This is a genomic window from Pseudomonas sp. JC1203 (assembly GCF_056175065.1).
In genome coordinates this window covers 126,019-183,475 of the sequence record NZ_JBWCAM010000014.1, presented here as the reverse complement: position 1 = coordinate 183,475, position 57,457 = coordinate 126,019, and the positions used below count along the sequence as shown (strand labels likewise).

Annotated in this window: 54 protein-coding genes (1 of these 54 cut by a window edge); 49 read left to right on the top strand and 5 right to left on the bottom strand. The window is 64.0% G+C overall.

Annotated features, from left to right (window positions below; all coding sequences use genetic code 11):
* A protein-coding gene (locus AC0SZ7_RS21040; protein WP_475506190.1) for a glycosyltransferase crosses the window boundary here: on the top strand, positions 1-2,284 show its 3' portion. It extends 1,289 nt beyond the left edge of the window; only the last 2,284 of its 3,573 coding nucleotides appear in the window; its start codon lies off the left edge, out of view; the stop codon is at positions 2,282-2,284.
* Positions 2,285-2,769: 485 nt separating this feature from the next.
* Here the strand turns inward: AC0SZ7_RS21040 and AC0SZ7_RS21035 are convergent, their stop codons facing one another.
* Genes AC0SZ7_RS21035 through vioA form a run of 5 tightly spaced genes read right to left on the bottom strand, consistent with a single transcriptional unit; the run spans position 2,770 to position 9,986 of the window.
* Complete coding sequence (locus AC0SZ7_RS21035) at positions 2,770-5,787, bottom strand: glycosyltransferase family 2 protein (RefSeq protein WP_475506189.1); 3,018 nt, start codon at positions 5,785-5,787, stop codon at positions 2,770-2,772.
* Between the two features lie 32 nt (positions 5,788-5,819).
* Positions 5,820-7,067 carry a CDP-glycerol glycerophosphotransferase family protein gene (locus tag AC0SZ7_RS21030; protein WP_475506188.1) on the bottom strand — a complete coding sequence of 416 codons (1,248 nt, stop codon included), beginning with the start codon at positions 7,065-7,067 and terminating at the stop codon, positions 5,820-5,822.
* A 33-nt stretch (positions 7,068-7,100) separates the two neighbouring features.
* Positions 7,101-7,565 (bottom strand): adenylyltransferase/cytidyltransferase family protein, encoded by a 465-nt coding sequence (locus tag AC0SZ7_RS21025; RefSeq protein WP_457356887.1) that lies wholly within the window; start codon positions 7,563-7,565, stop codon positions 7,101-7,103.
* A 10-nt stretch (positions 7,566-7,575) separates the two neighbouring features.
* Positions 7,576-8,859: an ATP-grasp domain-containing protein gene (locus tag AC0SZ7_RS21020; RefSeq protein ID WP_475506187.1), complete on the bottom strand. Its 1,284-nt coding sequence runs from the start codon at positions 8,857-8,859 to the stop codon at positions 7,576-7,578.
* Positions 8,856-9,986 carry a dTDP-4-amino-4,6-dideoxy-D-glucose aminotransferase VioA gene (gene vioA, locus AC0SZ7_RS21015; protein WP_475506186.1) on the bottom strand — a complete coding sequence of 377 codons (1,131 nt, stop codon included), beginning with the start codon at positions 9,984-9,986 and terminating at the stop codon, positions 8,856-8,858. The genes AC0SZ7_RS21020 and vioA overlap by 4 nt, the downstream gene beginning before the upstream one ends.
* A 329-nt stretch (positions 9,987-10,315) precedes the next feature.
* Here vioA and pseB point away from each other — a divergent pair, with 329 nt between their 5' ends.
* From pseB to AC0SZ7_RS20775, 48 genes are all read left to right on the top strand, one after another.
* Positions 10,316-11,317 (top strand): UDP-N-acetylglucosamine 4,6-dehydratase (inverting), encoded by a 1,002-nt coding sequence (gene pseB / locus AC0SZ7_RS21010; RefSeq protein WP_475506185.1) that lies wholly within the window; start codon positions 10,316-10,318, stop codon positions 11,315-11,317.
* Complete coding sequence (gene pseC / locus AC0SZ7_RS21005; RefSeq protein ID WP_475506184.1) at positions 11,314-12,474, top strand: UDP-4-amino-4,6-dideoxy-N-acetyl-beta-L-altrosamine transaminase; 1,161 nt, start codon at positions 11,314-11,316, stop codon at positions 12,472-12,474. Before pseB ends, pseC begins: the two co-directional genes overlap by 4 nt.
* Complete coding sequence (pseF, locus tag AC0SZ7_RS21000; protein WP_475506183.1) at positions 12,471-13,172, top strand: pseudaminic acid cytidylyltransferase; 702 nt, start codon at positions 12,471-12,473, stop codon at positions 13,170-13,172. The genes pseC and pseF overlap by 4 nt, the downstream gene beginning before the upstream one ends.
* A complete protein-coding gene (gene pseG / locus AC0SZ7_RS20995) occupies positions 13,169-14,215 on the top strand; it encodes a UDP-2,4-diacetamido-2,4,6-trideoxy-beta-L-altropyranose hydrolase (RefSeq protein ID WP_475506182.1) in 1,047 nt (348 codons plus the stop codon). Before pseF ends, pseG begins: the two co-directional genes overlap by 4 nt.
* Positions 14,216-14,219: 4 nt before the next feature.
* The gene (gene pseI / locus AC0SZ7_RS20990) at positions 14,220-15,272 is read left to right on the top strand and encodes a pseudaminic acid synthase (RefSeq protein ID WP_475506181.1); all 1,053 of its coding nucleotides are present in this window, start codon (positions 14,220-14,222) and stop codon (positions 15,270-15,272) included.
* A gap of 248 nt (positions 15,273-15,520) precedes the next feature.
* A complete protein-coding gene (locus AC0SZ7_RS20985; protein WP_475506180.1) occupies positions 15,521-16,444 on the top strand; it encodes a ketoacyl-ACP synthase III in 924 nt (307 codons plus the stop codon).
* 91 nt (positions 16,445-16,535) lie between these two features.
* Positions 16,536-17,828, top strand: coding sequence for a motility associated factor glycosyltransferase family protein (locus AC0SZ7_RS20980; RefSeq protein ID WP_475506179.1), 1,293 nt, complete (start codon positions 16,536-16,538; stop codon positions 17,826-17,828).
* The gene (locus tag AC0SZ7_RS20975) at positions 17,825-18,091 is read left to right on the top strand and encodes a hypothetical protein (RefSeq protein WP_475506178.1); all 267 of its coding nucleotides are present in this window, start codon (positions 17,825-17,827) and stop codon (positions 18,089-18,091) included. Before AC0SZ7_RS20980 ends, AC0SZ7_RS20975 begins: the two co-directional genes overlap by 4 nt.
* 953 nt (positions 18,092-19,044) lie before the next feature.
* Positions 19,045-19,893: a flagellin domain-containing protein gene (locus AC0SZ7_RS20970; RefSeq protein ID WP_475506177.1), complete on the top strand. Its 849-nt coding sequence runs from the start codon at positions 19,045-19,047 to the stop codon at positions 19,891-19,893.
* 73 nt (positions 19,894-19,966) lie between these two features.
* The gene (locus AC0SZ7_RS20965; RefSeq protein ID WP_475506176.1) at positions 19,967-20,338 is read left to right on the top strand and encodes a flagellar protein FlaG; all 372 of its coding nucleotides are present in this window, start codon (positions 19,967-19,969) and stop codon (positions 20,336-20,338) included.
* A 94-nt stretch (positions 20,339-20,432) separates the two neighbouring features.
* Positions 20,433-21,893, top strand: coding sequence for a flagellar filament capping protein FliD (gene fliD, locus AC0SZ7_RS20960; RefSeq protein ID WP_475506175.1), 1,461 nt, complete (start codon positions 20,433-20,435; stop codon positions 21,891-21,893).
* A gap of 159 nt (positions 21,894-22,052) precedes the next feature.
* Complete coding sequence (gene fliS / locus AC0SZ7_RS20955) at positions 22,053-22,448, top strand: flagellar export chaperone FliS (RefSeq protein ID WP_475506174.1); 396 nt, start codon at positions 22,053-22,055, stop codon at positions 22,446-22,448.
* 23 nt (positions 22,449-22,471) lie between these two features.
* On the top strand, positions 22,472-22,765 hold the full coding sequence (gene fliT / locus AC0SZ7_RS20950; protein ID WP_475506173.1) for a flagellar protein FliT: 294 nt from the start codon (positions 22,472-22,474) through the stop codon (positions 22,763-22,765).
* A gap of 167 nt (positions 22,766-22,932) precedes the next feature.
* Positions 22,933-24,408, top strand: coding sequence for a sigma-54 dependent transcriptional regulator (locus AC0SZ7_RS20945; protein ID WP_475506172.1), 1,476 nt, complete (start codon positions 22,933-22,935; stop codon positions 24,406-24,408).
* Positions 24,409-24,659: 251 nt separating this feature from the next.
* Positions 24,660-25,850, top strand: coding sequence for a sensor histidine kinase (locus AC0SZ7_RS20940; protein WP_475506171.1), 1,191 nt, complete (start codon positions 24,660-24,662; stop codon positions 25,848-25,850).
* Between the two features lie 5 nt (positions 25,851-25,855).
* On the top strand, positions 25,856-27,259 hold the full coding sequence (locus AC0SZ7_RS20935; RefSeq protein WP_475506170.1) for a sigma-54-dependent transcriptional regulator: 1,404 nt from the start codon (positions 25,856-25,858) through the stop codon (positions 27,257-27,259).
* A gap of 111 nt (positions 27,260-27,370) precedes the next feature.
* A complete protein-coding gene (gene fliE / locus AC0SZ7_RS20930) occupies positions 27,371-27,700 on the top strand; it encodes a flagellar hook-basal body complex protein FliE (RefSeq protein ID WP_475506169.1) in 330 nt (109 codons plus the stop codon).
* Between the two features lie 15 nt (positions 27,701-27,715).
* Positions 27,716-29,506, top strand: a complete 1,791-nt coding sequence (gene fliF / locus AC0SZ7_RS20925; RefSeq protein ID WP_475506168.1) for a flagellar basal-body MS-ring/collar protein FliF — start codon at positions 27,716-27,718, stop codon at positions 29,504-29,506.
* Positions 29,499-30,518, top strand: coding sequence for a flagellar motor switch protein FliG (gene fliG / locus AC0SZ7_RS20920; RefSeq protein ID WP_416426090.1), 1,020 nt, complete (start codon positions 29,499-29,501; stop codon positions 30,516-30,518). Before fliF ends, fliG begins: the two co-directional genes overlap by 8 nt.
* Before the next feature lie 113 nt (positions 30,519-30,631).
* Positions 30,632-31,396, top strand: coding sequence for a flagellar assembly protein FliH (gene fliH, locus AC0SZ7_RS20915; protein WP_475506167.1), 765 nt, complete (start codon positions 30,632-30,634; stop codon positions 31,394-31,396).
* Positions 31,386-32,744, top strand: coding sequence for a flagellar protein export ATPase FliI (gene fliI, locus AC0SZ7_RS20910; protein WP_475506166.1), 1,359 nt, complete (start codon positions 31,386-31,388; stop codon positions 32,742-32,744). Before fliH ends, fliI begins: the two co-directional genes overlap by 11 nt.
* Before the next feature lie 6 nt (positions 32,745-32,750).
* Positions 32,751-33,200, top strand: a complete 450-nt coding sequence (gene fliJ, locus AC0SZ7_RS20905; protein ID WP_475506165.1) for a flagellar export protein FliJ — start codon at positions 32,751-32,753, stop codon at positions 33,198-33,200.
* 88 nt (positions 33,201-33,288) lie between these two features.
* A complete protein-coding gene (locus tag AC0SZ7_RS20900; RefSeq protein ID WP_416426086.1) occupies positions 33,289-33,594 on the top strand; it encodes an STAS domain-containing protein in 306 nt (101 codons plus the stop codon).
* 2 nt (positions 33,595-33,596) lie between these two features.
* Positions 33,597-35,303 carry a SpoIIE family protein phosphatase gene (locus AC0SZ7_RS20895; protein WP_475506209.1) on the top strand — a complete coding sequence of 569 codons (1,707 nt, stop codon included), beginning with the start codon at positions 33,597-33,599 and terminating at the stop codon, positions 35,301-35,303.
* 26 nt (positions 35,304-35,329) lie between these two features.
* On the top strand, positions 35,330-35,674 hold the full coding sequence (locus AC0SZ7_RS20890) for an Hpt domain-containing protein (protein ID WP_475506164.1): 345 nt from the start codon (positions 35,330-35,332) through the stop codon (positions 35,672-35,674).
* 94 nt (positions 35,675-35,768) lie between these two features.
* Positions 35,769-37,217, top strand: coding sequence for a flagellar hook-length control protein FliK (locus AC0SZ7_RS20885; protein WP_475506163.1), 1,449 nt, complete (start codon positions 35,769-35,771; stop codon positions 37,215-37,217).
* A gap of 179 nt (positions 37,218-37,396) precedes the next feature.
* Positions 37,397-37,900, top strand: a complete 504-nt coding sequence (gene fliL, locus AC0SZ7_RS20880; protein WP_475506162.1) for a flagellar basal body-associated protein FliL — start codon at positions 37,397-37,399, stop codon at positions 37,898-37,900.
* A gap of 9 nt (positions 37,901-37,909) precedes the next feature.
* On the top strand, positions 37,910-38,878 hold the full coding sequence (gene fliM / locus AC0SZ7_RS20875) for a flagellar motor switch protein FliM (RefSeq protein ID WP_475506161.1): 969 nt from the start codon (positions 37,910-37,912) through the stop codon (positions 38,876-38,878).
* A 55-nt stretch (positions 38,879-38,933) separates the two neighbouring features.
* Positions 38,934-39,401 (top strand): flagellar motor switch protein FliN, encoded by a 468-nt coding sequence (fliN, locus tag AC0SZ7_RS20870; protein ID WP_475506160.1) that lies wholly within the window; start codon positions 38,934-38,936, stop codon positions 39,399-39,401.
* Entirely contained in the window at positions 39,402-39,875 is a 474-nt protein-coding gene (gene fliO, locus AC0SZ7_RS20865) for a flagellar biosynthetic protein FliO (protein WP_475506159.1), read from the top strand. It begins immediately after the preceding gene.
* The gene (gene fliP / locus AC0SZ7_RS20860) at positions 39,875-40,627 is read left to right on the top strand and encodes a flagellar type III secretion system pore protein FliP (protein ID WP_475506158.1); all 753 of its coding nucleotides are present in this window, start codon (positions 39,875-39,877) and stop codon (positions 40,625-40,627) included. Before fliO ends, fliP begins: the two co-directional genes overlap by 1 nt.
* Before the next feature lie 21 nt (positions 40,628-40,648).
* Entirely contained in the window at positions 40,649-40,918 is a 270-nt protein-coding gene (fliQ, locus tag AC0SZ7_RS20855) for a flagellar biosynthesis protein FliQ (RefSeq protein WP_475506157.1), read from the top strand.
* On the top strand, positions 40,915-41,700 hold the full coding sequence (fliR, locus tag AC0SZ7_RS20850; RefSeq protein ID WP_475506156.1) for a flagellar biosynthetic protein FliR: 786 nt from the start codon (positions 40,915-40,917) through the stop codon (positions 41,698-41,700). Before fliQ ends, fliR begins: the two co-directional genes overlap by 4 nt.
* 1 nt (position 41,701) lies before the next feature.
* Entirely contained in the window at positions 41,702-42,838 is a 1,137-nt protein-coding gene (flhB, locus tag AC0SZ7_RS20845) for a flagellar biosynthesis protein FlhB (RefSeq protein ID WP_475506155.1), read from the top strand.
* A gap of 186 nt (positions 42,839-43,024) precedes the next feature.
* Positions 43,025-45,154: a flagellar biosynthesis protein FlhA gene (flhA, locus tag AC0SZ7_RS20840; RefSeq protein ID WP_475506154.1), complete on the top strand. Its 2,130-nt coding sequence runs from the start codon at positions 43,025-43,027 to the stop codon at positions 45,152-45,154.
* An 11-nt stretch (positions 45,155-45,165) separates the two neighbouring features.
* Positions 45,166-46,482: a flagellar biosynthesis protein FlhF gene (gene flhF, locus AC0SZ7_RS20835; protein WP_475506153.1), complete on the top strand. Its 1,317-nt coding sequence runs from the start codon at positions 45,166-45,168 to the stop codon at positions 46,480-46,482.
* A gap of 123 nt (positions 46,483-46,605) precedes the next feature.
* Positions 46,606-47,439, top strand: a complete 834-nt coding sequence (gene fleN / locus AC0SZ7_RS20830) for a flagellar synthesis regulator FleN (RefSeq protein ID WP_008374846.1) — start codon at positions 46,606-46,608, stop codon at positions 47,437-47,439.
* Positions 47,433-48,182 carry an RNA polymerase sigma factor FliA gene (fliA, locus tag AC0SZ7_RS20825; protein WP_475506208.1) on the top strand — a complete coding sequence of 250 codons (750 nt, stop codon included), beginning with the start codon at positions 47,433-47,435 and terminating at the stop codon, positions 48,180-48,182. The genes fleN and fliA overlap by 7 nt, the downstream gene beginning before the upstream one ends.
* 260 nt (positions 48,183-48,442) lie before the next feature.
* Entirely contained in the window at positions 48,443-48,817 is a 375-nt protein-coding gene (locus tag AC0SZ7_RS20820) for a chemotaxis response regulator CheY (RefSeq protein WP_455926386.1), read from the top strand.
* Positions 48,818-48,836: 19 nt separating this feature from the next.
* A complete protein-coding gene (locus AC0SZ7_RS20815) occupies positions 48,837-49,625 on the top strand; it encodes a protein phosphatase CheZ (protein ID WP_475506152.1) in 789 nt (262 codons plus the stop codon).
* Between the two features lie 12 nt (positions 49,626-49,637).
* On the top strand, positions 49,638-51,842 hold the full coding sequence (locus AC0SZ7_RS20810; RefSeq protein ID WP_475506151.1) for a chemotaxis protein CheA: 2,205 nt from the start codon (positions 49,638-49,640) through the stop codon (positions 51,840-51,842).
* Positions 51,843-51,890: 48 nt separating this feature from the next.
* Positions 51,891-53,042: a protein-glutamate methylesterase/protein-glutamine glutaminase gene (locus AC0SZ7_RS20805; protein ID WP_475506150.1), complete on the top strand. Its 1,152-nt coding sequence runs from the start codon at positions 51,891-51,893 to the stop codon at positions 53,040-53,042.
* Positions 53,042-53,782 carry a flagellar motor protein gene (locus AC0SZ7_RS20800; RefSeq protein WP_475506149.1) on the top strand — a complete coding sequence of 247 codons (741 nt, stop codon included), beginning with the start codon at positions 53,042-53,044 and terminating at the stop codon, positions 53,780-53,782. Before AC0SZ7_RS20805 ends, AC0SZ7_RS20800 begins: the two co-directional genes overlap by 1 nt.
* A gap of 10 nt (positions 53,783-53,792) precedes the next feature.
* Positions 53,793-54,680 (top strand): flagellar motor protein MotD, encoded by an 888-nt coding sequence (gene motD / locus AC0SZ7_RS20795; protein ID WP_475506148.1) that lies wholly within the window; start codon positions 53,793-53,795, stop codon positions 54,678-54,680.
* Positions 54,681-54,736: 56 nt separating this feature from the next.
* Entirely contained in the window at positions 54,737-55,525 is a 789-nt protein-coding gene (locus AC0SZ7_RS20790) for a ParA family protein (RefSeq protein WP_475506147.1), read from the top strand.
* Positions 55,525-56,400: a CheW domain-containing protein gene (locus AC0SZ7_RS20785; protein WP_475506146.1), complete on the top strand. Its 876-nt coding sequence runs from the start codon at positions 55,525-55,527 to the stop codon at positions 56,398-56,400. Before AC0SZ7_RS20790 ends, AC0SZ7_RS20785 begins: the two co-directional genes overlap by 1 nt.
* Before the next feature lie 70 nt (positions 56,401-56,470).
* A complete protein-coding gene (locus AC0SZ7_RS20780; protein WP_027981645.1) occupies positions 56,471-56,950 on the top strand; it encodes a chemotaxis protein CheW in 480 nt (159 codons plus the stop codon).
* Positions 56,951-57,343, top strand: a complete 393-nt coding sequence (locus tag AC0SZ7_RS20775) for a DUF2802 domain-containing protein (protein ID WP_475506145.1) — start codon at positions 56,951-56,953, stop codon at positions 57,341-57,343.
* The last annotated feature ends 114 nt before the right edge of the window (positions 57,344-57,457 follow it).

Here is a 57,457-nt window from a genome sequence, read left to right as displayed (position 1 = left end):
CATCGCCGAGCGCGATGCCATGCAGGCCTGCTACTGGGATGAAGACGCGCTGGAGGCCGACGGCCACCGCGCCCCGGTGTTCCGCCCCGACTTCAACCTGGACCTGCTGCGCAGTTACCCCTACGTGGGGCGTGGCCTGGCCTTCAGCCGCCAGGCGTTCATCGAGCACGGCGGCTTTGCCGCAGGCCTGATCGAACTCAGCCCCCACGACCTGATTTTCCGCCTGGTGGAAAACCGTGGCCCCCACGCCATCGAGCACATCGGCGAGGTGCTGCTGCACGCCCGCCAGCATTTCCCCTCCTGGCTGGGCGAGCCCAGCGTGCGTGACGGGAACGCGCCGTTGGTGGCCCGTCACCTCAAGCGCCTGGCGCTGGATTTCACCATTGGCCAGGCCGATATCCGCCTGATCAACCGTATTCAATACCGTCACCCCGGCCAGCCGCTGGTCAGCGTGGTGGTGGCCAGCCAAGGCCGCCTGCGCGGCCTGCAGGACTGCCTGGAAAGCCTGCTGGAACGCACCACCTACACCCAGTTCGAAGTGGTGGTGGTAACCCCCGCCGACGAACCTGCCGACGTGCGCGACTGGCTGCAGGCCATGGCCGAAATCGGCGGCGCCAAACTGCGCGTGTTGCAAGCCCCGGCCGCCAGCAGCCTGTCGGCGCTGGTCAACCTGGGCGCTGTGGAGGCGCGCGGTGAATACCTGCTGACCCTGAGCCAGGACTGCGTGGTGTTGGATGGCGGCTGGCTGGGCGAGATGCTTGCCCATGGCCGCCGCCACGAAGTGGGCGTGGTCGGCGCCCGCCTGCAGGGCCCCGATGGCAGCGTCGAGCACGCCGGCCTGGTGTTGGGCCTGCGCGGTGCGGTGGGCTCGGTATTCGTCGGCGAGCCGGCGAGTGCCGCCGGTTACCTGCATCGCTTGCAGGTGGTGCAGAACTACAGTGCCGTCAGCCAGCAATGCCTGCTGATCGAAAAACGCCTGTTCGTCGAACTCGACGGCCTGGCCGAAGGCGACCTGGCCCACGGCTTTGCCGACGTCGACCTGTGCCTGCGTGCGGGTGAGCAAGGCTACCTGGTGGTGTGGACGCCGTTCGCCGCGTTGATGGTGCGCCGCCAGGAGCAGGTGCCCGACAGCGAAGCGCTGCTGGACTGGCGCCAGACCCAGCGCGCCGCCTTCAACCGCTGGCTGCCGAAACTGGCCCGCGACCCGGCCTACAACAAGAACCTCAGCCTGATGGGCGCCAGCTTCACCATGAACGTCGGCCTGCGCCACGGCTGGCAGCCCTTCGCCCGGCACACCGTGCCGTTCGTGCTGGGCCTGCCGATCAACAAGGGTGCGGTCGGCCACTACCGCGTGATCCAGCCGCTGGCCGAACTGGCCAAGGCCGGCCTGGCCGCGCACCAGATCAACTTCGGGACGCCCTCCATCCTCGACATCGAGCGCATTGCCCCCGACACCATCGTCTTCCAGGGCCGCTACAGCGCCGGGCCGGTGGAGGGTATTGCCCAGGTCAAGGAATTCTCCAAGGCCTTCCGCATCTTCGAGCTGGACGACTACCTGCTGGACGTACCGGAGCAGAACGAACACCGCCGCTACCTGCACCGCGACATCCGCGAGACCCTGCAGCGCGGGGTAGGGCTGTGCGACCGCCTGGTGGTGTCCACCGACTCCCTGGCCGACGCCATGGCCAGCATGCACCATGACATCGTCGTGGTGCCGAACATGCTGCCGCCCGAGCGCTGGCGCGACCTGACCAGCCAGCGCCGCGTGGGCCGCAAGCCGCGCGTGGGTTGGGGCGGCGGCACCAGCCACACGGGCGACCTGCTGTTGATCAAGGATGTCGTCAAGGCCCTGGCCAACGAAGTGGAATGGGTGTTCCTGGGCATGTGCCCTGAAGAACTGCGCCCTTACGTGCACGAATACCACACGGCGGTGCCGCTGGAACTGTACCCGCAAAAAATGGCCAGCCTCAACCTGGACCTGGCCCTGGCGCCGCTGGAACAGCACATCTTCAACGACTGCAAGAGCAACCTGCGCCTGCTGGAATATGGCGCGTGCGGGTTCCCGGTGGTGTGTACCGACACGCGCAGCTACCGCGGCAACTTCCCGGTGACCCGTGTGCTGAGCAACACCTCCCATGAGTGGCTGGAGGCGATTCGCATGCACTTGGCGGACTTGGATGCCACGGCGCGGATGGGGGATGAATTGCGGGAGGCGGTGCGCAGGGATTTCATGTTCCAGGGTGGGGCGTTGGAGCAGTGGTTGAAGGCTTGGATGCCAGCGTAAGGGCGGAAAGGTGATTACCCTGAATGCTGGATATACATAAGGCTTTCGAATCCTGCTTCGGCGATTTCGAACATATCCATTTTCGCGGTGCGACCACGGACCGTTTCGGCCTTACGCCGAGTAACTTTTTGGCAGTCGCCCCAAAAAGTCACCAAAAAGGGCTTGCCCCTGCTTGGGCCCTACGCTGCGCTGCGGGTCCCCTCCTTCCGGCGTCGCCCAGGCGGCAAACGGCCCCCGCTATAGAAGCTGGCGGGTTGCCGTTTCCTTCGGCTGCGCCGAAGGGCCCTGCGGGCTGCCGCCTGGTCGCCGCCTCCAGTCGGCCCGGGCGCTTTACGGGGCATACAATCAAGATCAAGAGCCAGATCAACAGCAGATCAACAGCCAAAGCCAGAGCCAGAGCCAAAGCCAGAGCCAAAGCCAGAGCAAAGCCAGAGCAAAGCCAAAGCCAGATCAAGCGCTGGCGCGCTTGATCTGGCAGCCCGCCGTTAGGCCGTCAACCAGTGCCGTGCCAGGTTCTCCAGATCCGGCGTATGCCACTGCCGCACATCCCCATGCACCTTGCGCAACGCCTCCGCCGCCTCGGCGTCCGGCACCACGATGCGGTCGACCAGGCCAGCGATGGCCTGTAGCTGCGGAGTGATTGCGGCCAGGTAGCCGTTCAGGTCCAGGCCCTGGTCCAGCGCCTGGGCGATGCTCTGGCTCAGGTCCACCACGCGAAGGGCCGGCACCACCGCCTGCTCGGCGATTTGCGCGGTGCGCGGGGCGTCAGTCAGGGACAGGGAGTAGATGATGCTGTCCGGGGCGAAGCGCTGCAGCTCAAGCGCGCTGAGCATCTGCTGGCAGACCGTGCCCTCAAGGCGTTGGTGGTCCTGCAGGGTCTTGAACACCTGGTGGGTGACCTGCTCGTCACCGGTCACGGCCGTCTGGCACAGCACCCGCGGCAGCAGCGCCTGGCCAATGCGCCGCCACTCGCGGCTGAAGCGGTAGTCGGGGCGGAAGCCGCCTCGGTCCAGGCGCAGGTTCTGGTTGTACGCCGGGTCGTCGGCCAGCAGCGGCAGCCAGCGCTGTTGCAGGGTGCGCCGCTCCAGGCGGGCGGCTTCCTGCGCAGCGGCGCACGGCAGCGCCTGCACGCTGTCGAGCAGGGTCACCTGGGCGAACGGCGTCCACACCACCAGGCAGCCGGCCTGGGTGGCGCGCAGGCACAGGTCCAGGGTGGCTGCGGCCAGGCCCAGGCCTTCGCCATCCAGGCCGCCCAATTGGTTGAACAGCTCGCGGCGCATCATCAGGCAATCGCCGCTGACGGCGCTGTAGTTCTGGTCCACGCGCAGGCGGTCCAGGTAGCCGGCGGCGTCGCTGGCAGCGTTGGCGAACGCGGGGCCGGCGATGTCGTCCAGGCCCAGCACCAGGCCGGCGCTGAGGCAGTTGCCCTGGCCGTCCACAAGTTTGGGCCCGACCACCGCCACTTCGCCGCGCACGGCATGGTTGATCAGGTTGTCCAGCCACTGCGGCTGCTCGATCAGGGCGTTGCCGGCCAGCAACACCAGGTAGTCGTGGGCAAGGCCTGCGGCGGTGGCGTTGACGGCAGCTACCTGGGTAGGCAGATGCGCCTGGTTCACCACCCGTACCCGCGCGTCGCTGGCCAGGCCGTGCAACCAGGTGCGGGTGCTGGCGGTGGTGCTGGCGACGTCCACCAGCACCAGCTCGAAATCGGGGTTGGCGGTGACGTCCAGCACGCTGGCCACGCAGCGTTGCAGCAACGCCAGCGGCTGGTCGGCGAGGACCATTACCGTGCTGCGCGGGTGGTGAGGCAGGTTGTAGAGGATGCGGTAATGCCCCTCGGCCAGGGCGGCTACACGCGCCAGGTCGTAGCCGCGGGCCTGCAGGTGGCGATGCAGCTGGGCTTCCACCTGTGGGTCGGCCGCACAGTCGGGGGCGTCGGCCACCAGGATCGGTTCGTTGACGTGGCCGAGGCCGGCCAGGCCCTCGGCCTCCACCAGGCGCAGGATCATCGCCAATTCGCTGGCGCTGCCGCAGTCGCTGGCAAAGCCGCCCATGGCCTGGATGCAGGCCTTGTTCCACAACCAGTGACGGGCCATGTGGGCAGGGGCGCTGAGCAGGTAGTCGAGGTTGAAACCGGGGCGGTAGGCGCTGTTCATTTCGTCGGCGCCACTGCGGTAGAACTCGTCGCCGTAAATGGCGCGGCAGCCGGGGGCGGCCAGCAGTTCCAGGGCCATGATCTGCAGGCCCGCCGGCAGGAAGCGCACGCCCGCCTCGACGCGCATGAACCAGGCGCAGGCGAAGTCGTTCAGGTGCGCGTTGAGGGTCTGTTCCAGCTGGCCCGGGGCATAGGTGACGAACTGCAGGTCGGCATTGGAGTGCTGCGGGTCCAGGCTCAGCGGGGTCAGCACCAGCACGCCCAGGTTGGCATAGTGGGCGGTGTCGCTGTCCAGGCTCTGCAAGGTCTGGATCACCGGTTCCAGGTTGCCTTCGCGGTCGATGATGACCACGCCCAGGCGGCCATCCACGGGGTGGCGCTGCAGGTGCTGGTCGATCAGTTCGCTGTGGCTCTGGATCGGCGCACGGCTGGCGAGCCATTCGTTCACCGAACCGCTGTCACGCAGCTGCTCGCGGGCGGCGCAAGCCTGGGTCAGGCTGACGAAGGTGTCCAGCTGCTGCCAGAACTGGTCCTCGATGCTCAGCTGGAAAGCACGCATGGCCGGCAGTTCGGCGCGGGCGCGGTCCAGGCTGGCCTCGCTGTCGTCCCAGGCGAAACCACCGCCCAGGTCGTCGCTGGTTTTCTGCGTGGCGGCCAACTGCTCGTGGCCGGGTGCGCGCAGGGCCACCACCGGGCAACCGCTGAGCAGCGCCTTGGTGCAGGTGGAACCGGCCTCGTAGGTGTACAGCGCCTTGGCGCCCTTGAAGGCGTGGGCCAGCTGTTGCAGGGTCAGCGGGTTGTCCATGGACAGCAGCTGGATGTCGTCGGGCAGCTCGGCGTAATTCACCGCTTCGGCCGGCAGGCGGTGCAGGTACAGGTAGTTCGCGGTGCGCACGCGGCTGTCGTCGGGAGCGAACAGGCTCATGTCGGTGGAAGGCAACGTCAGCACGTTGACCGGCTCATCGCTGGGGCGGAACTCGGGGCGGAAGTAGAAGAACAGGTCGTCAGGGCCGGCGTTCACCGCACCCTGGCCCAGGGCGTCCTCGCGGTTGAGCATGTAGCGCACGCACACCGGGGCATTGAGGATGTTGCCCGGGTACACCTCGGGGTACACGGCAATGGCGGTGCGGCCCTGGCGCGTGTGCTCGTGGCGCAGCTCTTCGGTGAGTATTGGCGTCTTCAGGTTCGGGTTGACCACGCTGCAGCCCGTCACCCAGGCGTCGTGGCCTTGCAGGTTGAGGGCGTGGCACAGGTAGTGCAGCACCTGGATACCGGCGGAAGTTTCGCGGTAGTCGGGCGCGGTGATGTAGTACGGGAACCCGGGTTTGCGATGAAGCCGACCGGCCATGAGTTGTCCACCTGTTGAGAAGTTGTCTGGGATCAAGCCAGTTGTTTGATGCGTTCGATCACGCGCTGGCAGTTGCCGGCGTCGGTGTGGGCGAAAAACACTTTGCGGGCCATGCGGTAGCGGTCGCTGTCCACTTGCGTGGGCGTGTCCAGCTCCTGCTCCAGGGCCTGCACCAGGGCGTCGATGCTGCCCACCACCGGGCCTGGGAATACCAGGTCGAGGTCGTAGAGCACGCCGTCCTGCTGTTGCTGGTAGTGCTCAAGGTCATAGGCGAAGCTGAACACCGGTTTGTCCAGGTACAGCGCGTCGATGTACACGCTGGAGTAGTCGGTCACCACCAGGTCGGCACCGCGCAGCACGCAGGCGATGTCGGGGAACTGCTGGTGGTCGAGTTCGACAATGCTCTGGCCGTCGATCAGCTGTTCGATGTTGAACACCTCGTCCGCGTTCTTGAAGTAGTGCAGGCGGATGCCCAGGATGGCGTTGTGGCGTGCCAGCAAGGCGCGCAGCGCTTGCGCTTCCTGTTCGCTGAACTGGTAATAGCCGGCGCCCGCCACGGTGACCTGGCGGTAAGTGGGGGCATAGACGATCAGGGTCTTGTCGCCCTTGATGCGTTCGATGCGCGCCAGGCCGTCGCGCAGGTAGTCGGGCAGCGCCTGGCGGGGCATTACCAGGAAGTCGCTGCGCGGCAGGCCGGTGACCCACACGCGGTCGTAGGTGATGGGGTGGAACATGGTCGCCATGGCGTGGCTGTCGATGGCCGACGAGGTGATCAGGCCGGCGTAGTGCGAGCGCTCGATACGGCGGAAGGCCACGCGGTCGGTGTGCTTGCGCACCTCGTCATTGGCCAGCGCCAGCAGTTTCTTCAGCGGGATGCCATGCCACAGGTTGATGATGGTGCGCGGCTTCAATGCTGGGCGTACCACGCTGAAACGCCGTGGCGGCCAGCGCATGGAGAGGTCCATGGACACCGAGTGGGTCACCAGCAGCACTTTGCAGCGCCACAGGGCGAACAGTCCGGCCAGGCTTTGCAGGTCGAGCACGCGGGTATTCACCGCGCCTTCCAGGGTGAAGTTGACCGGCACCCCGCGGGTGAACACGACCTTCTCGATGGCCGGGTCGGTCTTCACCGCCTCGAACACCGCCCGGGCGTTCTCTACGAACTGATCGGACTTCAAATGGTGGACGCAGAACGCCCAGCGCTGCGGGTTCTTGCTCACACAGCGGTCAATCAGGCGCCACAGCGGAAGTACCACCAGGTCCGCAACCAGTTTACGCATTCAACGCTCCATCGGCGGGTATTGCTTGTGTGTTCATCGCGACTGCAGTTGGTCCACGACCCGTTGCAACTGGTCCACGGCGCGCTGCAGTTCCAGCATCTGGTCGGCGTGCAGGGCCTGGGCCAGGCGGCGTATTTCGGTGGAGGAAATGTCGCGGGTGCGCGGCAGGTACACCACCTGGCAGATGTCGCTGAGGTCGTCGAACTTGCCCGCCCAGTCATCGCCGATGGCGAAAATGTGGGCGCCCTCGCGCAGGATGTCGCTGCGCTTCTGGTCCCAGTGGGTCTCGGGGATCACGTGGTCGACGTAGCGCACCGACTTGAGGATCTCCACGCGCTGGGCGTAGGGGGCGATGGATTTCTTGCCCTTCTGGTGGTTGAACTCGTCGGTGGAGCACCCCACCACCAGGCGGTCGCCCAGGCCCTTGAGGCGGCGCAGCAGGTGCACGTGGCCGACGTGGAACAGGTCGAAGGTGCCGTAGGTGATTACCGTGGTCATTGCGCCTACCTTACTGGTCTGGGCTGGTCAGCAGCATTTCGATCATGCTGCAGTCGAACGTGTGGATGCCGCGGCTGCGCGACACTTCCAGGCGCTCGGCGTAGCTGTCGTCCACCAGGATGGCGTCGCTCTCGCGGATGAACGCCGATTTGGGCTGGCCGTCGGTGATGTGGATGACCTCGTCGAACAGCCCGGCCAGGCGATGGCGTGCCAGGGTTTCGTCAAGGTTGAAGCGGTGGCGGGTGATCAGCTTTACCGCGCGGCCCAGGTTCAGGGCGCGGTACACCAGGCTGACCACCTGGGTGTTGACCTGCTCGCGGAAAATCAGCGTGTCGTCCAGGTCCACGTACAAGGTGGAGTACTGCACGTCGTGGCGGTAGCGGTTGCCCAGCGCGCGGTCGACTTCCACGCACCCTTCGTAGGCCAGGATGCCCACCGGTGCGCGCTCCTGCTCGTAGATGCTCAGCAACGGGAAGTTCACCCCGCGCACGCGGTTGGTGGACATGCTGCCGGCGATGCGGGGCGCCACTTCCAGCAGGGTCAGGGCGCCATCGGCGGCGCGCTTGACCTGGAAGAACCAGGCGCCGCGCATGTTCAGTTCATCGCTGATGCGCGCGGCCATGGCCTGGGCCTGGGGCAGCTCTTGGGTGACGCTGTTGACCGCGATGCCGTTGCGAATGCGCAGGCGGCGGCGCGCCGAGGCGTACAGCAGGCCGCGCTCGCGGTCCGAGAAGCAGTCCACGGTGAACTCTTCGCCAGGCAGGTATTGGCAAATCAGCGGGTCGGGCAGGGCCGCGCAGGCGCGTTGCAGGGCCTGGGCGTCGTCGCAGCGGGCAATACCTTGGCTGCCCTGGCCGCGGTCAGGCTTGACGAACACCGGGTAGGCGCACACATCTTCCTGGCGGGCGAACACCTGGGGCACGCGCACGGCATCGCCCAGGCGCGCGTAGGTGCTGGACTTGCGCCGGGTCAGGCGGCACACCTCGGGGCTGGCGCCGACGATCACCGCCGGCAATTTGTCGGCCACCTCATGCAGCGCCAGGATGGCATCGTCATAGGCGGGGAAGATGTAGTCGATCTTCAGCTGCTTGCACAGCTTGACCAGGCTCGCCAGCCAGTCGGGTTCGTGAATGCTGGGCAGCGGATGGTAGTCGGGGTACACCAGCTGCGCCGGGTTGCTGATGGGCTGCCCGGCACCGTGCAGCTCGATTTCCTTGCAGTATTGCAAGGCGTGGAAAATCTCCAGGCCGATTTCGGTACCGGCTGGAAATACCAGAACCCGACGAACGTTCATCGCGGCACTCCCGTTGGCTGTGCGTGATGGCGCAACAAGTGGCAGATGGTGTTCACCACTTCTTGTGCCAGATCAGGATATATCGGCAGGCACAGCACCTGGCGTGAGGTTTTTTCTGCGACGGGCAGCAAATCCCCTGCGGCGGACGGCAGGCCGCGGTACATGGGGAACTCGCTGATCAGCGGGTAGAAGTAGCGGCGCGCCAGAATGTCGTGCTCGCGCATCAGGTCGTAGACCTGGTCGCGGGTCAGCGGGTAGCTGGCGTCGATGAAAATCGGGAAGTACGAATAGTTGGCGGTCAGGTCGCTGCTGCGCTGCATCAGCCGGATGCCCTGCACGCCTTCCAGGCCGTGACGATAGGCCTGGTCGATCAGCTTGCGACGCCCCAGGGCGTCATCGATATGGCGCAGCTGCAGCATGCCGAAAGCGGCGTTGATCTCGCTCATCTTGCCGTTGATGCCCGGGGCCACCACGGTGACTTCATCGGCAAAGCCGAAGTTCTTCAGGTAGTCGATGCGCTTCTTGGTCTTGGCGTCGGGGCAGACGATGGCGCCGCCCTCGAAGGTGTTGAACACCTTGGTGGCGTGGAAGCTGAGAATCGACAGGTCGCCGTGGCGCAGCACGCTGGTGCCGTTCTGCCGCACGCCGAAGCTGTGGGCTGCGTCGTAGATGACTTTCAGGCCGTAGTTGTCGGCGATGGTCTGGATGGCGTCGACGTCGCACGGCGTGCCGTAGCAATGCACCGGCAGAATGGCGCTGGTGGCCGGGGTAATGGCTTTCTCGATGCTGGCCGGGTCGAGGTTGCAGGTCACCGGGTCGATGTCGACGAACACCGGCTTCAGGTCATTCCACAGCAGCGAGTGGGTGGTGGCCACGAACGAGTAGGGGGTGGTGATCACCTCGCCGGTGATGCGCAGCGCCTGCAGCGCCGTGACCAGCGCCAGCGTGCCGTTGGCAAACAGGCACAGGTGCTCCACGCCCAGGTATTCGGCCAGCGCCTGCTCCAGTTGCTGGTGGAAAGGGCCGGCATTGGTCAGCCGGCGGGTCTTCCAGATTTCTTCCAGGTACGGAATGAACTCCTCCAGGGGAGGCAGGAGTGGGCTGGTGACCGGAATGACTTTGGACATGATTGTGCTGGCGCTCCACGGAAGGTCCTGCGCGCGTGGGGCAGCCGTCAATAAACGGGCGCCAGGCGTCGACAGCGGGGTAACAGCAATTTCTCTGCCAAACTCTCATCAAGCCCCAAAGATCCCTGTAGCAGCTGCCGCAGGCTGCGTCCGCCCGCGCTGCGGAATACCTGATACCCGCGGCGCCTGTGACGCGGCCTGGCGGCCGCTGCTACAAGGTGCATGGCGTTGCCTGGCGACATGGCCTGCATTTTGCTGAACATCACGGAAACCGCGGCCCGGGTCAGAAAATTGTCCCTGGCGGCCGCCCTGATCTAAGGAACCTGTGCATGTTCAACGGCAAATCCATCTTCATCACCGGCGGTACCGGTTCCTTCGGTCGCAATTTCATTCGTCGCCTGCTGGAGCAATACCAGCCCAAGCGCGTGGTGGTGTTTTCCCGCGATGAACTGAAGCAGTATGAAATGCAGCAGAGCTTCAATGCCCCGTGCATGCGCTACTTCATTGGCGACGTGCGCGACGCCGAGCGCTTGCGCGTGGCCATGCGCGGCATCGACTACGTGGTGCACGCCGCAGCCCTCAAGCAGGTGCCGGCGGCGGAGTACAACCCTACCGAATGCATCCGCACCAACGTCAACGGCGCCGAGAACGTGATCGCCGCCGCCATCGACAATGGCGTGAAGAAGGTCGTTGCCTTGTCCACCGACAAGGCCGCCAGCCCGATCAACCTGTATGGCGCCACCAAGCTGCTGTCGGACAAGCTGTTCGTGGCGGCCAACAACATTGCGGGCGACCAGCAGACCCGTTTCGCCGTGGTGCGCTATGGCAACGTCGCCGGCTCCCGCGGCTCGGTGGTTCCGTTCTTCAACAAGCTGATCAGCGAAAAAGCCCGCGAGCTGCCCATCACCGACCCGCGCATGACGCGTTTCTGGATCACCCTGGACCATGGCGTGCAGTTCGTCCTGGACAGTTTCGCGCGCATGCACGGCGGCGAAATCTTCGTGCCCAAGATCCCGTCCATCCGCATTGTCGACCTGGCCAGTGCCATGGCCCCCGAACTGCCGCAAACGCTGGTGGGCATCCGCCCGGGCGAGAAGCTGCACGAGCTGATGGTGCCGCTGGACGACGCCCGCGCCACCCTGGAATTCAACGACCACTACACCATCCAGCCGTCGATTCGCTTTACCCACACCGACATCGATTTCGCCGTGGATGGCCTGGGCGAGCAGGGCAGGGCGGTGAGCGAGGACTTCGAGTATCGCTCCGACATCAACCCGCAGTTCCTTGACGTGGCGCAGATCGCCGGCCTGCACGCGGAACTGCAGCCGTGATTCCGTACGGCCGCCAGAGCATCGACGAGGCCGACGTTGCCGCGGTGGTGGCGGTGCTGCAATCGGACTGGCTGACCCAGGGCCCGACCCTTGAACGCTTCGAAGCGGCCATGGCCGCGTACTGCCAGGCCGGCCACGGCGTGGCAGTGTGCAACGCCACCGCCGCCTTGCACCTGGCCTGCCTGGCAGCCGGCCTGGGTGAAGGCGACTGGTTGTGGACCTCGCCGAATACCTTCCTGGCGTCGGCCAACTGCGGCCGCTACTGCGGCGCCCAGGTGGACTTCGTCGACATCGACCCGCACACCCTCAACCTCGACGCCGGCAAACTGGCGGAAAAGCTGGCGCTGGCCGAGCAGCAGGGGCGCCTGCCCAAAGTGGTGGTGGCCGTGGCCTTCGCCGGCCAGAGCTGCGACCTGCGCGCCATCGCCCAGCTGTCCCGCCGCTATGGCTTCTGCCTGATCGAGGATGCCGCCCATGCCGTGGGCGCGCGCTACGCCGGGCGGCCAACCGGCTGCGGCGAGTTCGCGCAGATGACCGTGTTCAGCTTCCACCCGGTGAAAATCATCACCACCGGCGAGGGCGGCATGGTGATGACCAACAGCCCCGAGCTGGCCGCACGCCTGAAGCGCCTGCGCAGCCACGGCATGACCCGCGATGCCGTGGACATGGACGAGCCCAGCCACGGCCCGTGGTATTACCAGCAGGTGGAGTTGGGCTTCAATTACCGCATGACCGATATCCAGGCGGCGCTGGGGTTGTCGCAACTGCACAAGCTGGATGCCTTCGTGGGCCGCCGGCGGCAACTGGCCGCGCGCTACCAGCAGTTGCTGCGCGACCTGCCGCTGGTGTTGCCTAGCGCCCAGGCTGATGCCGATTCCGCCTGGCATCTCTACGTGGTGCGCCTGAACCTGCCGCACATCGCCCTGGGCCACCGCGAGGTGTTCGAGGCGCTGCGCGCGGCCGACATCGGCGTGCAACTGCACTACATTCCCGTGCACTTGCAGCCGTATTATCGCGAGCAGGGTTTTGCCCTCGGCGATTTTCCCGAGGCCGAGCGTTATTACGGCGAGGCAATCAGCCTGCCACTGTTCGCCAGCATGACCGACGCCCAGCAGGACCAGGTAGTGGCCACCCTGCAAAGGATCATCAGCCCGTGAGCGCGGTGGCGATCATTCCCGCGCGCGGCGGTAGCCAGCGTATCCCGCGCAAGAACCTCAAGTTGTTCGACGGCCAGCCCATCATTGCCTGGTCGATCCGCACGGCCCTGGCCTGCGGGCTGTTCGACGAGGTGGTGGTGAGCACCGATGACGACGAGATCGCCGAGGTGGCCCGCGCCCATGGCGCCCTGGTGCCGTTCCGGCGGCCGGCGCAGCTTGCCGATCACCACACCGGTACCACGGCCGTGGTGCAGCACGCCTTGCAGGCGCTGGGCACGGCCCACCGGCTGGCCTGCTGTATCTACGCCACCGCGCCCATGCTGCAGCCCGCTGACCTGCAGCAGGGCCTGGCAGCCTTGCAGGCCCAGCCTGACAAACACTTCGCTTTTTCGGTGTGCAGCTACGCTTTCCCGGTGCAGCGCGCCCTGCAGCTGGACGGGCAGGGTGGCGTCGCCGCGCTGTACCCGCAGTTCAACCAGACCCGCTCGCAAGACCTGGTGCCTGCCTGGCACGACGCCGGTCAGTTCTACTGGGGCCACCGCGACGCCTGGTTGCAGGGCCTGCCGATGTTCGCCGGGCATAGCCTGCCGATCATGCTGCCGCGCCACCGGGTGCAGGACATCGACACGCCGGAAGACTGGCGCCGTGCTGAATTCATGTTCGCCGCCCTCAAGGCGGCTGGGGAGTTGAACCCGTGAAGGTGTTGATCCGTGCCGATGCGTCCAAGACCATCGGCAGTGGCCACGTGGCCCGTTGCCTGACCCTGGCGCACTACCTGCACAAGCAGGGCGCCCAGGTGACCTTCGCCAGCCTGACGTTGCCCGGCCATCGCCTGGTGAACCTGGCGGCGCAAGGCTGGGGCACCTATGCGATGAAACCGGGGGCTAGCAGTGACGACATCGAGGCCCTGCTGCCCTGGCAGGCGGACATCGACGCGCTGAAAAACGTCGGCCGTTTCGACTGGGTCATCGTCGACCACTATGGCCTGGACGCGCGCTGGGAAACCGCCGCCCGGGCGTTTGCCCCGCGGGTTATGGCCATTGATGACCTGGCCAACCGCGAGCACAGCGCCGACCTGTTGCTGGACCAGAACCTTACTGCCAGCGCCGAGGCCTACCAGGGCCTGCTGGCGCCCGGCTGCGCCACCTATTTCGGCCCGCGCCACGCGCTGCTGGGTCCGGCCTTCGAGGCCCTGCGGGTGTCGATTCGGCCACGTGTGCAGCGCGTGCTGGTCAACTTCGGCGGCTTCGACCCCAACGGCAACACGCTCAAGGCCATGGCCGCGCTGGACGGCCTGACCGACCTGGAAGTGGATTTTGTCACCGGCTACGGCACCCCCGACTGGGACCATTTGCAGGCCTACGTGGCCACGCGGCCGAACTGGGCGCTGCACGGTTTCGTCGAGGATTTCGCCGCGCTGATGGCCACCGCCGACCTGTTCATCGGCGCCGGCGGCGGTACCAGCTGGGAGCGCGCGGCCATGGGCCTGCCGACCTTGTGCATGGCCGTGGCCCACAACCAGCAGGCCAACGCCGAACTGATGGCCCACGCCAAGGCCCATGTGTACCTGGGCGATGCCGCCGAAGTCAGCAGCCACGCCTTGCGCCAGGCCGTACTGGGCCTGCTCGATGACGCCGAGCGCCGCCGCGCCCTGGCTGAACAATCCCGCGCGCTGGTGGATGGCATGGGCGCGTTGCGCCTGGCCTGGGCCCTGTTCGCCGCCGCTCCGTCCCAAGGATAACCGCATGCCTCGTTTCAACATCGGCCACCGCGCCATCGGCCTCGACGCGCCGCCCTTCGTCATCGCCGAGATGAGCGGTAACCATAACCAGTCCCTGGAGCGCGCGCTGGCCATCGTCGATGCGGCCGCTCAGGCTGGCGCCCATGCGTTGAAGCTGCAGACCTACACCGCCGACACCATGACCCTGGACATCGACCAGGGCGAGTTCCGCATCAGCGACCCCGACAGCCTGTGGGCCGACACCTCGCTGTACGCCCTGTACCAGCAGGCGCACACGCCGTGGGAGTGGCACGCACCGATTTTCGAACGGGCGAAAAGTCACGGCATGCTGGCGTTTTCCTCGCCGTTCGATGAAACCGCCGTCGACTTTCTCGAAAGCCTGGACGTGCCGGCCTACAAGATCGCCAGTTTCGAGAACACCGACCTGCCGTTGATTCGCAAGGCCGCCGCCACCGGCAAGCCGCTGATCATTTCCACCGGCATGGCCACCGTGGCCGAGCTCGACGAAAGCGTACGTGCCGCCCGCGCCGCCGGCTGCCGCGACCTGATTCTGCTCAAGTGCACCAGCACCTACCCGGCGTCGCCGCTCAACACCCACTTGCGCACCATCGCCCACATGCGCGAGCTGTTTGGCTGCGAGGTCGGTTTGTCCGACCACACCATGGGCGTGGGCGCGGCGGTGGCGGCGGTGGCCCTGGGTGCCAGCGTGGTGGAAAAACACTTCACCCTGGACCGCAGCGCCGGTGGCGTCGATGCCAGCTTCTCGCTGGAACCGGCCGAACTTGCCAGCCTGGTTACCGAAACCGAGCGTGCCTGGCAGGCGCTGGGGCAGGTGCAATACGGCGCCACCAGCGCCGAGCAGAAGTCGCTGGTGTACCGCCGCTCGCTGTACGTGGTGCGTGACGTGGCGGTGGGCGAAGCACTGACCCGTGACAACGTGCGTGCCATTCGTCCGGGCCTGGGCCTGGCGCCCCGGCACCTCGACACCGTGCTGGGCCGCGTGGCACGGCGCCCTCTGGCCCGCGGCATGGCGCTGGATTGGTCGATGATCGACTGAACCGCAGCTTAAGCATGGCCAAAAAACTCGAAATCATGTTGAATCAACGTGACCTATGAGTCATAACGCGCATCTCCACTGTAACCTGTTGTTGGGTAACAAGGGCGCAGTGACCCTGGTCGGCCGTGTTTTTCGGCCCCGGCGTCGCCTGTTTTCGCCCCCGCGCGGGTGATGCACATCCCGGTTTTGTTGGCGCCCCTCGATCATGCGAGCGGTGATATTTAGCTCTTTATTATTGGGAAGCCATGATGATTGGCATAAAAAGCATAGCGAGTTACGTGCCTTCCGAAGGCCTTGATAACTACGCCCAGGGTGCCAAATTTGCCAAGGACGAAGAGTTCATCCTGGGCAAGATCGGCTCCGCTTTCCTGCCGCGCAAAGACGCCGGCCAGGAGACCTCCGACCTGTGTGTCGAAGCGGTCAATGCTCTGTTTGCGAATAACCCTGAGCTTTCGCGCGAGTCCATCGATGCGCTGATCGTCGTCACCCAGAACGGTGACGAGGAAGGCCTGCCGCACACTGCGGCCATCGTCCAGGACAAGCTGGGCCTGCCGACCCACGTGGCAGCGTTCGACATTTCCCTGGGCTGCTCGGGCTATGTCTACGGCATCTACGCGATGAAGGGCTTCATGGAAGCTGCGGGCCTGAAGAACGGCCTGCTGATCACCGCCGACCCGTATTCGAAGATCGTCGACCCTGAAGACCGCAACACCACCATGCTCTTCGGCGACGCCGCCACCGCCACCTGGATGGGCGAAGACGCCGTGTGGCAACTGGGCAAGGCCAAGTTCGGCACCGACGGCTCGGGTGCGCCGCACCTGAAGGTCAGCGACGGCGTGTTCTTCATGAACGGCCGCCAGGTGTTCAACTTCGCGCTGCTGAAAGTGCCAGCGCACCTGCACGAACTGCTGGATGAGTCGGGCCTGAAGTCTGCCGACATCGACGCGTTCTGCATTCACCAGGGCAGCGCGGCCATCGTCGATGCCGTGGCACGGCGCTTCGAGGAAGAGCCGGAGAAGTTCATCAAGGACATGGTCGAGACCGGCAACACGGTGTCCTCCAGCGTGCCGTTGCTGCTGGAAAAGCACGTGATGGACGCCAAGTGGAAACGCGTGGCCATCAGCGGCTTCGGCGTAGGCCTGTCCTGGGGTTCGGCGATTCTTTACCGCTGATTTCCCGTGGGGGCTGGCACGCCAGCTCCCACAGTTTGTTTCCGGCTTCTGATACGCTTTACGGCTGAACGTATCACCAAGGCCGCCCACCATGACCGATATCCCCCAGCGCAACGCGCAACTGCTGCAAGCGCGCTGGCCCTCGCTGTTCACCCGCCTGCAACTGGAAAACCCCGAGACCGTCCCCGCGCAGCTGGTGGAAGGGCTGGGCTCTACCCTCAGCGTCAATGGCGTGCAGCTCACCAGCCGCCATGACCGTGGGGCCGAAGCGCAGCTGCAGGCAGCCACCTTGCCGGCCGATGCTGCGCATGTGCACGTCTACGGCACGGGCCTGGGTGACCTGCCACTGGCCTTGCTTCAGCGCCCGGCGCTGCAACGGCTGACCGTGCACATTCTCAACAGCGCGATTTTCGCCCTGGTGGTGCAGATCCTCGACCAGGCTGACTGGCTGCAGGACCCGCGCGTCGAGCTGGTCATGGCCGGCGACCACAGTGAAATCTGCCTGCCGTTCTTCGCCTTGCCCTCCGAACTGGTGCTGGCCGACGACTACAACGCGAAAATCCGCGACCGGCTGATCAGCGAAGTGCACCTGGCGTTCAATAATCGCGACTTCACCGTGCAAGACCCGGAAATCGCCGAGCGTCTGCAGCAAGCCGTGCCCCTGCTGCAGCGCGACCCGGACGTGGCCGCGCTGTTTGCCACCCAGCCCGGCCGCGAGTTTTTCGTGATCGCCACCGGCCCCAGCCTGGAGCAGCATTTCACAGCGCTAAAGCGCGTGCGTGAACAAGCCCATCGGCCGTTCTTCATCTGCGTCGACACCGCCTACCGGCCACTGCTGGCCCAGGGCATCGTCCCGGACCTGGTGGTCAGCATCGACCAGCGCATCAGCAGCCGCCACCTGCCGGCCGAAGGCTCGGCGGCGGTAGGCCTGGTGTACCTGCCATTGCTTGAGCGTTCACTGCTCGACAGCTGGCAGGGCCCGCGCCATGTCGGCTATTCCAGCAGCCCGATCTATGCGCAACTGCGTGAGCAACTGCCGAAGGCCAGCCTCTACGTGGGCGGCAGCGTCATCCACCCGGCGGTGGACCTGGCGGTGAAAATGGGGGCAGGGCGGGTAACCCTGTTCGGCGCCGACTTCGCCTTCCCGGGCGACAAGACCCATGCCGGCTGGGGCGACGGCGACCTGGGGCCGCAGTTGCAGGCGGCGAAGCACTGGGTGCTCGATGGTCACGGCCAGCGTGTGCGCACCCAGCTCAACTTCCGCAGTTACCTGGTGGAGCTTGAGCGCTTCATTGCCGGCCACCCGCAAGTGCCGTTCTTCAATACCAGCCGTGCCGGGGCGATGATCGCCGGCACGCGTTTCGACCCGGAGTGGTGCCAATGAGCGGCTTTGATCAATACCGGGCGGCGGCGGTCGACTGTGCGCACCTGTTCCGCCTGGGGCGCGATGTTGAGGCGGCGTTGGTGATGGTGGAGGTGTTTGGCGCGGTTATGCCGTTGTTCGAGCGTGCTTCGGTGCAGTTGCAACAGCAGTGGCAGGCGGTGTTGGGGCAGATTCTGGTGTGCCAGGAAGGGCAGGATTGGTTGGGGTTGGCGGATTATCTGGAGTATGAGTTGGTGGAGTTGATGCGACAGGTTGCGCTGTAGCGGCTGCGCCGCGGCGGTCCTGGCGCAGGGCCCAAGCGAGTGGGTGTGTTCACGAGTAACGAATTCCGCTCGGCGATTTCGGATATATCCATTTTCGGGATATGGTCACGATTGTCGGATCCTGCTTCTGGCATTTCTGGATATATCCATTTTCGCGGTGAGACCACCGACCGTTTCGGCCTTACGCCGACTCACTTTTTTTCAGACGCCAAAAAAAGTAAGCAAAAAACGCTTGCCCCTGCTTGGGCCCTCCGCTGCGCTACGGGTCCCCTCCTTCCGGCGCCGCTCAACGGGCAGACGGCACCCGCTATAGAAGCCTGCGGGTTACCGTCTCTTCGGCCTGCGGCCTCGGCCCTTCGGGCAGCCCGTTGATCGACGCCTCCAGTCGGCCCGGGCGCTTTACGGGGCATACAATCAAGATCAAGAGCCAGATCAACAGCAGATCACAAGCCAGATCAACAACAGATCAACGGCAGATCACAAGCCAGATCAACAACAGATCAACGGCAGATCACAAGCCAGATCAACAACAGATCAACGGCAGATCACAAGCCAGATCAACAACAGATCAACGGCAGATCACAAGCCAGATCAACAGCAGGTCACAAACTGGATCAAACGCCAGGCCAACCTCAGAATCGTGATCGCCGTCACGAAGGTGATGCAACAGCCTCGGCGAGCTGGTCTATCCTCAGACCCTTACCGCCAGCATCACCCAGCGCAAAAATGTGATCTGTGTCACAGTCGATACGTGGAAGTGTGCAGCCAAAAAGATCGTCGACCGGGCTGAAAGCCCCGGTTTACAAGGGGTAGCGTATTGATGGCGTTTTTTTTCAGAAAAAGCCCTCAAGCAACTTCCCATCACGACGATAACTATTACGAAGGTTCTCTAGGCCACACCCGGCGGTTGCCAGGGCCGGAAGCCGCTGCACCCACCCATCGAGGAATTCGTCATGGCTTTGACTGTAAACACTAACATCGCTTCGCTGACCGTTCAGAACAACCTGAACAACGCTTCCAGCAGCCTGTCCACCGCAATGACTCGTCTGTCTTCCGGCCTGAAAATCAACAGCGCCAAAGACGACGCCGCCGGCCTGCAAATTGCCAGCCGTCTGACCACTCAGATCAATGGCCTGACCATGGCGACCAAAAACGCCAACGACGGTATCTCGATCGCCCAGACCGCTGAAGGCGCTCTGCAAGAGTCGACCAACATTCTGCAGCGTATGCGTGAACTGGCCGTCCAGTCGCGAAACGACTCCAACAGCACCGCTGACCGTACCTCGCTGAACGCTGAATACTCTCAGATGAGCGAAGAACTGACCCGTATCTCGACTTCGACCACTTTCGGCACCGGCATGAAACTGCTGGACGGTTCGGCTTCGACCCTGGAATTCCAGGTTGGCGCGATGACTGGTTCCGACCAGCACATCACCCTGTCCCTGACCGGCAACTTCTCGGCCAGCGGCCTGGGCCTGTCGAGCACCACCATTTCGGGTACCAGCAACGACGCAGCGCACAGCGCAGTCGACGCCTCGATCTCCGCGATCGACGCCGCACTGGCCACCATCAACAGCGCTCGTGCTGACCTGGGTGCCAAGCAAAACCGTTTCTCCAGCACCATCTCCAACCTGAACAACATCGTTTCGAACGCCACCGCTTCGCGTTCGACCATTCAGGATGCTGACTTCGCTGCTGAAACCGCTGAACTGACCAAGCAACAAACTCTGCAGTCGGCTTCCACCGCGATCCTGTCGCAAGCCAACCAACTGCCATCCGCTGTACTGAAGCTGCTTCAGTAATAGCAACGGCTAGTTGAACGAAAGGGTACTTAACGGTGCCCTTTCGTTTTTTCACATTAACGAGGTGACGGACATGGACATGAGCGTCAAATTGAACGCGTCTTACCCCCAGGTTGCGACGCATGCGACGACGGCCGCCAGCGCAGCCGCGCCAGCCTCGTCCGCGGCGAGCACCGCCACCGCGACGGCTAGCAGCGACACCAGCAGCACCAAACAGCCCAAACGGGAAGAATTGAATCAAGCAGTGAAGGACTTGCAGGACTTCGTCGACTCGACGCAGCGCAACCTGGAGTTCTCCATTGATGACACGACCCACCAGGTCGTGGTCAAGGTCATTGCCACCGACAGTGGCGAAGTGGTACGGCAGATACCGACCGAAACTGCCTTGAAATTGGCGCAAAATCTCAAGGACGGCAATAGTACGCTGTTCGACACGCAAGTCTGAGCCGTTGGCACGAGACTTGTTTGTATTTGTAGAAACCAGCTTACGATAGGCGTTTTGTCAAAAAGCCGACAGCCGCCGGAACGGGAGTTCACACATGACCACCACTTCCAGTACTTCGAGTACGACCAGCACGACCTCCGTCAGTAGTTCGGGCGGCATCACTGTCAGCGGCGTCGGTTCGGGTATCGATACGGCCGCCATCGTCGAGGCCCTGGTCAACGCCCAGAAGGCGCCGAAACAGGACCAGATCACGGCGCAGCTGTCGACCACGGCGGCGTTGAGCTCTGCGGTCAGCACTGTCAATGACGCATTGAAAACGTTCACCACCGCCATGGCGGCGTTGAATGATGTCAACTCGTTCACTGGCCTGGCGGCGACTTCGTCCGATGAGACGACGGCGACTGCCACCTCGAGCAACACGGCGGCGGCGGGTACCTACAACCTGGACGTAACGCAAATTGCCACCAGCTCGAAGGTCACCACGGCGGCGGTTTCGGGCGGCGCGAAGACCGTCATGAACACTGACGCGACGACACTGAGTATCACCCAGGCCAATGGCACTGCGTACTCGGTGTCCCTGGCGGCGAATACCACGCTGTCGGGTGTGCGCGACGCGATCAACAGTCAGCTGCAGTCAGCCGGTATCTCGGCCAACCTGGTAACTGACTCCACCGGCGCGTCGCGGCTGGTGCTGTCGTCCACCACCACGGGCGCCGATACCGGTCTGTCGGTGAGTGGCATTGATGCCTTGGCTGTCGACGGTACCCAGAAAGGTTCGAGCAGTGGCGCCGGCTATCTGGGGACTCTGCCTCAAGATGCGATCTACTCGATCGATGGTCTGGACAGCATGACCAGTTCCAGCAACTCGCTGACGACTGCGATCAGTGGTGTGACTATCAATCTGACCGGAGACGGCAGCACTGCCATCACGGTAGGCTCCAGCACCGACGACATGAAAACCTCGGTAACCACCTTCGTCAGCGCCTACAACGCGCTGATGCTGGCAGTCACCGCGCAGACCGCAGTAACCGCCACTGGCGCCACCGACAGTACCAGCACCTCGGCCACCACCACGGCTGGCGCGCTGACGGGTGACTCGGGCATTCGCTCGTTGCTGGCGTCCATCCAGGGGCAGCTGACCAAGTCGAGCACCACCAGCGGCAACCTCAGCATCCTTTCGCAGTTGGGCGTCACCACGCAGACCGATGGCACGCTGCTGATGAACAGCACCACCTGGGATACGGCGATGACCACCAACGCTGGCAACGTCGCCGGCTTGTTCGTGGGTACCGATGGCTTGCTCAGCCGCTTGACCTCGGTGATCACGCCCTACACTCAGACTGGCGGTATTCTCGAGACGCGGGTCAAGCAGTACGCGGCCACCACGAGCGACCTGACTGATCAGCAGGAGGATCTGGACGCACGCATGACCACCCTGACTACCACCCTGACAGCCAAGTACGCGGCCATGGACACCCTGGTAGCCCAGCTCAACGCCACCAGCTCCAGCGTGATGACCACCTTGAACTCGCTGAACTCCAGCTCGTCGGACTGATCGGCGCCGCTGAAAAGGGCCCGGGTCCGTCGATATCGACGGCCCGGGCTTTGTCGTTTCAGAGTGCCCCCATGGCATACCCCTAAAGTTTTTTGCGGGCCAGTCGACACAATGGTCATGCAAACACACATCACTGTTGACGTGTAACGAGGAAGCAACATGAATCCCATGAAAGCCCTTCGCCAATACCAGAAGGTCAGTTCTGTGGCGCAGACCTCCGAGGCGAGCCCTCACCGCCTGGTGCAAATGCTCATGGAAGGCGGGCTCGATCGCCTGGCGCAAGCCAAAGGCGCATTGAGCCGTGGCCAGATTGCGCAGAAGGGCCTCATGCTGAGCAAGGCCATCGAGATCATCGGCGGCCTGCGTACCGGCCTGGACCCTGAAAAGAGCGGTGGCGACCCGGCCTCGCTGCAGGACCTGGATGCGCTGTACGCTTACATGATGCAACGCCTGGGCGAAGCCAACCGCAAGAACGATCCGGAAATGATCGACGAGGTTGCGCGGCTGCTGATTACCGTGAAGAGTGGCTGGGACGCCATTGCTACAGTTGAGTGAAGCCAATGTCCGAGGAAGTCGACATGAGTGCGCTGCAACGAATTGAATACACCCGTCATGCCCTCAGCGATGCGCTGGCCGCCCGTGACTGGGAAGCCATCCGCGAACTGGACCGCCAATGCCGGGCCTGCGTGGATGCGCTGGCCGCCGAAAAGCCCGCCGACGAGCCGGAATTGCGCAGCAAGCTGGAAGGTTTGCTGGCGGTGTATCGGCAGTTGCTGGAGGCCAGCAAGGGTGAGCGCGCGGCAATAGTCGACGAGATGTCACAACTGAAACATGCGCACAACGCTGCAAAGGTTTACCATCTGTTCCGTTAATTTGCTCGGTTGATCAGAAGTAATGCGCCATAAATTTGACTGTATTCGCTTTTTTGACTTAACTAGTAGCTGTTTACTTTCTTCAGACGTCTAAAGGCCATAACCAGCCGATTTTCGTCTAGCTTGCCCATTGCGGGCATCGAGTTGACTAGGGAAGTTGCTATTGCATGTGGCGTGAAACCAAAATTCTGCTAATCGATGACGATAGCGTTCGCCGCCGGGACCTGGCGGTGATACTCAATTTTCTCGGCGAAGAAAATTTGCCCTGCACCAGTACCGACTGGCAGCAGGTGGTCGATTCGTTGTCGTCGAATCGGGAAGTGCTTTGCGTCCTGGTAGGGACTGTGAACACACCCGGTACCCTTCAGGGCTTGCTTAAGACCATCGCCGGGTGGGATGAGTTCCTTCCGGTGCTGCTTTTGGGTGACACGGCCACTGGCGACTTGCCAGAAGACTTGCGCCGGCGCGTGCTTTCCAGCCTGGAAATGCCGCCCAGCTACAGCAAGTTGCTGGACAGCCTGCACCGCGCCCAGGTCTATCGCGAGATGTATGACCAGGCCCGTGAGCGTGGCCGGCAGCGCGAGCCCAACCTGTTCCGCAGCCTGGTAGGCACCAGCCGTGCCATCCAGCACGTGCGCCAGATGATGCAGCAGGTGGCCGACACCGACGCCAGCGTGCTGATCCTGGGCGAGTCGGGCACCGGCAAGGAAGTGGTGGCGCGCAACCTGCACTACCATTCCAAGCGCCGCGACGCGCCATTCGTGCCGGTCAACTGCGGGGCCATTCCGGCCGAGTTGCTGGAAAGCGAGCTGTTCGGCCATGAGAAGGGCGCATTCACCGGCGCCATCACCAGCCGCGCCGGGCGTTTCGAACTGGCCAACGGCGGCACCCTGTTCCTCGACGAAATTGGCGACATGCCGCTGCCAATGCAGGTCAAGTTGCTGCGCGTGTTGCAGGAGCGCACCTTCGAACGCGTGGGCAGCAACAAGACCCAGAGCATCGACGTGCGCATCATCGCCGCCACGCACAAGAACCTGGAAAGCATGATCGAGGTGGGTACGTTCCGTGAGGACCTGTACTACCGCCTGAACGTGTTCCCGATTGAAATGGCACCGCTGCGCGAACGCGTCGAAGACATTCCGTTGTTGATGAACGAACTGATCTCGCGCATGGAACATGAAAAGCGCGGCTCCATTCGTTTCAACTCTGCTGCAATCATGTCGCTGTGCCGCCACGGCTGGCCGGGCAACGTTCGCGAACTGGCCAACCTGGTGGAGCGCATGGCAATCATGCATCCGTACGGGGTTATCGGTGTCGCCGAGCTGCCGAAGAAATTCCGTTACGTCGATGACGAAGACGAGCAATTGGTCGACAGCCTGCGCAGTGACCTTGAAGAGCGCGTGGCCATCAACGGCCATACCCCGGACTTCACCACCGGCGCGATGCTGCCGCCCGAAGGCCTGGACCTCAAGGACTACCTGGGTGGCCTGGAGCAGGGGTTGATTCAGCAAGCCCTGGACGATGCCAACGGTATTGTCGCCCGCGCCGCCGAACGCCTGCGTATCCGCCGTACTACCCTGGTGGAAAAAATGCGCAAATACGGCATGAGCCGTCGTGAAGGTGACGATCAGACAGATGATTGACGCCTGAGTTCCCCCGAGCGGTGCAGGGATGCACCGCTGAACTTGCCTTGTAGCTTTTTCCTCGCTTTTCCCCTTCTCGTAAACCCCCGTCCTCATTGGCTTTCCTTGATTTGTATCAAGGATGATTCCAATCTCTGCGGCTGTGATGGCCCGCACAAAATGATCCGGCACGACGATTGCTACATGTCAGCAACGATACCTGTTTATGACGGTATGCCACGCGAGAGATCACGATGCCACAGGCCGCCCCCATGACCAACGCCCCTGAACTCGAGGGCCAACCCTCCGTCGAGCAAACCAGCCGGCTTGGCCTTGAGCAGGCGTTCGCGCTGTTCAACCAGATGTCGACGCAACTCAGCGACTCCTACAGCATGCTGGAAGCCCGGGTGGCCGAGCTCAAGGGCGAACTGGCAGTAGTCAGTGCCCAGCGCATGGCCGAGCTGGCCGAGAAAGAGCGCCTGGCCAACCGCCTGCAGCACCTGCTGGACCTGCTGCCCGGTGGCGTGATTGTCATCGACGGCCACGGCGTGGTGCGCGAGGCCAACCCGGCCGCTACCTTGCTGCTGGGTGAGCCGCTGGAAGGCGTGCTGTGGCGCCAGGTGATTGCCCGCTGTTTCTCGCCGCGTGAAGACGACGGCCACGAGATTTCCCTGAAGGACGGCCGCCGGTTGTCCATCGCCACCCGCTCCCTCGACGCCGAGCCGGGGCAGTTGGTGCTGCTGAATGACCTGACGGAAACCCGTCGGTTGCAGGACCAGCTGGCGCGCCACGAGCGTTTGTCGTCGCTGGGCCGCATGGTCGCTTCGCTCGCCCACCAGATCCGCACGCCGCTGTCGGCCGCGCTGCTCTACGCCAGTCATTTGACGGAGCAGGCGCTGCCGGTGGAAACCCAGCAACGCTTCGCCGGCCGCCTGAAAGAGCGCCTGCATGAGCTGGAACACCAGGTGCGCGACATGCTGGTGTTCGCCCGCGGCGAGCTGCCGCTCAGTGACCGCCTGACACCCCGGGCGCTGTTCGAGGCCTTGCAGTCGGCGGCCCACACCCATGTGCAGGATTTGTCGGTGCGCTGGCAGTTCGACTGCCCGCGTGGCGAGCTGCTGTGCAACCGCGACACCCTGGTGGGGGCGCTGCTGAACCTGATCGAAAACTCGATCCAGTCCAGCCAGGGCCAGGTGCACCTGAAGATTCACTTGTACGCCCGTGATCACCAACTGCGCCTGGCGGTCAGCGACAACGGCAGTGGCATCGAGCCGGCCGTGCTGGCGCGCCTGGGCGAACCGTTCTTTACCACCAAGACCACCGGCACCGGCCTCGGCCTGGCTGTGGTCAAGGCCGTGTCCCGCGCCCACCAGGGCGAGCTGGCGATTTCCTCGCGGCTGGGGCGCGGCACCTGTGCGCTGGTGACGCTGCCACTGATCCATACCCGTGCGGTGCAGGAGTAACGCTGATGGCTATCAAGGTCCTGCTGGTCGAAGATGATCGGGCCCTGCGCGAGGCGCTGGGTGACACGCTGGAGCTGGGCGGTTATGACTACCGCGCGGTGGGCAGTGCCGAAGACGCCTTGCTGGCCGTTGGTGCCGAGGTGTTCGGCATGGTCATCAGCGACGTCAACATGCCGGGCATGGATGGCCATCAGCTGTTGTGCCAATTGCGCGCGCGCCAGCCGCAGCTGCCGGTGTTGCTGATGACCGCCCATGCCGCCGTCGACCGCGCCGTGGAAGCGATGCGCGCCGGCGCCGCCGATTACCTGGTCAAGCCGTTCCTGCCCAAGGCCCTGCTGGACCTAGTGGCCCGGCACGCCCTGGGTTGCCTGGGTGCTACTGAAAGCGAAGGGCCGGTGGCAGTCGAGCCGGCCAGTGCCAAGCTGCTGGAGCTGGCCGCGCGCGTGGCACGCAGTGATTCGACGGTGCTGATCTCGGGCGAGTCCGGAACCGGCAAGGAAGTGCTGGCGCGCTACATTCACCAGCAGTCGAACCGGGCCAACCGGCCATTCATTGCCATCAACTGCGCGGCCATCCCCGACAACATGCTCGAAGCCACGCTGTTCGGCCATGAGAAAGGCTCGTTCACCGGCGCCATCGCGGCGCAGGCAGGCAAGTTCGAACAGGCCGACGGCGGCACGCTGCTGCTCGACGAGATTTCTGAAATGCCCCTGGGCCTGCAGGCCAAGCTGCTGCGGGTGCTGCAGGAGCGTGAAGTGGAGCGGGTAGGGGCGCGCAAGCCGATTGCCCTGGACATTCGCGTGGTGGCCACCACCAACCGCGACCTGGCTGGCGAGGTGGCGGCGGGGCGCTTCCGTGAAGACCTGTACTACCGCCTGTCAGTGTTCCCGCTGGCCTGGCAGCCGCTGCGCGAGCGCACCGCCGACATTCTGCCGCTGGCCGAGCGCCTGCTGGCCAAGCACGTCAATAAAATGAAGCATGCTGCCGTGCGCCTGGCGCCCGGCGCCCAGGCCTGCCTGGTGAACTACCCGTGGCCGGGCAACGTGCGCGAACTGGACAACGCCATTCAGCGCGCGCTGATTCTGCAGCAGGGCGGGCTGATCCAGGCCGAGGATTTCTGCCTGGCGGGCCCTGTGGGTGCGGCGCCACTGCCGGCCTTGAGCATCGTGCGCAGTGCGCCGGCGGCCGTCGAGTCCTTGACGGCGCTGCCGGCGGAAACGGCCGGGGCGCTGGGCGACGACCTGCGCCGCCGGGAATTCCAGCTGATCATCGACACCCTGCGCACCGAGCGCGGGCGCCGCAAGGAAGCCGCCGAGCGCCTGGGCATCAGCCCGCGCACCTTGCGCTACAAGCTGGCGCAGATGCGCGATGCGGGCATGGACGTGGAAGCCAGCCTGTACGCCAGTTGAATATGTAACGCCTGACACGAACCCTTGTGGGAGCTGGCACCCTTGTTGCTACCTCCTTTGTATCCGTTGTAACAGTGTCAAAAAATTGCGGGCCGTCGGAGAGAGTGATCCATGAGCCAAGGTATTGAATTCAACCGTCTGATTATGGACATGCGCACCATGCAGGCAGACGCCATGGGCGTCAGCAAGACTGCCGTGGCCCCGGAAACAGCGGGTACCAGCAGCTTTGCCGAGCTGCTGGGCAATGCAGTCAACAAAGTCAGCGACACCCAGCAGGCGTCCGACCAGTTGGCCAACGCCTTCGAAATCGGCAAGAGCGGTGTCGACATCACTGACGTGATGGTGGCGTCGCAGAAAGCCAGCGTGTCGTTCCAGGCGCTGACCCAGGTACGCAACAAGCTGGTTCAGGCGTACCAAGACATCATGCAGATGCCGGTATAAGGGCGAGATTGAGACATGGCAGACGCAGTCGTGGATAACGTACCAGCCAAGAACGGCGCAGCCGGCGGCAAGCCGCCGCTGTTTGGCCTGTCCTTCCTGGAAAATATTTCCAAGATGACCATGTTGCGTCAGGTGGGCCTGTTGGTCGGCCTGGCTGCCAGCGTGGCGATTGGTTTTGCCGTGGTGCTGTGGTCGCAGCAGCCCGATTACCGTCCGTTGTACGGCAGCCTGGCCGGCATGGACACCAAGCAGGTGATGGAAACCCTTAACGCGGCGGACATCCCCTACACCGTTGAGCCCAACTCCGGCGCGCTGCTGGTCAAGGCCGATGACATCGGCCGTGCGCGCATGAAGCTGGCCGCCGCTGGCGTGGCGCCGAGCGACGGCAACGTCGGCTACGAAATCATGGACAAGGAACAGGCGCTGGGCACCAGCCAGTTCATGGAAACCGCCCGCTACCGTCAAGGCCTTGAAGGCGAGCTGGCCCGCACCATCTCCAGCCTGAACAACGTCAAGGGCGCCCGCGTACACCTGGCCATTCCGAAAAGCTCGGTGTTCGTGCGTGACGACCGCAAGCCTACCGCCTCGGTATTGGTGGAACTGTACCCGGGCCGCACCCTGGACGCAGGCCAGGTGCTGGCCATCGTCAACCTGGTGGCCACCAGCGTGCCTGAAATGGACAAGTCCGGCGTTGCCGTGGTGGACCAGAAAGGCAACCTGCTGTCCGAGCAACTGCAAGACTCCGAGCTGACCATGGCCGGCAAGCAGTTCGACTACAGCCGCAAAATGGAAAGCATGCTCACCCAGCGTGTGCACAACATTCTGGAGCCGGTGCTGGGCAACGACCGCTACAAGGCCGAAGTGTCGGCCAACGTCGACTTCAGCGCCGTTGAATCCACCAGCGAGCAGTTCAACCCCGACCAGCCGGCCCTGCGCAGCGAGCAGTCGGTGACCGAACAACGTTCCAGTGGCAGCGGCCCGTCCGGCGTGCCCGGTGCCTTGACCAACCAGCCACCGGCCCCGGCCAGTGCCCCGCAGAAAACCGGTGGCGCCGCTACCGCCGCTGCGCCTGCCGCTATTCCGCCAGGCCAGCCGCTGCTGGACGCCAATGGCCAGCAGATCATGGACCCGGCCACCGGCCAACCGATGCTGGCGCCGTACCCGGCCGACAAGCGTAACCAGTCGACCAAGAACTTCGAGCTGGACCGTTCCATCAGCCACACCAAACAGCAGCAGGGTCGCCTGACCCGCCTGTCGGTGGCGGTAGTGGTCGACGACCAGGTCAAGACTGACGCCAAGGGCGAGGTCACCCACACGCCGTGGAGTGCCGACGACCTGGGCCGCTTCACCCGCCTGGTGCAGGACGCCGTTGGCTTCGACGCCAGCCGTGGTGACAGCGTGACCGTGATCAACGCACCGTTCTCCGCCGACCGTGGCGAAGTGGTGCCGGAAGTTTCCTTCTACCAGCAACCCTGGTTCTGGGAAGTGGTCAAGCAGGTACTGGGCGTGCTGTTTATCCTGGTGCTGGTGTTTGGCGTGTTGCGCCCGGTGCTCAACAACATCACCGGTGGTGGCAAGGGCAAAGGCTTGGTCGGCGCCGACGGCGACGTGGAACTGGGTGGCATGGGCGGTCTGGATGGCGAATTGGCCAACGACCGTGTCACCCTGGGCGGGCCGCAGAGTATTCTGCTGCCAAGCCCGAGCGAGGGATATGACGCTCAGCTGAACGCAATCAAGAGTCTGGTGGCCGAAGATCCGGGTCGCGTGGCCCAGGTCGTGAAAGAGTGGATTAACGCCGATGAGTAACAATCAAGCGCTTGCCGCCAAACTGACCAAAGTCGACAAGGCGGCCATCCTCCTGCTGTCCCTGGGCGAGACCGATGCTGCCCAGGTGCTGCGGCACATGGGCCCCAAGGAAGTCCAGAAAGTGGGCGTGGCGATGGCGCAGATGCGCAACGTGCACCGCGAGCAGGTCGAGCAGGTGATGAGCGAGTTCGTCGACATCGTCGGCGACCAGACCAGCCTGGGCGTGGGCTCGGATACCTACATCCGCAAGATGCTGACCTCGGCCCTGGGCGAAGACAAGGCCAACGGCCTGATCGACCGCATCCTGCTGGGCGGCAACACCAGCGGCCTGGACAGCCTGAAGTGGATGGAGCCACGCGCCGTGGCCGACGTGATCCGCTACGAACACCCGCAGATCCAGGCCATCGTCGTGGCGTACCTGGACGCCGACCAGGCGGGCGAGGTGCTGGGCCATTTCGACCACAAGGTGCGCCTGGACATCATCCTGCGCGTCTCGTCGTTGAACACCGTGCAACCGGCGGCGCTGAAAGAGCTGAACTTGATTCTGGAGAAGCAGTTCTCGGGCAACTCCAACGCGGCGCGTACTACCCTGGGTGGTATCAAGCGTGCGGCGGACATCATGAACTTCCTCGACAGTTCGGTGGAAGGCGCGTTGATGGACTCGATCCGCGAAGTCGACGAAGACCTGTCCAGCCAGATCGAAGACCTCATGTTCGTGTTCAACAACCTGGCCGACGTCGACGACCGCGGTATCCAGGCGCTGCTGCGCGAAGTGTCTTCCGACGTGCTGGTGCTGGCCCTCAAGGGCTCGGACGAGAACGTCAAGGAGAAGATCTTCAAGAACATGTCCAAGCGTGCCGCCGAGCTGCTGCGCGACGACCTGGAGGCCAAGGGCCCGGTGCGCGTCAGCGACGTGGAAACGGCGCAGAAGGAAATCCTCACCATTGCCCGTCGCATGGCCGAAGCCGGCGAGATCGTGCTGGGTGGCAAGGGTGGCGAGGAAATGATCTAACCGTCTTTCCTGTGGTCTAGTTGTTGTGGGAGCTGGCTTGCCAGCGAGTTTTTGCGGCCGTTCCCACATTACCCGTCATGCACCCTGTATTCTGGCGCCATCAGGAATAACCAATGTCCCGCCCTTCCGAACAACACCCCAGCGACCTGATCCGCGCCGAAGACCTGCAAGGCGTCGACCTGTGGGCTATCCCAAGCTTTGACCCCGAAGAGCCCGAGCCTGAGCCCGAACCCGAGCCGATCGTCGAGGAAATCGAGGAAGTGCCGCTGGAAGAAGTCCAGCCGCTGACCCTGGAAGAACTCGAAAGCATCCGCCAGGAGGCCTACAACGAAGGCTTCGCCACGGGCGAGAAGGAAGGTTTTCACAGCACCACGCTCAAGGTGCGCCAGGAGGCCGAAGTGGCCCTGGCCGCCAAGCTGCAAAGCCTGGAGCAACTGATGGGCCATCTGATGGCGCCCATCGCCGAGCAGGACAGCCAGATCGAGAAGTCGCTGGTGGAGCTGGTAGGGCACATCACCCGCCAGGTGATCCAGCGCGAACTCAAGACCGACTCCAGCCAGATCGAACACGTGCTGCGTGAATCGCTGAAGCTGCTGCCCATGGGCGCCGGCAACGTGCGCATCTTCGTCAACCCGCAGGATTTCGAGCAGGTAAAAGCCCTGCGCGAGCGCCATGAAGAAAGCTGGCGCATCCTTGAAGACGAAGTGCTGCTGCCGGGCGGCTGCCGCGTGGAGTCCGAGCACAGCCGCATCGACGCCAGCATGGAAACGCGTATTACCCAGGCCATCGCCCAGCTGTTCGACCAGTTGCACGAGCAGGCCCTGCACCCCGCCGAAGCCGACGTCAGTGTCGACCTGGAAGGCCCTGATGCGCCTTGAACGCACCAGCTTCGCCAAGCGCCTGGGCGGCTATGCGCCCGCCATTACCCTGCCAAGGCAGCCGGTGCTGGAAGGGCGCCTGCTGCGCATGGTCGGCCTGACGCTTGAGGCGGAAGGCCTGCGCGCCGCCATGGGCAGCCGCTGCGTGGTGATCAACGACGACAGCCATCACCCGGTGCAGGTGGAAGCCGAAGTCATGGGCTTCTCGGGCACCAAGATATTCCTCATGCCCGTCGGCAGCGTCGCTGGCATCGCCCCTGGCGCCCGCGTGGTGCCGCTGGCCGACACCGGCCGCCTGCCCATGGGCATGAGCATGCTGGGGCGGATTCTTGACGGTGCCGGCCGCGCGCTGGACGGCAAGGGCGGCATGAAAGCCGAAGACTGGGTGCCCATGGACGGCCCCACCATCAACCCGCTCAAGCGCGACCCCATCAGCCAGCCGCTGGACGTGGGCATTCGCAGCATCAACGGTTTGCTGACAGTAGGGCGCGGCCAGCGCCTGGGCCTGTTCGCCGGTACCGGCGTGGGCAAGAGCGTGCTGCTGGGCATGATGACCCGCTTCACCGAGGCCGACATCATTGTGGTGGGGCTGATTGGCGAGCGGGGCCGCGAGGTGAAGGAATTCATCGAGCACATCCTCGGTGAAGAAGGCCTCAAGCGCTCGGTGGTGGTGGCATCGCCCGCCGACGAAGCGCCGCTGATGCGCCTGCGCGCCGCCATGTACTGCACGCGCATCGCCGAATATTTCCGCGACAAGGGCAAAAACGTCCTGTTGCTGATGGACTCCCTGACCCGTTTCGCCCAGGCCCAGCGGGAAATCGCCCTGGCCATCGGCGAGCCGCCGGCCACCAAGGGTTACCCGCCGTCGGTGTTCGCCAAGCTGCCCAAGCTGGTGGAGCGCGCCGGCAACGCCGAGGCCGGGGGCGGTTCCATTACCGCCTTCTACACCGTGCTGTCGGAGGGCGACGACCAGCAGGACCCCATCGCCGACTCGGCGCGGGGCGTGCTCGACGGCCATATCGTGCTGTCCCGGCGCCTGGCGGAGGAGGGGCACTACCCGGCCATCGACATCGAGGCGTCCATCAGCCGGGTCATGCCCAGCGTGGTCAGCCCGCAGCACATGGGCCAGGCCCAGCACTTCAAACAACTGTGGTCGCGCTACCAGCAGAGCCGCGACCTGATCAGCGTCGGCGCCTACGTGCCCGGCGGCGACCGCGAGACGGACCTGGCGATCAACCTGCACCCGACCCTGGTGCGCTACCTGCGCCAGGGCCTTGACGACAACGAGAGCCTGGAAGCCAGCAGCGAACGCCTGGCGGCCGTGTTCAAACCCGTCGCGCCGAGCTGATAAGCCATGGCCCTCAGCCGCGCAGCACGCCTGGCCCCGGTGGTCGACATGGCCGAGAAGGCCGAGCGCACTGCTGCCCAGCGCCTGGGCCACTTCCAGGGCCAGGTGCGGTTGTCGGAAACCAAGCTGGCGGAACTTGACCGCTACCGCGTGGACTACCAGGCGCAGTGGCACACCTACGGCAGCAAGGGCGTGTCCGGCCAGTGGCTGATGAACTACCAGCGGTTTTTGAACCAATTGGAAACCGCCGTTGCCCAACAGAAGCAGAGCCTGGCCTGGCACCAGAAGAACCTGGAGAACGCCCGGGGCACCTGGCAGCAGGCCTACGCGCGGGTCGAGGGCCTGCGCAAGCTGGTGCAACGTTATATTGACGAGGCCCGGCAACTGGAAGACCGCCGGGAGCAGAAACTGCTGGACGAGTTGTCCCAGCGTTTGCCGCGCCAAGGCAGCTTCTAGCCAATTATTTGTCAAGGGGCAGGTTGCCGGGGTCCGTGCGTGGTGCTAAACCTTGTACGGAGCTGGCTAATTTAAAGGAATTTTGTACATGGCCGTAGAAGCTAATCAATCTGGTGATGGCAAAGAGTTGACCATCAGCATCAAGGGACGCTTTGACTTCGGCTCCCACCAGGACTTCCGCAACGCCTACGAGCGGGTCAACACCAAGCCAACCGCCTACCGCATCGACCTCAAGGACACCACGTACCTGGACAGCTCGGCGTTGGGCATGTTGTTGTTGCTGCGCGACCACGCCGGCGGCGACCACGCCAAGGTCAGGTTGATCAACAGCCAGCCGGACGTGAAGAAAATCCTCGCGATTTCCAACTTCGACAAACTGTTCGAGATCGAATGAACATGCTCGCGGCCAGTGAACCACTGACCGTACTGATCGCCGACGACAACATGACGGATCGCATGTTGCTGTCGAGCATCGTACGGCGTCAGGGCCATCGGGTATTGACCGCCAGCGATGGCCAGGAAGCGGTCGAAGTGTTCGCCCAGCGCCGCCCGCAGCTGGTGCTGCTGGACGCGATGATGCCAGTGGTGGACGGTTTCGAGGCGGCCCGGCAAATCAAGGAGCTGGCGGGCGAAGCCCTGGTGCCGATCATTTTCCTCACCTCCCTTACCGAAGAGGAAGCGCTGGTGCGCTGCCTGGAAGCGGGCGGCGACGACTTTCTGGCGAAGCCCTACAACCAGGTGATCCTGGCGGCCAAGATCAAGGCCATGGACCGCATGCGCCGCCTGCAGGCCACCGTGCTGGAGCAGCGCGACCAGATCACCCGCCACCACGGCTACCTGCTCAACGAGCAGCGCGTGGCCAAGGCCGTGTTCGACCAGGTGGCCCATTCCGGCTGCCTCAGCTCGCCCAACATCCGCTACATGCAGTCGCCCTACGCGCTGTTCAACGGCGACCTGCTGCTGGCCTCGTTCACGCCATCGGGCGGCATGCACCTGCTGCTGGGCGACTTCACCGGCCACGGCTTGCCGGCGGCGGTGGGCGCCATGCCCCTGGCCGAGGTGTTCTACGGCATGACCGCCAAGGGCTACGGGCTGCCGGAAATCCTCCGGGAGATGAACGCCAAGCTCAAGCGCATCCTGCCCGTGGACATGTTCTGCTGCGCAACCCTGCTCAACCTGAATTTCCAGCGGCGCATTGTCGAGGTGTGGAACGGCGGCATGCCCGACGGGTACCTGCACCGCCTGGAAACCGGCGAACACGTGCCGCTGCGTTCGCGCCACCTGCCCTTGGGTGTGCTGTCGCGCGCGACGTTCCAGGAGAAGACCGAAACCTTCTCCCTGCAGCCTGGCGACCGGCTGTTCCTGATGTCCGATGGCGTCATCGACACCGCCAACAGCGATGACCAGCTGTTCGGCCTGGAACGCCTGCAGCGGGTGTTCGAGCTGAACAAGGACCCCGACCAGCTGTTCGAGGACATCCAGGCGGCGCTGAAGGCCTTCCGTGGCGAGTCCCGTGATGACGTCAGCATGGTCCAGGTGACCATGGTCGAGCCCGACGTGCTGGTGCCGCCGGCCACCGTGTACTCCGACAGCGGCGCCTCCAGCCCGCTGAACTGGTCCATGAGCCTGGAATTGCGCGCCGACACCCTCAAGCGTTTCAACCCGCTGCCCTACCTGCTGCAGCTGCTGCAGGAGATCCACGGCCTGCGGGCCCAGAGCGGCGCGCTGTACAGCGTGCTCTCCGAACTGTATTCCAACGCGCTGGAGCATGGCGTGCTGGGGCTCGATTCGAGCCTGAAGCGCGATGCCGAAGGATTTGCACAATACTATGAGCAGCGCAATACTCGCCTCAGCCAACTCAAGGACGGTTACGTGCGCCTGCACTTCCTGGTCACCCCGGAAGGCAATGGCGGCCGTCTGATCATCGATGTCGAGGATAGCGGCCATGGCTTCGACCCGCGCCAGGTGATGGCGCGCCCCGCCGAGGAAAAAGGTCTTTCCGGGCGGGGCCTGAAACTCATCCGGCAACTGAGCGACAGCGCTCAATGGTCGGAAGACGGTCGAAGCGCCTGCGTGGAATTTTCCTGGGGGGCTCTGGCATAATCCCGGCTTGATCAAGGAGCGAACAAGTGTCACATCAACATCTGGACTACGACGTGCTCAGCGCGTTGCAGGAAGTCATGGAGGAGGAGTACCCACTGTTGCTGGATACCTTCCTGACCGACTCCGAGGTGCGCCTCAGTGAGCTGCACCAGGCCACCGACCCTACCCAGTTGGGCCAGGCGGCCCACAGCTTCAAGGGCAGCAGCAGCAACATGGGCGCCACCGCCCTGGCGGATCTTTGCCGCCAGCTGGAGGAGCGCGTCAAGCATCCGCCACTTAACGGCATCGAAGACCTGGTCAACCGCATCGATTCCGAATTCGCCACGGTGCGCAGGCTGTACAGCGACGAGCGCCAGCGCTTCGCCTGCTGAGCGTGGTCATTCGCGGGGCGGGCCAACCTTGGCCCGACTCTTGCTATCTTCCCTGCACCTGTACCCCCGATTTCAGTGCAGCGGAGACCTGTAAATGTCAGTCGCGTCAAACCCCCTCTTGCAGATCAGCAGTACCGCCAGCACCCAGGCCAGCACCCTGGCGAGCCTGAACAAGGCGGCGGAACCCGCCAAGGACACCTCTGCAGACTTTGCCAAGGTGTACGCCAAGCAGTCGCAGAGCACCTCTGCGAAAACGTCGAGCGCCACCGCCACCCAGGCCGCTGCCCAGCAGAATCAGGCTAAAAACGCTGCCGCCCACGACAAGGACACTGCCGCTGCCAAGCCGGCCGTTGCCGATAGCGGCAAGAATTTGCCTGCCCACAAAACCGCCAAGGCAGACCAGGCCGGCAAGGCCGACAAGTCGGATAAAAGCGCCAGTACGGCCAAGACCGACAAGGCTGACAAGGCCGACAAGAGCAAGGCCAGGGATGACGACCAGGATGACGACAACACCGTCACCGATGCCGCCCCTACCGACACCGATACGCCGGTAGCCACCGTGGCCACCCCCGAGCCTGCCGCACCCGTGGCCCCCGTGGTTGACCCGGCCCTGGCGCAGGCGCAGCAACCCGTGGTCGACCCGGCGCAGACCGCGGCGCTGGCGCAGGTGGCGCCACCGGTGGTGGACACTACCACCACTACCGAAGATGCCGACAGCTTCGACCCCTCCAAAGACGACCCGCTGGCCAACATGCCTACCTTGCGCCTGGCGCTGGAGCAGAACGCCAAGGCCCAGGGCACGACCTCGGCGCACGCACAGCCCGATGCTTCGCAGGCCCAGGGCACCAGCAGCTCCGACACCGACCAGAGCTTTGCCAGCGGCCTGGCTGCCATGGTGGTGCAGCAGAAGGGCTCGGGTGAGAGCGACGTCAGCGACAAGGCCTTCGGTGCGCAGCTCGATGACGGCCTGAAAAACGTCAAGGGCGCCAGCGCCGATACCCGCATCGACGATTTCGCCAATCGCCTGGCGGCGATGAGCGACACCTCCGCCACCAGGACCGCCGCCGCCACGCCTGCCACGGTGCAGGCGCCCACCACCCAGCTGGCCATGAACCAGAACGGCTGGACCGAGGGCGTGGTCAACCGGGTCATGTACCTGTCCAGCCAGAACCTGAAGTCGGCGGACATCCAGCTGACGCCCGCCGAACTGGGGCGCCTGAGCATTCGCGTCGACATGACCCCCGACCAGCAGACCGCAGTGACGTTCACCAGCGCCCACCTGCACGTGCGTGAGGCGCTGGAAAGCCAGCAGGGCAAGCTCAAGGACATGTTCGCCGAGCAGGGCATGGGCCAGCTGGACGTCAACGTCTCCGACCAGTCGCGCCAGTCCTCCCAGGACCAGGCCCAGCAGAACCAGCGCACCAGCCGTGGCAGCGCCGGCAGCGATAGCCTGGATGGCGTCGCCGCTGCCTCGCCGTTGGCGTCCGAGCCTACCGTGCAGCAAGTGATCGTGGGCACCAGCGCCATCGATTATTACGCCTGACGTGGGTGGCCCGTGCGGCGGCCTGCGGCCGCTGCTACAAGTTCCGTGTAGCAGCGGCCGCAGGCCGCGTCCCAAATCCCCCGTGAACGCTTTGTCAGCATCTCGACAAATCTGGCATAACACTTGCTCCACCCTCTGCAGGTGAGTGTTAACCCCCCGATTAGTGACGGATTATTGGCATGGCGAAGAGCGAAGCAGCAGAGAAAGAACCAGCAGGCAAAGGCAAACTGAAGATGATCATTCTTCTTGTCGTGGTCCTGCTGCTGGTCATCGGTGGCTCCGTGGGCGCCACCTGGTTCTTCCTGCACAAGGGCGCCGAGGCCAAGCCGGCCGAGGAAGCTGCCGCAGCCCCTGCAGGCAAGCAGCCTGCGTTGTACCAGCCGCTGACCCCGGCGTTCGTGGTCAACTTCAAGCAGGACGGCCGCGACCGCTACATGCAGGTCAGCCTGACCATGCAGGCGCGCGACAAGGCCGACCTGGATGCGCTGATGGTGCACATGCCGGTCATCCGCAACAACCTGGTGATGATGTTCTCGGGCGAAGACTTCGCCACCCTGGCCACGCCCGTGGGCGAGGAAATGCTGCGCCAGAAAGCCACGGCGGCGGTGCAGGCCGTGGCGCAGAAAGAAGTCGGCAAGCCGGTCATCGACCAGCTGCTTTTCACTAACTTCGTATTGCAGTAGGAACACGACATGGCCGTGCAAGACCTGCTGTCCCAGGATGAGATCGATGCGCTGCTGCATGGCGTCGACGATGGGCTGGTGCAGACCGAAAGCCTGGGTGAGCCCGGCAGCGTCAAAAGTTATGACCTGACCAGCCAGGACCGTATCGTCCGTGGCCGCATGCCGACCCTGGAAATGATCAACGAGCGGTTCGCCCGCTACACCCGCATCAGCATGTTCAACCTGCTGCGCCGCTCGGCGGACGTGGCGGTGGGCGGCGTGCAGGTGATGAAGTTCGGTGAATACGTGCACTCGCTGTACGTGCCCACCAGCCTCAACCTGGTGAAGGTCAAGCCGTTGCGCGGCACCGGCCTGTTCATTCTCGACGCCAAGCTGGTGTTCAAGCTGGTGGACAACTTCTTCGGCGGCGACGGCCGCCACGCCAAGATCGAAGGTCGTGAGTTCACGCCTACCGAACTGCGCGTGGTGCGCATGGTGCTGGACCAGGCCTTCATCGACATGAAGGAAGCCTGGCAGGCCATCATGGAAATCAACTTCGAGTACATCAACTCCGAAGTGAACCCGGCCATGGCCAACATCGTCGGCCCCAGCGAGGCCGTGGTGGTGTCCACCTTCCACATCGAACTCGATGGCGGTGGCGGGGACCTGCACGTGACCATGCCGTATTCGATGGTCGAGCCGATTCGCGAAATGCTCGACGCCGGCTTCCAGTCCGACCTGGACGACCAGGACGAACGCTGGAGCAAGGCCCTGCGCGAGGACGTGCTGGACGTAAGTGTGCCATTGAGCGCCACCGTGGCCCGCCGCCAGCTGCGCCTGCGTGACATTCTGCACATGCAGCCGGGGGATGTGATCCCGGTTGAGCTGCCGGAAGAACTGGTACTGCGCGCCAACGGCGTGCCGTCCTTCAAAGCCAAGCTCGGTTCCCACAAGGGCAACCTGGCGCTGCAAGTGATCGAGCCGATCGAACGCCGCTGACCGGCGCTGTCGATAAGCTGTTACCCCTGAATTTATTGCCCGCCGAGGACCTCTGATGGCTGACGAACACGAAATGACTTCCCCGGAAGACCAGGCCCTGGCCGACGAATGGGCTGCTGCCCTGGGTGAGTCCGGCGACGCCGGGCAAAGCGACATCGACGCACTGCTGGCCGCTGACGCCGGCAACTCGGCCGCCGGCTCGCGCCTGGCCATGGAAGAGTTCGGTGCCTCGCCCAAGCACAATGGGCCGGTCAGCCTGGATGGCCCGAACCTGGACGTGATCCTGGACATCCCGGTGACCATCTCCATGGAAGTGGGCGCCACCGACATCAACATCCGCAACCTGCTGCAACTCAACCAGGGCTCGGTGATCGAGCTTGACCGCCTGGCCGGCGAGCCGCTGGACGTGCTGGTCAACGGCACGCTGATTGCCCATGGCGAGGTGGTGGTGGTCAACGAGAAGTTCGGCATCCGCCTGACCGACGTGATCAGCCCCAGCGAACGCATCAAGAAGCTGCGCTGAATGGGCCGCCTGCTGACGTTGCTGCTGGCGCTGCCGCTGCCGGCGTTCGCCGCCACGGTAGGGGCGCCGACCGCGCCCGCAACCCCGGCTGCCGCCCCTGCGGCGCCGGCCGTGGGTTCGGCGCTGGGCGGCGGCATGGCCGGCCAGCTGACGCAGTTGATGCTGGGCCTGTTGCTGGTGATCGGCCTGATCTTCGCGTTGGCGTGGGTGCTGCGCCGCGTGCAGCAGGCCACCCCGAACGGCGGCCAGGTGATTGAGCTGCTGGGTTCGCGCGCCCTGGGCCCGCGGGACCGGCTGGTGCTGGTGCAGGTGGGGTCCGAACAGATCCTGCTGGGCCTGAGCCCGGGCCGCATCGCCCCGTTGCACGTGCTGGAGCACCCCATCGCGGTGCCAGCCAAGACCAAGACGGCCTCGCCGGAGTTCGCCCAGCGCCTCATGGAGCTGATGGGCAAGGACCACAAGGATAAGCACTGATGGGCGCGCTGCGCTTTTTGTTGACCCTGGCATTGGTAGTGGCCGCGCCGATGGCGCTGGCTGCCGACCCGTTGTCGATCCCGGCGATCACCCTGGGCACTGGCGCCAACGGCCAGCAGGAATATTCGGTCAGTCTGCAGATTCTGCTGATCATGACGGCGCTGAGCTTCATTCCAGCGTTCGTCATGCTGATGACCAGTTTCACCCGCATCATCATCGTCTTCTCCATCCTGCGCCAGGCCCTGGGCCTGCAGCAGACGCCATCGAACCAGTTGCTGACGGGCATGGCGCTGTTCCTGACCATGTTCATCATGGCGCCAGTGTTCGACAAGGTGAACCAGCAGGCCCTGCAGCCGTACCTGGCCGAGAAGTTGAGCGCCCAGGACGCCGTGCTGAAGGCCGAAGGGCCGGTGCGCGACTTCATGCTGGCGCAAACCCGGCAGAGCGACCTGGACCTGTTCATGCGCCTGTCGCGCCGCACCGACATCGCCAGCCCTGACCAGGCGCCGTTGACCATCGTGGTGCCGGCGTTCGTCACCTCGGAGTTGAAGACTGCGTTCCAGATCGGCTTCATGATCTTCATCCCGTTCCTGATCATCGACCTGGTAGTGGCCAGCGTGCTCATGGCCATGGGTATGATGATGCTGTCGCCGCTGATCATCTCGCTGCCGTTCAAGATCATGCTGTTTGTGCTGGTGGATGGCTGGGCATTGATCATCGGTACCCTGGCCAGCAGTTTTGGCGGCGTCTGAGACCCCGCACGGAGATTCGTCATGACCCCTGAAGTGGCTGTCGACCTGTTTCGCAACGCGCTGTGGCTGACCACCATGATGGTCGGCATTCTGGTGGTGCCCAGCCTGGTGGTGGGCCTGATCGTGGCCATGTTCCAGGCGGCCACGCAAATCAACGAGCAGACGCTGAGCTTCCTGCCGCGCCTGCTGGTGATGCTGTTTACCCTGATTGTCATCGGCCCGTGGCTGGTGCGCACGTTCATGGAGTACATCACCAACCTGTACACCAGCATCCCGCAAGTGATTGGATGAACCCGCTCCTGCACCTCACCGACGCCCAGATCGGCGCCTGGGTATCGAGCTTCATGCTGCCGCTGTTTCGCGTGGGCTCGATGCTGATGGCGATGCCGGTGTTCGGTACCACCATGGTGCCCAAGCGCATTCGCCTGTACCTGGCCATGGCGATCACCGTGGTTATCGCGCCGTCGCTGCCGCCCATGCCGGTGGTGGATTCCCTCAGCCTGCAGGGGCTGATGCTGGCGGGCGAGCAGATCATCATCGGCTCCTTGCTGGGCTTTTCCCTGCAGATGCTGTTCCAGGCGTTCCTGATTGCCGGGCAGATCCTGGCCATCCAGATGGGCATGGGCTTCGCTTCCATGAACGACCCGGTCAACGGTGTGCAGACTGCCGTGGTGGGCCAGTTCTTCACCATGCTGGTGACGCTGCTGTTCCTGGCCATGAACGGCCACCTGGTGGTGTTCGAGGTGCTGGTGGAAAGCTTCACCACGCTGCCGGTGGGCGGCGGGGTGCTGGTGAACCAGTTCTGGGAGCTGATCATGCACATGAGCTGGGTGCTGGCGGCGGCGGTGGTGCTGGTGCTGCCGGCCATTACCGCGCTGCTGGTGGTCAACGTCGCCTTCGGCGTGATGACGCGCGCCGCGCCGCAGCTGAACATCTTCTCCATCGGCTTCCCGCTGACGCTGGTCATGGGCATGATTATCCTGTGGCTGAGCCTGGCGGACATTCTCAACCAATACCAGCCCATGGCCACCGAGGCCTTGCAGTGGCTGCGCGAACTGGCACGGGCACGCTGACATGGCAGAGAGCGAGAGCGGTCAGGACAAGACAGAAGACCCCACGGACAAAAAGCTGCGCGAGGCGCGCGAACGTGGGGAAGTGGCACGCTCCAAGGAACTCAACACCCTGGCGGTGATGATTGGTGGCTGCGGGGCCCTGCTGGCCTATGGCGGCCACCTGGCGCAGACGCTGATGGAGCTGATGCGCATGAACTTCACCATCAGCCGCGCCGCCATCCTGGACCAGAGCCAGATGGGCGTGGTGCTGCTGGCGTCGGGCAAGATGGCCATCGATGCCGTGCAGCCGATTCTGCTGGTGCTGCTGATCGTCTCGTTCGTGGCGCCGATCTCCCTGGGCGGCTGGTTGTTCTCGGCAAGCTCGCTGGCGCCGAAATTCAGTCGCATGAACCCGCTCAACGGCATCAAGCGCATGTTCTCCATGCACGCGCTGACCGAGCTGTTGAAAGCCCTGGCGAAATTCTTCGTGGTGCTGCTGGTGGCGCTGTTCGTGCTCAACAAGGACCGCCAGGACCTGCTGAGCATCGCCCATGAGCCGCTGGAAATGGCCATCATCCACTGCGTGCAGCTGGTGGGCTGGAACGCGCTGTGGATGTCCATGGGGCTGTTGATCATCGCCGCCGTCGACGTGCCGATCCAGATATACCAGACGCGCCAGAAACTGCTGATGACCAAGCAGGAGATTCGCGACGAACACAAGGACAGCGAGGGCCGCCCCGAGGTCAAGCAGCGTATTCGCCAGCTGCAGCGCGAGATGTCCCAGCGCCGCATGATGTCGGCCATCCCCACGGCCGACGTGATCATCACCAACCCCACCCACTACGCCGTGGCGCTCAAGTACGACCCGGAGAAGGGCAGTGCGCCGATGCTGCTGGCCAAGGGTACCGATTTCATCGCCCTGAAGATTCGCGAGATCGGCAACGAGCACAACATTCAGATCCTCGAATCGCCGGCGCTGGCACGTTCCATCTACTACTCCACCGAGCTTGAGCAGCAGATTCCCGCCGGCCTGTACCTGGCCGTGGCCCAGGTGCTGGCCTACGTCTACCAGATCCGCCAATACCGCGCCGGCCGCGGCAAGCGCCCCATCCCGCTGAAGGATCTGCCGATCCCGCCGGACCTGCGCCGCGACAATTGAATGTGGGAGCTGGCTTGCCAGCGAGATTTTTGCTGACGCCGCACCACTCGCTGGCAAGCCAGCTCCCACAGGATGGTGACACCCCTTAAATTGCCGGCCCCGGCAAAAGTTGGAAAGGTTCTTGCAAAGGCATACCCACAACGCCATCAGGCGTCAAAAGTTTGCTTGAGATCACGGGGACTATCGGTGGATCGCACTCAGTTAATCAACAACGCGCGCAGCAACCTGGTCGGTCTCGGCCGGGGCAGCCTGGGTGTGCCGCTGTTGCTGTTGATCATGCTGGCAATGATGATGTTGCCGGTTCCGCCGTTCCTGCTCGACGTGTTCTTCACCTTCAACATCGCCTTGTCGATCGTGGTCCTGCTGGTGTGCGTGTACGCCCTGCGGCCCCTGGACTTCGCCGTGTTCCCGACCATCCTGCTGGTGGCGACGCTGCTGCGCCTGGCGCTGAACGTGGCGTCCACCCGCGTGGTCATGCTGCACGGCCACGACGGCCACCAGGCCGCGGGCAAGGTGATCCAGGCCTTCGGCGAGGTGGTGATCGGCGGCAACTACGTGGTCGGTGCGGTGGTGTTCGCCATCCTCATGATCATCAACTTCGTGGTGGTGACCAAGGGTGCCGGGCGTATTTCCGAGGTGAGCGCGCGTTTCACCCTGGACGCCATGCCCGGCAAGCAGATGGCCATCGACGCCGACCTCAACGCCGGCCTGATCGACCAGTCCCAGGCCAAGCTGCGCCGCCTTGAAGTGGCCCAGGAAGCCGAGTTCTACGGTTCCATGGACGGTGCCAGCAAATTCGTCCGCGGTGACGCCATCGCCGGGCTGCTGATTCTGTTCATCAACCTGCTGGGCGGCATGGCCATCGGTATCTTCCAGCACGGCCTGAGCTTCGCCGAGGCGGGCAAGGTCTACGCGCTGCTGACCATCGGTGACGGTTTAGTGGCACAGTTGCCATCACTGCTGCTGTCCACTGCCGCCGCCATCATGGTGACCCGTGCGTCGGGCTCCGAAGACATGGGCAAGCAGATCAGCCGCCAGATGTTCGCCTCGCCCAAGGCGCTGGCCGTGTCGGCGGGCCTGATGACCATCATGGGTGCCGTGCCGGGCATGCCCCACGTGTCCTTCCTGTTCCTGGCCATGCTGGCCGGTGGCGGCGCCTACCTGGTGTGGAAAAAGCAGAACGAGGTGAAAGTCGCGGCCGCCGCCGAAGTGCAGCGCCAGCAGGACCTGCTGCCATCGCCTACCCGTTCCCAGGACACCAAGGAACTGGGCTGGGATGACGTTACGCCTATCGACATGATTGGCCTGGAAGTGGGCTACCGCCTGATTCCGCTGGTGGACCGCAACCAGGGCGGCCAGCTGCTGGCGCGGATCAAGGGCGTGCGCAAGAAGCTGTCCCAGGACCTGGGCTTCCTGATGCCCACCGTGCATATTCGCGACAACCTGGATCTGGCGCCCAGCGCCTACCGCCTGACGCTGATGGGCGTGATTCTGGCCGAGGCCGAGATTTACCCCGACCGCGAGCTGGCGATCAACCCCGGCCAGGTGTTCGGCACCCTCAACGGCATCACCGCCAAGGATCCGGCCTTCGGCCTGGACGCGGTGTGGATCGAGCTGAGCAACCGCCCGCAGGCGCAATCGCTGGGCTATACCGTGGTAGACGCCAGTACGGTGGTGGCCACGCACTTGAACCAGATTCTGTCCAAGCACGCCCACGAGCTGATCGGCCACGAGGAAGTGCAGCAATTGCTGTCGGTGCTGGCCAAGGGGTCGCCGAAGCTGGCCGAGGAGCTGGTGCCAGGCGTGCTGTCGCTGTCCAACCTGCTCAAGGTATTGCAGGCGCTGCTGGCCGAGCAGGTGCCGGTGCGCGACATCCGCAGCATCGCCGAAGCCATCGCCAACAACGCGGTCAAGAGTCAAGATACCGCCGCTTTGGTTCAGGCAGTACGGGTTGGCCTGAGTCGCGCTATCGTGCAAAGCATTGTAGGGCTTGACTCCGAGCTGCCTGTTATCACCCTGGAGCCAAGGTTGGAACAGATATTGCTCAATAGTTTGCAGAAGGCCGGTCAGGGTCAGGAAGAAGGCGTTCTGTTGGAGCCAAGCATGGCCGAGAAGCTGCAACGGTCGTTGATCGATGCGGCGCAACGCCAGGAAATGGCCGGGCAACCGGTGATTCTCCTGGTAGCGGGCCCGATCCGCGCGATGCTCTCGCGCTTCGGCCGGCTGGCAGTACCTAATTTACATGTCTTGGCGTATCAGGAAATTCCTGACAACAAGCAAGTGACCATCGTTGCGACAGTAGGGCCCAACGGCTGAGGTAGTGGGTTATGCAAGTTAAGCGTTTTTTCGCCGCCGATATGCGTCAGGCCATGAAACTGGTCCGTGACGAGCTGGGCGCCGATGCCGCTATCATCGGCAACCGTCGGATTGCCGGCGGCGTCGAGCTCACGGCCGCGCTGGACTACAAACTGTCCGCGCTGGCACCCCGTGTGCCGAACATGGAGCTTGAAGACGAGCTGCGCAAGACACAGTCGCGCATCGTCAATGCCCAGGCGGAACTGGACACCCGTGGCGAAAGCGACGCGGTCACCAACCGGCAGCTGTTTGCCGGCCTGCCGCTGACCGCTGCCGAGCCGCTGGTGGAACCGACCTTCGTCGAGCCGCCGCGCCCGCAGGCCCCGCCTGCCGCTGCGCCGGTCGACCAGCGCCTGTTCGAGTCCATGCGTTCGGAACTCAACGGCCTGCGCGAACTGCTGGAAGTGCAGCTCGGCTCGCTGGCCTGGACCCAGCTGCAAGGCAGCAAGCCGGCCCAGGCCAACCTGTGGCGCCGCCTGCAGCGTATTGGCCTGTCGGGCCCGCTGTCGCGCGAGCTGCTGGAAATGGTTGGCGAGATCAATGAGCCGCGCCAGGCGTGGCGCATGCTGCTGGCCCACCTGGCCCGCATGATCGTCACCCCGGACGTCGAGCCGCTGGAAGAGGGCGGTGTGATCGCCATGGTCGGCCCTGCCGGCATGGGCAAGACCACCACCCTGGCCAAGCTGGCTGCCCGCTACGTGCTCAAGTACGGCGCGCAGAACATCGCGCTGGTGAGCATGGACAGTTTCCGCATTGGTGCCCAGGAGCAACTCAAGACCCTGGGCCGCATTCTCAATGTGCCGGTGACCCACATCGACCCGGGCCAATCGCTGGCCCAGGCGCTGGAGCCGCTGCTGCGCAAGCGCGTGGTGCTGATCGATACCGCCGGCCTGCAAGCCAGCGACCCGGCCCTGCGCCTGCAGCTTGAAAGCCTGGCTGGCCGTGGCATCAAGGCACGCAATTACCTGGTGCTGGCAACCACCAGCCAGAAGCAGGTTTTGACCGCGGCGTACCACAGTTACAAGCGTTGTGGGCTCGCAGGTTGTATCCTGACGAAATTGGACGAATCGGCAAGCCTCGGCGAAGTGCTGAGCCTGGCGATTGGTCATGAACTACCAGTGGCTTATCTCACCGACGGGCCACGCATTCCGGACGATTTGCACCTGCCACGACGGCACCAGTTGGTGAGCCGCGCGGTTAACGTGCAAATGCAGGATGAGCCCAGCGAAGAGGCCATGGCCGATATGTTCGCTGATCTCTACCACAGCCCGAGTAAACGTGTTGGCTGAGGTGAATGTTTTGAAGTCGTTGCAATCTACCTACATTGTTGGTCTGCCGGGCATTCTTCAAGTTGTTGAAAGCGCAGCCAGTCATGTGGCCTCGGTCTAAGTAAGACAAGGTAAAGAACGAACATGGGCAGCATGCATCCCGTACAGGTGATCGCCGTGACAGGCGGCAAAGGCGGCGTCGGCAAGACCAACGTGTCAGTGAACTTGTCTCTGGCGCTGGCCGAACTCGGCCGTCGAGTGATGTTGTTGGACGCCGACCTTGGCCTGGCGAACGTCGACGTCCTGCTGGGCCTGACACCCAAAAGAACCCTTGCCGATGTCATCGAGGGGCGCTGTGAGCTGCGCGACGTGCTGCTCCAGGGGCCTGGTGGCATCCGCATCGTGCCGGCCGCGTCCGGCACCCAGAGCATGGTGCACCTGACGCCCGCTCAACACGCAGGCCTGATCCAGGCCTTCAGCGACATCGGTGACAACCTCGATGTGCTGGTGATCGACACCGCCGCCGGCATCGGCGATTCAGTGGTCAGCTTCGTGCGCGCCGCGCAGGAAGTGTTGCTGGTGGTGTGTGACGAGCCGACCTCGATCACCGACGCCTACGCGTTGATCAAATTGCTGAACCGCGACTACGGCATGAACCGCTTCCGCGTGCTGGCCAACATGGCCCAGAGCCCGCAGGAAGGCCGTAACCTGTTCGCCAAGCTGACCAAGGTGACCGACCGTTTCCTCGACGTGGCCCTGCAGTACGTGGGCGCCGTGCCGTACGACGAATGCGTGCGCAAGGCCGTGCAGAAACAGCGCGCGGTGTACGAGGCGTTCCCGCGTTCCAAGTGCGCGCTGGCGTTCAAGGCCATCGCGCAGAAGGTCGACACCTGGCCGTTGCCAGCCAACCCACGCGGGCACCTGGAGTTCTTCGTCGAACGCCTGGTGCAGCAGACCAGTGCAGGTCCCGTATCATGAGTGCCAGCGGCTATCGGATGTACAGCAAGGCTTCCCGCGAGTCGCAGCAGTACGAGTTGATCGAGCGCTACGCGCCACTGGTCAAGCGCATTGCCTACCACTTGCTGGCGCGCCTGCCGGCCAGCGTGCAGGTGGAAGACCTGATCCAGGCCGGCATGATCGGCCTGCTCGAGGTGTCCACCAAGTACGACTCCACCAAGGGCGCCAGTTTCGAGACCTACGCCGGCATCCGCATCCGCGGCGCCATGCTCGACGAAGTACGCAAGGGCGACTGGGCACCCCGTTCGGTGCACCGCAACACACGCATGGTCAGTGACGCGATTCGCGCTATCGAAGCGAAAACCGGTCGCGACGCTAAAGATCATGAAGTTGCGGCCGAACTCCAGTTGAGCCTGGACGATTACTACGCGATTTTGAACGATACGCTTGGCAGCCGCCTGTTCAGCTTCGACGACCTGCTGCAGGACGGCGAGCACGAAGGCCTGCACGAGGACGGCGCCAGCGCGGGCCTGGAGCCCTCGCGGGACCTGGAAGACGAACGTTTCCAGGCGGCCCTGGCCGAGGCCATCAACAATCTTCCGGAGCGTGAACGCCTGGTTCTGGCCCTCTACTACGACGAGGAGCTGAACCTGAAGGAGATCGGCGAGGTGCTGGGGGTCAGCGAATCGCGGGTCAGCCAGCTGCACAGCCAATGCGCGGCACGCCTGCGCAGCCGGCTGGGCGAGTGGCGCGCACGCGCATAATTCCTTGGTGGCCCAGGGGGTGGGGCCGGGGCCGTCCCGGCGAGCTTTGAAGGCCCTCAAACGCTCGCTGGCACGCCAGCTCCCACAGGGCCTGCATTAGCAGTTCAATGGCCTGCAATCGCTGTAAAACTGGATTTGGGGATGCGGCATGGGTATTTTCCTTGCCGCACGTCATGTAGTGCACTAGCCAGATTTGATTGAATGCGCGCTCGGGGACCGAACGCGTTTAAGACTGCTTGGAGGTCTAATTGGACAAGAACATGAAAATCCTCATCGTTGACGACTTCTCGACGATGCGGCGGATCATCAAGAACCTGTTGCGCGACCTGGGCTTCACCAATACCCAGGAAGCCGATGACGGCACCACCGCCTTGCCGATGCTGCACAGCGGCAGCTTCGACTTCCTGGTGACCGACTGGAACATGCCTGGCATGTCCGGCATCGACCTGCTGCGCCAGGTGCGTGCGGACGACCGCCTCAAGCACCTGCCGGTGCTGATGGTGACCGCCGAAGCCAAGCGCGAGCAGATCATCGAAGCGGCCCAGGCTGGCGTCAACGGCTACGTGGTCAAGCCATTCACGGCACAAGTGCTGAAAGAGAAAATCGAAAAGATTTTCGAGCGCGTCAATAGCTGATGTCCGCCACGGGGGTGCTATGGAGCATAAGAATTCGTCTTTGGGTGACTTCGAGTCGACCCTGAAGAAACATGCCCGGGAGTTGGTCGACAGCCTTGAACGAGGCAAATTCGGCGACGCCGTGCAACTGATCCATGAGCTGAACCAGACCCGTGATCGTGGCCTGTACCAGGAAGTCGGCAAGCTCACCCGCGAATTGCACAGTGCGATCGTCAGTTTCCAGATTGACCCGCACATGCCGCAAGCCGAGGAAGTTTCGCAGATCACGGACGCCACCGAGCGCCTGTCCTACGTGGTCAGGCTGACCGAGGGTGCGGCCAACCGCACCATGGACCTGGTGGAACAGAGCACGCCGGTACTCAACGACCTCAGCGGCGAGGCCAAGGCCTTGAGCGCCGATTGGCAGCGTTTCATGCGCAAGGAAGTCGGCGCCGCCGAATTCCGCGAGCTGGTGAAACGCGTCGACGGTTTTCTGACGCAAAGCGAGCAGGGCACCCGCAAGGTCTCCGGCGCGCTGAACGACATCCTGCTGGCGCAGGATTACCAGGACCTTACCGGCCAGGTGATCAAGCGTGTGACGCAACTGGTCACGGAAGTTGAAAGCAACCTGCTCAAGCTGGTGCTCATGGCCAGCCAGGTAGACCGCTTCGCGGGCATCGAACACGACCGTGAACAGCTTCGTGCTGAAAAAGATCAAGAAAAACATCCCACTCGGGGTGAAGGTCCGCAGATTCATGCCGATAAACGTGAAGACGTTGTGTCCGGTCAGGACGATGTCGACGATCTGCTATCCAGTCTTGGTTTTTAAGGGGCACGTTAAATGAGCTTCGGCGCCGACGAAGAAATCCTCCAGGATTTCCTGGTAGAAGCCGGTGAAATTCTTGAGTTACTTTCCGAACAACTGGTCGAGCTGGAAAGCCGACCTGATGACGGTGATTTGCTCAATGCAATTTTTCGCGGTTTTCACACTGTAAAAGGGGGCGCCGGCTTCCTCCAGCTCAACGAGCTGGTGGAGTGCTGTCACATCGCCGAGAACGTGTTCGACATCCTGCGCAAGGGTGAGCGTCGCGTTGATTCGGAATTGATGGACGTGGTGCTCGAAGCGCTGGATGCGGTGAACGGCATGTTCAGCGAAGTTCGCGAGCGCACCGACATCACCCCGGCCACGCCTGAACTGCTGGCGGCGCTGTCGCGTCTCGCCGAGCCTGCCGGCCCGGACGAGGTGGCGGCCCCGGTCGCGGCTGCCGAACCGGAACCTGTGGTTGAAGAACCGGACGAGTCGGGTGACATCACCGACAGCGAGTTCGAACAACTGCTGGACTCGCTGAGCGCGGTCAAGGCCCAGGCTGAAGCCCCAGCCAGCCAGGCGCCTGCCGCGGCTGCCGACAGCGATGAAATTACCGACGATGAATTCGAGTCGCTGCTGGACCAGCTGCATGGCAAGGGCCAATTCGCGCCTGACGCCGTGGCCCCGGCCAGCACTGCCGCTGCCAGCACGCCTGCAAGCGACGAAATCACCGACGACGAATTCGAGGCCCTGCTGGACCAGCTGCACGGCAAGGGCACCTTCGCCCCTGACGCGCTGGACGGCGGCGCCCAGCCACCGGCAGCCGAACAACCGGCAGCCGCGGCCAGCGACCTGATCACCGACGACGAATTCGAGTCGTTGCTGGACCAGTTGCATGGCAAGGGCAAGTTCAGCGAAGCGCCAGCCGCTGCCGAAGCGGCCGTGGCCGCCCCGGTAGCCGCCAAGCCTGCGCCGAAACCCGCTGCTGCTGCCGCACCGGCAAAAGCCGCGGCGCCAGCGCCAGCCCGGGCTGCCGCGCCGGCACCGGAGAAACACGCCGCCAGTGAAGCGGAAACCACCGTGCGGGTCGACACTGCACGCCTGGACGAAATCATGAACATGGTCGGCGAACTGGTGCTGGTGCGTAACCGCCTGGTGCGCCTGGGTGCCAACAGTGGCGACGAGGCCATGCAAAAAGCCGTGTCCAACCTCGACGTGGTCACCGCCGACCTGCAGACCGCAGTCATGAAGACGCGCATGCAGCCGATCAAGAAGGTCTTCGGGCGCTTCCCTCGGCAGGTTCGCGACCTGGCACGCCAGCTCAAGAAAGAGATCAACCTGGAGCTGATCGGCGAAGAAACCGACCTCGACAAGAACCTGGTCGAGGCCCTGGCCGACCCGCTGGTGCACTTGGTGCGCAACGCGGTCGACCACGGCGTCGAAACCCCGGAAGAGCGCGAAGCCGCCGGCAAGTCGCGCAATGGCAAGGTGGTGCTGTCCGCCGAGCAGGAAGGCGACCACATCCTCTTGTCCATCAGCGATGACGGCAAGGGCATGGACCCGCAGGTGCTGCGTGCGAAAGCCGTGGAAAAGGGCCTGATGGACAAGGACGCGGCCGACCGCCTGAGCGAATCGGACTGCTACAACCTGATCTTCGCCCCCGGCTTCTCGACCAAGACCGAGATCTCGGACGTGTCCGGCCGCGGCGTGGGCATGGACGTGGTTAAGACCAAGATCTCCCAGCTCAATGGCTCGATCAACATCTACTCGGCCAAGGGCCAGGGTTCGAAGATCGTCATCAAGGTGCCGTTGACCCTGGCGATCATGCCGACGTTGATGGTGATGCTGGGCAACCAGGCCTTCGCCTTCCCGCTGGTCAACGTCAACGAGATCTTCCACCTGGACCTGTCGCGCACCAACGTGGTCGACGGCCAGGAGGTGGTGATCGTACGCGACAAGGCCTTGCCGCTGTTCTACCTCAAGCGCTGGCTGGTCAGTTCGGCCGCCCACGAGGAGCAGCGCGAAGGCCACGTGGTGATCCTGTCGGTCGGCACCCAGCGCATCGGCTTCGTGGTCGACCAGCTGGTGGGCCAGGAAGAGGTTGTCATCAAGCCACTGGGCAAGATGCTCCAGGGTACGCCGGGCATGTCGGGCGCCACCATTACCGGTGACGGCCGCATTGCCTTGATTCTCGATGTTCCGAGCATGCTCAAGCGCTACGCAGCGCGGCGTATTTGATTCTTGGGGGCGCGGCGCAAGGTGCGCCCGCCCCCTAATGGAGTGTTTATGGCAGTCAAGGTCCTGGTGGTGGATGATTCCGGTTTCTTCCGCCGCCGCGTCTCGGAAATTCTCTCGTCGGACCCCGCTATCCAGGTAGTGGGCACCGCGACCAATGGCAAGGAAGCGATCGAGCTGGCCCAGTCGCTCAAGCCCGACGTCATCACCATGGACTACGAGATGCCCATGATGGATGGCATCACCGCCGTGCGGCATATCATGCAGCGCTGCCCCACGCCGGTGTTGATGTTCTCCTCGCTGACCCACGAAGGCGCCCGGGTAACCCTGGATGCGCTGGACGCGGGTGCGGTGGATTACCTGCCGAAGAATTTCGAAGACATCTCGCGCAACCCCGAGAAGGTCAAGCAGATGCTGTGCGAGAAGGTGCATACCATCTCGCGCAGCAACCGTCGTTTCAGCAGCTACGGCAGCACGCCGGCAGCCGCCCCGGCACCTGCACCGGCACCGGTCGCGGCCAGCGCCAGCAGCCTGCACGGCAGCCATGCCGCGCCAACGCGCCCGGCACCTGCGCCTGCACCGGCACGTACGCCGGCCAGCAGCCATGCCGCCGCGCCGTCGTCGCCTGCGCCCAAGCGCAAGAACTACAAGCTGGTGGCTATTGGTACCTCCACCGGCGGCCCGGTGGCGCTGCAGCGGGTGCTGACCCAGCTGCCGGCGAACTTCCCGGCGCCCATCGTATTGATCCAGCACATGCCGGCGGCGTTCACCAAGGCATTCGCCGAGCGCCTGGACAAGCTGTGCCGCATCACCGTCAAGGAAGCCGAGGACGGCGATGTGCTGCGCCCCGGCCTGGCGCTGCTGGCGCCCGGTGGCAAGCAGATGATGGTGGATGGCCGTGGCACGGTGAAAATCCTGCCGGGTGACGAGCGCCTGAACTACAAGCCTTGCGTGGACATCACCTTCGGCTCCGCCGCCAAGTCGTATGGCGACAAGGTGCTGGCCGTGGTGCTGACCGGCATGGGCGCCGACGGCCGCGAGGGCGCGCGCCTGCTCAAGCAGGGCGGTAGCCACATCTGGGCCCAGGATGAAGCCAGCTGCGTCATCTACGGCATGCCCATGGCAATTGTCAAAGCCAACCTCGCCGATGCCGTGTACGGCCTCGACGATATCGGTCGGCACCTGGTCGAGGCCTGTGTCTGATGGACGTTCTGAGCTTACTGGGGCTGCTGCTGGCCTTCATCGCCATCATCGGCGGCAACTTCCTCGAGGGCGGCCACCTGTCGGCGCTGCTCAACGGCCCGGCGGCGCTAATCGTGGTCGGCGGTACGTTGGCTGCCTGCCTGCTGCAGTCGCCCATGAGCGCGTTCAAGCGCGCCATGCAGAACGTCATCTGGATTCTGTTCCCGCCGCGCATTGACCTTGCCGGCGGCATCGACCGGGTAGTGAACTGGAGCCTCACCGCGCGCAAGGAAGGCCTGCTGGGCCTGGAGTCGGTGGCGGACAGCGAACCCGACAGTTACTCGCGCAAGGGCCTGCAGTTGCTGGTGGACGGCGCGGAGCCGGCGGCCATTCGCAGCATCCTGGAAGTGGATTTCCTCACCCAGGAAGCCCGCGACATCCAGGCGGCCAAGGTGTTCGAGAGCATGGGCGGCTACGCGCCGACCATCGGTATCATCGGTGCGGTGATGGGCCTGATCCACGTGATGGGCAACCTCGCCGATCCGTCCCAGCTGGGCAACGGCATTGCCGTGGCCTTCGTCGCCACCATCTACGGGGTGGCCACCGCCAACCTGATCCTGCTGCCCATCGCCAACAAGCTCAAGGCCATTGCCGTGCGCCAGGCGCTGTACCGCGAAATGCTGCTGGAAGGCATTTTGTCGATCGCCGAGGGCGAGAACCCGCGGTCCATCGAGCTCAAGCTGCAAGGCTTCATGGAGTGAGGGAATAGCCATGGCCCGCCGTCGTCATACCGAAGAGCATGAAAATCACGAACGCTGGCTGGTGTCCTACGCGGACTTCATCACCTTGCTGTTCGCGTTTTTCGTGGTGATGTACTCGATCTCGTCGATCAACGAAGGCAAGTACAAGGTACTGTCCCAGGCGCTGGTGGGGGTGTTCAACGACCCCCAGCGCAGCCTCAAGCCCATTCCCATCGGTGACGAGCGGCCGCTGACCATGCGCCCCTCAGAGCCGTTGGTGACCGACAGCGAACAACCCGACGCCGGCATTGCCAGCGCCGCCGAAGACCCGCTGAAAAGCATTGCCGACCAGGTGCGCGATGGCTTCGGCGACCTGATAAAGTCCAACCAGCTGACCGTGCGCGGCAACGAACTGTGGATCGAGATCGAGCTCAAGTCCGGCCTGCTGTTCGGCAGCGGTGACGCGATACCCAGCGACAAGGCGTTCGCGATCATCGAGAAAGTGGCGAAGATCATCAAGCCGTTCGGCAACCCGGTGCACGTTGAAGGCTTTACCGACGACCAGCCCATTCGCACCGCGCAGTACCCCACCAACTGGGAGCTGTCGTCGGCGCGTGCGTCGAGTATCGTGCGCATGCTGGCGATGGAGGGCATCAACCCCGGGCGCATGGCCTCGGTGGGCTACGGCGAGTTCCAACCCATCGACACCAACGCCACGCCCGATGGCCGCGCGCACAACCGCCGCGTGGTGCTGGTGATCTCGCGCAACCTTGACGTGCGCCGCAGCATCACCGGCGCCGGCAGCGCCAATGTAACGCCGGACGCGGCATTGCGCCGTGCTGGCACACAAAGTGCACCGCAGCCCGTATCGCAGTCGGTTGGGGGCAATGCCGTCAATTCCCCGTCACCGGCCTTATAACTTGAGTCGCATGTCTCGGTAGGCAAACGCTGCCGTGCCGGGAGGAAGCAAATCCCATGAGAGTCTGGGCAGTAGCCAACCAAAAAGGTGGTGTCGGCAAGACCACCACCTCCATCGCCCTGGCCGGCCTGCTGGCCGAGGCGGGCAAGCGCGTGGTCGTGGTCGACCTCGACCCCCACGGTTCCATGACCAGCTATTTCGGGCATAACCCCGACGCGCTGGAGCACAGCTGCTATGACCTGTTCCTGCACAAGGGCCAGGTGCCCCAGGGCTTGCCCGGGCAGCTGCTGTTGTCCACCAGTGACGAAAACGTGGCGCTGCTGCCGTCCAGCACGGCGTTGGCCACGCTTGAGCGTCAATCCCCTGGCCAGAGCGGCCTGGGCCTGGTGATCGCCAAAACACTGGCGCAGCTGTGGCAGGACTTCGACTACGCGATCATCGACAGCCCGCCGCTGCTGGGCGTACTGATGGTCAACGCGCTGGCCGCCAGCCAGCAGCTGGTCATTCCGGTGCAGACCGAGTACCTGGCCGTCAAAGGCCTGGAGCGCATGGTCAGCACCCTGGCGATGATCAACCGCTCGCGCAAGCAGCCGCTGCCGTTCAGCATCGTGCCGACCCTGTTCGACCGTCGCACCCAGGCTTCCATGGGCACCTTGCGGGTGCTCAAGGATGCCTACCCGGAGCAGATCTGGCAGGGCTACATTCCGGTCGACACGCGCCTGCGTGACGCCAGCCGGGCAGGGCAGACGCCTTCGCAGTTCGACGCCAAGAGCCGCGGCGTGGTGGCCTACCGCGCGCTGCTCAAGCATTTGCTTGCGCAGCAACTTGTCGCGCAGGTGGCCTGATGAACCGGCCGGTCACTACCGCTACCAAGCCGCAGGTCGCGCTGCAGTCGTACCTTGACGGCCTGCTGCAGGACGCCACCGAGGAGCTTGACGCCAGCAACGAGGCGCTCGACGAATTCCAGGCCGCGGTGCTGGAAGAGCAGGTGCGCGATGCGCGCATTGAGCCCAAGGCGCCCGTAGCAGCTCCGGCGCCGCTGCCGCTGCCGCTGCCGCTGCCACCGTCACCGCCGGTCGCCCCGGCGCCTGCGCCCGTGTCAAAACCTGCGCCGGTAGCGCCAACGGTGGTCGTGCCCGCTCCAGTTTCGCCGCCGGTTGCCGAAGTAGTGGCAACGCCGGTGGAACCGGTGGTCGAAGTGCACAAGCCGACCCCGCCGGGCGCGGTGCCGCCCGCCACGGTGGACGGCCGCCCAAGCTGGGCTGCCGAGCCCTTCGAATGCCTGTTGTTCGATGTTGCCGGGTTGACCCTGGCGGTGCCGCTGGTGTGCCTGGGTTCGATCTACGCCCTGGCCGGCCACGAGTTGACGCCGCTGTTCGGCCAGCCAAGCTGGTTCCTGGGGATTCTGCCCAGCCAGGCGGGCAACCTGAAGGTGCTGGACACGGCGCGCTGGGTGATGCCCGACCGCTACCGCGATGATTTCCAGCAGGGCCTGCAATACGTGATTTCCGTGCAGGGCTACGAATGGGGGCTGGCGGTGCATCAGGTCAGCCGTTCGCTGCGCCTGGACCCGGAAGAAATCAAGTGGCGCAGCCATCGTGGCCAGCGCCCCTGGTTGGCGGGCACGGTGATCGAACACATGTGCGCGTTGCTGGACGTCTCGGCCCTGGCCGAACTGATTGCCAGCGGCGCGGTGAAACAGCTGCAAGAACTCAACTGAATTAGCGGCGCCGCGCGGCGCCACTGTACTGCACACACACCGTCATCACGGTTTTCGAGAGGTTAGGGGTATGAAGAAGTCGTCTGCACAAGGTTCCGAAGATCCTATTCTGCAGTGGGTAACCTTTCGCCTGGATAATGAGTCGTATGGCATCAACGTGATGCAGGTACAGGAAGTACTGCGCTACACCGAAATTGCCCCGGTGCCAGGCGCCCCCAGCTACGTGCTGGGCATCATCAACCTGCGCGGCAACGTGGTCACCGTGATCGACACCCGCCAGCGCTTCGGCCTGATGCCGGCTGACGTCAGCGACAACACCCGTATCGTCATCATCGAGGCTGACAAGCAAGTGGTCGGCATACTCGTCGACAGCGTCGCCGAAGTGGTATACCTGCGCCAGTCGGAAGTGGAAACCGCGCCGAACGTGGGCAACGAGGAATCGGCCAAGTTCATCCAGGGCGTGTGCAACAAGAACGGCGAGCTGCTGATTCTGGTGGAACTGGACAAGATGATGACCGAGGAAGAGTGGTCCGAGCTGGAGAGCATCTGATTGATTCTAGAGGTAGGTGTCATCGTGCTGGCCGTGCTGTGGGTGGCCACGCTCGCGGTATTGCTGGCCAACATGCGCGGGCAGCGTGAAATCGCCGCCCAGCAGGCGGCCGGCGATGCCATTCGCGACCAGCGCATCAAGGACCTGGCGCGCCGCGTCGAGGATTACCAGAACGGCACCGTGCGCATGGGTGAAGACCTGCACGAGCTGCGCGCCGTCGTGGCACCGCTGCCGGACAAGCTGAGCATGCTGGAACAGCGTGACCCCTCCAGCCTGTCCTTCGCCCAGGCCGCGCGCCTGGTGGGCATGGGTGCCAGCGTCGATGAGCTGACCCAGTCCTGCGGCCTGACCCAGGCCGAGGCGGAGCTGATGAGCAAGCTGCACCGCAGTTGAGTTCGCTGTAGCAGCGGCCGGAGCTGCGCCTTTCGGCAACGCCTTGGTCAGCAACACCGCCACCATGGCAATCCCCAACCCCCCCCCCCCCCCGCGGGACGCCTAGGTGTAGGC

Coding starts and splice junctions, on each gene's coding strand:
- AC0SZ7_RS21035 (WP_475506189.1), bottom strand. CDS start 5,787: ATGGCCGGTCGGCTTCATCGCAAACCCGGGTTCCCGTACTACATCACC.
- AC0SZ7_RS21030 (WP_475506188.1), bottom strand. CDS start 7,067: ATGCGTAAACTGGTTGCGGACCTGGTGGTACTTCCGCTGTGGCGCCTG.
- AC0SZ7_RS21025 (WP_457356887.1), bottom strand. CDS start 7,565: ATGACCACGGTAATCACCTACGGCACCTTCGACCTGTTCCACGTCGGC.
- AC0SZ7_RS21020 (WP_475506187.1), bottom strand. CDS start 8,859: ATGAACGTTCGTCGGGTTCTGGTATTTCCAGCCGGTACCGAAATCGGC.
- vioA (WP_475506186.1), bottom strand. CDS start 9,986: ATGTCCAAAGTCATTCCGGTCACCAGCCCACTCCTGCCTCCCCTGGAG.
- pseB (WP_475506185.1), top strand. CDS start 10,316: ATGTTCAACGGCAAATCCATCTTCATCACCGGCGGTACCGGTTCCTTC.
- pseI (WP_475506181.1), top strand. CDS start 14,220: ATGCCTCGTTTCAACATCGGCCACCGCGCCATCGGCCTCGACGCGCCG.
- AC0SZ7_RS20985 (WP_475506180.1), top strand. CDS start 15,521: ATGATTGGCATAAAAAGCATAGCGAGTTACGTGCCTTCCGAAGGCCTT.
- AC0SZ7_RS20980 (WP_475506179.1), top strand. CDS start 16,536: ATGACCGATATCCCCCAGCGCAACGCGCAACTGCTGCAAGCGCGCTGG.
- AC0SZ7_RS20975 (WP_475506178.1), top strand. CDS start 17,825: ATGAGCGGCTTTGATCAATACCGGGCGGCGGCGGTCGACTGTGCGCAC.
- AC0SZ7_RS20970 (WP_475506177.1), top strand. CDS start 19,045: ATGGCTTTGACTGTAAACACTAACATCGCTTCGCTGACCGTTCAGAAC.
- AC0SZ7_RS20965 (WP_475506176.1), top strand. CDS start 19,967: ATGGACATGAGCGTCAAATTGAACGCGTCTTACCCCCAGGTTGCGACG.
- fliD (WP_475506175.1), top strand. CDS start 20,433: ATGACCACCACTTCCAGTACTTCGAGTACGACCAGCACGACCTCCGTC.
- fliS (WP_475506174.1), top strand. CDS start 22,053: ATGAATCCCATGAAAGCCCTTCGCCAATACCAGAAGGTCAGTTCTGTG.
- fliT (WP_475506173.1), top strand. CDS start 22,472: ATGAGTGCGCTGCAACGAATTGAATACACCCGTCATGCCCTCAGCGAT.
- AC0SZ7_RS20945 (WP_475506172.1), top strand. CDS start 22,933: ATGTGGCGTGAAACCAAAATTCTGCTAATCGATGACGATAGCGTTCGC.
- AC0SZ7_RS20940 (WP_475506171.1), top strand. CDS start 24,660: ATGACCAACGCCCCTGAACTCGAGGGCCAACCCTCCGTCGAGCAAACC.
- AC0SZ7_RS20935 (WP_475506170.1), top strand. CDS start 25,856: ATGGCTATCAAGGTCCTGCTGGTCGAAGATGATCGGGCCCTGCGCGAG.
- fliE (WP_475506169.1), top strand. CDS start 27,371: ATGAGCCAAGGTATTGAATTCAACCGTCTGATTATGGACATGCGCACC.
- fliF (WP_475506168.1), top strand. CDS start 27,716: ATGGCAGACGCAGTCGTGGATAACGTACCAGCCAAGAACGGCGCAGCC.
- fliG (WP_416426090.1), top strand. CDS start 29,499: ATGAGTAACAATCAAGCGCTTGCCGCCAAACTGACCAAAGTCGACAAG.
- fliH (WP_475506167.1), top strand. CDS start 30,632: ATGTCCCGCCCTTCCGAACAACACCCCAGCGACCTGATCCGCGCCGAA.
- fliI (WP_475506166.1), top strand. CDS start 31,386: ATGCGCCTTGAACGCACCAGCTTCGCCAAGCGCCTGGGCGGCTATGCG.
- fliJ (WP_475506165.1), top strand. CDS start 32,751: ATGGCCCTCAGCCGCGCAGCACGCCTGGCCCCGGTGGTCGACATGGCC.
- AC0SZ7_RS20900 (WP_416426086.1), top strand. CDS start 33,289: ATGGCCGTAGAAGCTAATCAATCTGGTGATGGCAAAGAGTTGACCATC.
- AC0SZ7_RS20895 (WP_475506209.1), top strand. CDS start 33,597: ATGCTCGCGGCCAGTGAACCACTGACCGTACTGATCGCCGACGACAAC.
- AC0SZ7_RS20885 (WP_475506163.1), top strand. CDS start 35,769: ATGTCAGTCGCGTCAAACCCCCTCTTGCAGATCAGCAGTACCGCCAGC.
- fliL (WP_475506162.1), top strand. CDS start 37,397: ATGGCGAAGAGCGAAGCAGCAGAGAAAGAACCAGCAGGCAAAGGCAAA.
- fliM (WP_475506161.1), top strand. CDS start 37,910: ATGGCCGTGCAAGACCTGCTGTCCCAGGATGAGATCGATGCGCTGCTG.
- fliN (WP_475506160.1), top strand. CDS start 38,934: ATGGCTGACGAACACGAAATGACTTCCCCGGAAGACCAGGCCCTGGCC.
- fliO (WP_475506159.1), top strand. CDS start 39,402: ATGGGCCGCCTGCTGACGTTGCTGCTGGCGCTGCCGCTGCCGGCGTTC.
- fliP (WP_475506158.1), top strand. CDS start 39,875: ATGGGCGCGCTGCGCTTTTTGTTGACCCTGGCATTGGTAGTGGCCGCG.
- fliQ (WP_475506157.1), top strand. CDS start 40,649: ATGACCCCTGAAGTGGCTGTCGACCTGTTTCGCAACGCGCTGTGGCTG.
- fliR (WP_475506156.1), top strand. CDS start 40,915: ATGAACCCGCTCCTGCACCTCACCGACGCCCAGATCGGCGCCTGGGTA.
- flhB (WP_475506155.1), top strand. CDS start 41,702: ATGGCAGAGAGCGAGAGCGGTCAGGACAAGACAGAAGACCCCACGGAC.
- flhF (WP_475506153.1), top strand. CDS start 45,166: ATGCAAGTTAAGCGTTTTTTCGCCGCCGATATGCGTCAGGCCATGAAA.
- fleN (WP_008374846.1), top strand. CDS start 46,606: ATGGGCAGCATGCATCCCGTACAGGTGATCGCCGTGACAGGCGGCAAA.
- AC0SZ7_RS20820 (WP_455926386.1), top strand. CDS start 48,443: ATGAAAATCCTCATCGTTGACGACTTCTCGACGATGCGGCGGATCATC.
- AC0SZ7_RS20815 (WP_475506152.1), top strand. CDS start 48,837: ATGGAGCATAAGAATTCGTCTTTGGGTGACTTCGAGTCGACCCTGAAG.
- AC0SZ7_RS20810 (WP_475506151.1), top strand. CDS start 49,638: ATGAGCTTCGGCGCCGACGAAGAAATCCTCCAGGATTTCCTGGTAGAA.
- AC0SZ7_RS20805 (WP_475506150.1), top strand. CDS start 51,891: ATGGCAGTCAAGGTCCTGGTGGTGGATGATTCCGGTTTCTTCCGCCGC.
- AC0SZ7_RS20800 (WP_475506149.1), top strand. CDS start 53,042: ATGGACGTTCTGAGCTTACTGGGGCTGCTGCTGGCCTTCATCGCCATC.
- motD (WP_475506148.1), top strand. CDS start 53,793: ATGGCCCGCCGTCGTCATACCGAAGAGCATGAAAATCACGAACGCTGG.
- AC0SZ7_RS20790 (WP_475506147.1), top strand. CDS start 54,737: ATGAGAGTCTGGGCAGTAGCCAACCAAAAAGGTGGTGTCGGCAAGACC.
- AC0SZ7_RS20785 (WP_475506146.1), top strand. CDS start 55,525: ATGAACCGGCCGGTCACTACCGCTACCAAGCCGCAGGTCGCGCTGCAG.
- AC0SZ7_RS20780 (WP_027981645.1), top strand. CDS start 56,471: ATGAAGAAGTCGTCTGCACAAGGTTCCGAAGATCCTATTCTGCAGTGG.